The 57,671-nt window shown below is 47.5% G+C and carries 45 protein-coding genes and 1 pseudogene (2 of these 46 cut by a window edge); 18 read left to right on the forward strand and 28 right to left on the reverse strand.

The genetic code is table 11. The features are described 5' to 3' along the window. From leuC to EHO60_RS01295, 3 genes are all read left to right on the forward strand, one after another. On the forward strand, nucleotides 1-802 hold the 3' portion of the coding sequence (gene leuC / locus EHO60_RS01285; RefSeq protein WP_135766346.1) for a 3-isopropylmalate dehydratase large subunit. Its footprint begins 608 nt before the window's first position; the window shows 802 of its 1,410 coding nt (coding positions 609-1,410); the start codon falls outside the window, past its left edge; it ends in the stop codon at nucleotides 800-802. Then, nucleotides 799-1,425 (forward strand): 3-isopropylmalate dehydratase small subunit, encoded by a 627-nt coding sequence (gene leuD / locus EHO60_RS01290; protein WP_135766347.1) that lies wholly within the window; start codon nucleotides 799-801, stop codon nucleotides 1,423-1,425. Before leuC ends, leuD begins: the two co-directional genes overlap by 4 nt. Nucleotides 1,426-1,538: 113 nt before the next feature. Then, on the forward strand, nucleotides 1,539-2,471 hold the full coding sequence (locus tag EHO60_RS01295; RefSeq protein WP_135766348.1) for a lysophospholipid acyltransferase family protein: 933 nt from the start codon (nucleotides 1,539-1,541) through the stop codon (nucleotides 2,469-2,471). Nucleotides 2,472-2,473: 2 nt separating this feature from the next. On the opposite strand, the gene EHO60_RS01300 is transcribed toward EHO60_RS01295, so the two are convergent. After that, the gene (locus EHO60_RS01300; protein ID WP_135766349.1) at nucleotides 2,474-2,749 is read right to left on the reverse strand and encodes a hypothetical protein; all 276 of its coding nucleotides are present in this window, start codon (nucleotides 2,747-2,749) and stop codon (nucleotides 2,474-2,476) included. Nucleotides 2,750-3,029: 280 nt separating this feature from the next. Here EHO60_RS01300 and EHO60_RS01305 point away from each other — a divergent pair, with 280 nt between their 5' ends. Both EHO60_RS01305 and EHO60_RS01310 read left to right on the forward strand, forming a co-directional pair. Further along, entirely contained in the window at nucleotides 3,030-3,296 is a 267-nt protein-coding gene (locus tag EHO60_RS01305; protein WP_135766350.1) for a helix-turn-helix domain-containing protein, read from the forward strand. A gap of 177 nt (nucleotides 3,297-3,473) precedes the next feature. After that, nucleotides 3,474-5,729, forward strand: coding sequence for a hybrid sensor histidine kinase/response regulator (locus EHO60_RS01310; protein WP_135766351.1), 2,256 nt, complete (start codon nucleotides 3,474-3,476; stop codon nucleotides 5,727-5,729). A gap of 23 nt (nucleotides 5,730-5,752) precedes the next feature. Here the strand turns inward: EHO60_RS01310 and EHO60_RS01315 are convergent, their stop codons facing one another. From EHO60_RS01315 to EHO60_RS01325, 3 genes are read right to left on the reverse strand one after another with little or no spacing between them, the layout of a single operon-like run. Continuing rightward, on the reverse strand, nucleotides 5,753-6,451 hold the full coding sequence (locus tag EHO60_RS01315) for an ABC transporter ATP-binding protein (RefSeq protein ID WP_135766352.1): 699 nt from the start codon (nucleotides 6,449-6,451) through the stop codon (nucleotides 5,753-5,755). A gap of 1 nt (nucleotide 6,452) precedes the next feature. After that, nucleotides 6,453-7,712: an ABC transporter permease gene (locus tag EHO60_RS01320; RefSeq protein WP_135766353.1), complete on the reverse strand. Its 1,260-nt coding sequence runs from the start codon at nucleotides 7,710-7,712 to the stop codon at nucleotides 6,453-6,455. Between the two features lie 6 nt (nucleotides 7,713-7,718). Then, nucleotides 7,719-8,534, reverse strand: a complete 816-nt coding sequence (locus tag EHO60_RS01325) for an efflux RND transporter periplasmic adaptor subunit (RefSeq protein WP_135766354.1) — start codon at nucleotides 8,532-8,534, stop codon at nucleotides 7,719-7,721. Between the two features lie 301 nt (nucleotides 8,535-8,835). Between EHO60_RS01325 and EHO60_RS01330 the strand changes: the two genes are divergently transcribed. The 5 genes from EHO60_RS01330 to EHO60_RS01350 all read left to right on the forward strand — a co-directional run bounded on the left by EHO60_RS01330 (nucleotide 8,836) and on the right by EHO60_RS01350 (nucleotide 13,519). Further along, nucleotides 8,836-10,239: a PAS domain S-box protein gene (locus tag EHO60_RS01330; RefSeq protein ID WP_135766355.1), complete on the forward strand. Its 1,404-nt coding sequence runs from the start codon at nucleotides 8,836-8,838 to the stop codon at nucleotides 10,237-10,239. A gap of 1 nt (nucleotide 10,240) precedes the next feature. Next, entirely contained in the window at nucleotides 10,241-10,972 is a 732-nt protein-coding gene (locus EHO60_RS01335) for a LytR/AlgR family response regulator transcription factor (RefSeq protein ID WP_135766356.1), read from the forward strand. Between the two features lie 129 nt (nucleotides 10,973-11,101). Further along, nucleotides 11,102-11,809, forward strand: a complete 708-nt coding sequence (locus tag EHO60_RS01340) for a Crp/Fnr family transcriptional regulator (RefSeq protein WP_135766357.1) — start codon at nucleotides 11,102-11,104, stop codon at nucleotides 11,807-11,809. Nucleotides 11,810-11,839: 30 nt separating this feature from the next. Continuing rightward, complete coding sequence (locus tag EHO60_RS01345; protein WP_246028086.1) at nucleotides 11,840-12,502, forward strand: dienelactone hydrolase; 663 nt, start codon at nucleotides 11,840-11,842, stop codon at nucleotides 12,500-12,502. 45 nt (nucleotides 12,503-12,547) lie between these two features. Next, nucleotides 12,548-13,519, forward strand: coding sequence for an NAD-dependent epimerase/dehydratase family protein (locus EHO60_RS01350; protein WP_135766359.1), 972 nt, complete (start codon nucleotides 12,548-12,550; stop codon nucleotides 13,517-13,519). A 56-nt stretch (nucleotides 13,520-13,575) separates the two neighbouring features. On the opposite strand, the gene EHO60_RS01355 is transcribed toward EHO60_RS01350, so the two are convergent. Beyond that, the gene (locus tag EHO60_RS01355) at nucleotides 13,576-14,508 is read right to left on the reverse strand and encodes an MBL fold metallo-hydrolase (protein WP_135766360.1); all 933 of its coding nucleotides are present in this window, start codon (nucleotides 14,506-14,508) and stop codon (nucleotides 13,576-13,578) included. Nucleotides 14,509-14,844: 336 nt separating this feature from the next. On the opposite strand from EHO60_RS01355, the gene EHO60_RS01360 reads away from it, so the two are divergent. Beyond that, nucleotides 14,845-16,662 carry a PP2C family protein-serine/threonine phosphatase gene (locus tag EHO60_RS01360; protein ID WP_135766361.1) on the forward strand — a complete coding sequence of 606 codons (1,818 nt, stop codon included), beginning with the start codon at nucleotides 14,845-14,847 and terminating at the stop codon, nucleotides 16,660-16,662. Beyond that, complete coding sequence (locus tag EHO60_RS01365) at nucleotides 16,643-18,106, forward strand: PilZ domain-containing protein (RefSeq protein WP_135766362.1); 1,464 nt, start codon at nucleotides 16,643-16,645, stop codon at nucleotides 18,104-18,106. The genes EHO60_RS01360 and EHO60_RS01365 overlap by 20 nt, the downstream gene beginning before the upstream one ends. 59 nt (nucleotides 18,107-18,165) lie before the next feature. On the opposite strand, the pseudogene EHO60_RS01370 reads toward EHO60_RS01365, so the two are convergent. Continuing rightward, nucleotides 18,166-18,725 (reverse strand): annotated as a pseudogene (locus EHO60_RS01370) (YbhB/YbcL family Raf kinase inhibitor-like protein). Nucleotides 18,726-18,937: 212 nt separating this feature from the next. Between EHO60_RS01370 and EHO60_RS01375 the strand changes: the two are divergent. Then, a complete protein-coding gene (locus EHO60_RS01375; protein WP_135766363.1) occupies nucleotides 18,938-19,744 on the forward strand; it encodes an enoyl-CoA hydratase-related protein in 807 nt (268 codons plus the stop codon). Nucleotides 19,745-19,824: 80 nt separating this feature from the next. Here the strand turns inward: EHO60_RS01375 and EHO60_RS01380 are convergent, their stop codons facing one another. The 5 genes from EHO60_RS01380 to EHO60_RS01395 form a co-directional block, all read right to left on the reverse strand. Further along, nucleotides 19,825-20,028 (reverse strand): YgaP family membrane protein, encoded by a 204-nt coding sequence (locus EHO60_RS01380; RefSeq protein WP_135766364.1) that lies wholly within the window; start codon nucleotides 20,026-20,028, stop codon nucleotides 19,825-19,827. A gap of 170 nt (nucleotides 20,029-20,198) precedes the next feature. Continuing rightward, nucleotides 20,199-22,133, reverse strand: a complete 1,935-nt coding sequence (locus tag EHO60_RS01385) for an adenylate/guanylate cyclase domain-containing protein (RefSeq protein WP_246028087.1) — start codon at nucleotides 22,131-22,133, stop codon at nucleotides 20,199-20,201. 141 nt (nucleotides 22,134-22,274) lie between these two features. Beyond that, on the reverse strand, nucleotides 22,275-24,254 hold the full coding sequence (locus tag EHO60_RS01390) for an LTA synthase family protein (RefSeq protein WP_135766366.1): 1,980 nt from the start codon (nucleotides 24,252-24,254) through the stop codon (nucleotides 22,275-22,277). Nucleotides 24,255-24,479: 225 nt separating this feature from the next. Beyond that, nucleotides 24,480-24,650, reverse strand: a complete 171-nt coding sequence (locus EHO60_RS17060; RefSeq protein ID WP_167880121.1) for a hypothetical protein — start codon at nucleotides 24,648-24,650, stop codon at nucleotides 24,480-24,482. An 804-nt stretch (nucleotides 24,651-25,454) separates the two neighbouring features. Then, nucleotides 25,455-25,700, reverse strand: a complete 246-nt coding sequence (locus tag EHO60_RS01395; protein ID WP_135766367.1) for a hypothetical protein — start codon at nucleotides 25,698-25,700, stop codon at nucleotides 25,455-25,457. Between the two features lie 111 nt (nucleotides 25,701-25,811). Here EHO60_RS01395 and EHO60_RS01400 point away from each other — a divergent pair, with 111 nt between their 5' ends. Next, the gene (locus EHO60_RS01400; protein ID WP_135766368.1) at nucleotides 25,812-28,979 is read left to right on the forward strand and encodes a SpoIIE family protein phosphatase; all 3,168 of its coding nucleotides are present in this window, start codon (nucleotides 25,812-25,814) and stop codon (nucleotides 28,977-28,979) included. A gap of 45 nt (nucleotides 28,980-29,024) precedes the next feature. Here EHO60_RS01400 and EHO60_RS01405 read toward each other — a convergent pair whose 3' ends face one another. From EHO60_RS01405 to EHO60_RS01425, 5 genes are all read right to left on the reverse strand, one after another. Then, nucleotides 29,025-29,888 carry a sterol desaturase family protein gene (locus EHO60_RS01405; protein ID WP_135766369.1) on the reverse strand — a complete coding sequence of 288 codons (864 nt, stop codon included), beginning with the start codon at nucleotides 29,886-29,888 and terminating at the stop codon, nucleotides 29,025-29,027. A 105-nt stretch (nucleotides 29,889-29,993) separates the two neighbouring features. Then, nucleotides 29,994-31,097: a helix-turn-helix domain-containing protein gene (locus EHO60_RS01410; protein WP_210409302.1), complete on the reverse strand. Its 1,104-nt coding sequence runs from the start codon at nucleotides 31,095-31,097 to the stop codon at nucleotides 29,994-29,996. Between the two features lie 25 nt (nucleotides 31,098-31,122). Further along, nucleotides 31,123-31,527: a response regulator gene (locus EHO60_RS01415; RefSeq protein ID WP_135766370.1), complete on the reverse strand. Its 405-nt coding sequence runs from the start codon at nucleotides 31,525-31,527 to the stop codon at nucleotides 31,123-31,125. Between the two features lie 12 nt (nucleotides 31,528-31,539). Next, nucleotides 31,540-34,665: an ATP-binding protein gene (locus EHO60_RS01420; protein WP_135766371.1), complete on the reverse strand. Its 3,126-nt coding sequence runs from the start codon at nucleotides 34,663-34,665 to the stop codon at nucleotides 31,540-31,542. 126 nt (nucleotides 34,666-34,791) lie between these two features. After that, on the reverse strand, nucleotides 34,792-35,178 hold the full coding sequence (locus tag EHO60_RS01425; RefSeq protein WP_135766372.1) for a hypothetical protein: 387 nt from the start codon (nucleotides 35,176-35,178) through the stop codon (nucleotides 34,792-34,794). Nucleotides 35,179-35,417: 239 nt separating this feature from the next. Between EHO60_RS01425 and EHO60_RS01430 the strand changes: the two genes are divergently transcribed. Next, the gene (locus tag EHO60_RS01430) at nucleotides 35,418-35,813 is read left to right on the forward strand and encodes a hypothetical protein (RefSeq protein ID WP_135766373.1); all 396 of its coding nucleotides are present in this window, start codon (nucleotides 35,418-35,420) and stop codon (nucleotides 35,811-35,813) included. A 3-nt stretch (nucleotides 35,814-35,816) separates the two neighbouring features. Here EHO60_RS01430 and EHO60_RS01435 read toward each other — a convergent pair whose 3' ends face one another. Both EHO60_RS01435 and EHO60_RS01440 read right to left on the reverse strand, forming a co-directional pair. Then, entirely contained in the window at nucleotides 35,817-36,743 is a 927-nt protein-coding gene (locus EHO60_RS01435) for an LIC10906 family membrane protein (RefSeq protein WP_135766374.1), read from the reverse strand. Next, nucleotides 36,707-37,408: an LBL_2463 family protein gene (locus tag EHO60_RS01440; protein WP_135766375.1), complete on the reverse strand. Its 702-nt coding sequence runs from the start codon at nucleotides 37,406-37,408 to the stop codon at nucleotides 36,707-36,709. Before EHO60_RS01440 ends, EHO60_RS01435 begins: the two co-directional genes overlap by 37 nt. Nucleotides 37,409-37,792: 384 nt before the next feature. Between EHO60_RS01440 and EHO60_RS01445 the strand changes: the two genes are divergently transcribed. Further along, a complete protein-coding gene (locus EHO60_RS01445; protein ID WP_135766376.1) occupies nucleotides 37,793-38,842 on the forward strand; it encodes a hypothetical protein in 1,050 nt (349 codons plus the stop codon). A gap of 63 nt (nucleotides 38,843-38,905) precedes the next feature. Here the strand turns inward: EHO60_RS01445 and EHO60_RS01450 are convergent, their stop codons facing one another. From EHO60_RS01450 to EHO60_RS01490, 9 genes are all read right to left on the reverse strand, one after another. Next, entirely contained in the window at nucleotides 38,906-39,667 is a 762-nt protein-coding gene (locus EHO60_RS01450) for an ATP-binding response regulator (protein ID WP_135766377.1), read from the reverse strand. Continuing rightward, complete coding sequence (locus EHO60_RS01455) at nucleotides 39,664-40,839, reverse strand: histidine kinase dimerization/phosphoacceptor domain -containing protein (protein ID WP_135766378.1); 1,176 nt, start codon at nucleotides 40,837-40,839, stop codon at nucleotides 39,664-39,666. The genes EHO60_RS01450 and EHO60_RS01455 overlap by 4 nt, the downstream gene beginning before the upstream one ends. A 9-nt stretch (nucleotides 40,840-40,848) precedes the next feature. Further along, on the reverse strand, nucleotides 40,849-46,125 hold the full coding sequence (locus tag EHO60_RS01460; protein ID WP_135766379.1) for a HAMP domain-containing protein: 5,277 nt from the start codon (nucleotides 46,123-46,125) through the stop codon (nucleotides 40,849-40,851). A 195-nt stretch (nucleotides 46,126-46,320) separates the two neighbouring features. After that, nucleotides 46,321-46,953: a response regulator gene (locus EHO60_RS01465; RefSeq protein WP_135766380.1), complete on the reverse strand. Its 633-nt coding sequence runs from the start codon at nucleotides 46,951-46,953 to the stop codon at nucleotides 46,321-46,323. A gap of 2 nt (nucleotides 46,954-46,955) precedes the next feature. Continuing rightward, nucleotides 46,956-48,620: an ATP-binding protein gene (locus tag EHO60_RS01470; RefSeq protein WP_167880122.1), complete on the reverse strand. Its 1,665-nt coding sequence runs from the start codon at nucleotides 48,618-48,620 to the stop codon at nucleotides 46,956-46,958. Between the two features lie 93 nt (nucleotides 48,621-48,713). Beyond that, nucleotides 48,714-50,525, reverse strand: coding sequence for an FG-GAP-like repeat-containing protein (locus tag EHO60_RS01475; protein WP_167880123.1), 1,812 nt, complete (start codon nucleotides 50,523-50,525; stop codon nucleotides 48,714-48,716). Between the two features lie 120 nt (nucleotides 50,526-50,645). Beyond that, nucleotides 50,646-51,266: a hypothetical protein gene (locus EHO60_RS01480; protein ID WP_135766383.1), complete on the reverse strand. Its 621-nt coding sequence runs from the start codon at nucleotides 51,264-51,266 to the stop codon at nucleotides 50,646-50,648. Nucleotides 51,267-51,530: 264 nt separating this feature from the next. Next, a complete protein-coding gene (locus EHO60_RS01485) occupies nucleotides 51,531-51,947 on the reverse strand; it encodes a hypothetical protein (RefSeq protein WP_167880124.1) in 417 nt (138 codons plus the stop codon). 32 nt (nucleotides 51,948-51,979) lie between these two features. Beyond that, the gene (locus tag EHO60_RS01490) at nucleotides 51,980-52,732 is read right to left on the reverse strand and encodes a patatin-like phospholipase domain-containing protein (protein WP_210409303.1); all 753 of its coding nucleotides are present in this window, start codon (nucleotides 52,730-52,732) and stop codon (nucleotides 51,980-51,982) included. Nucleotides 52,733-53,005: 273 nt separating this feature from the next. Between EHO60_RS01490 and EHO60_RS01495 the strand changes: the two genes are divergently transcribed. Next, nucleotides 53,006-54,118, forward strand: a complete 1,113-nt coding sequence (locus EHO60_RS01495) for a sensor histidine kinase (RefSeq protein ID WP_135766385.1) — start codon at nucleotides 53,006-53,008, stop codon at nucleotides 54,116-54,118. Between the two features lie 145 nt (nucleotides 54,119-54,263). Next, on the forward strand, nucleotides 54,264-56,999 hold the full coding sequence (locus tag EHO60_RS01500; RefSeq protein ID WP_135766386.1) for a TonB-dependent receptor plug domain-containing protein: 2,736 nt from the start codon (nucleotides 54,264-54,266) through the stop codon (nucleotides 56,997-56,999). A gap of 33 nt (nucleotides 57,000-57,032) precedes the next feature. On the opposite strand, the gene EHO60_RS01505 is transcribed toward EHO60_RS01500, so the two are convergent. Next, nucleotides 57,033-57,671 carry the final stretch of an ABC transporter substrate binding protein gene (locus EHO60_RS01505; RefSeq protein ID WP_135766387.1) on the reverse strand. Its footprint extends 972 nt past the window's final position, so the window shows 639 of its 1,611 coding nt (coding positions 973-1,611); its start codon lies beyond the right edge, outside the window; it ends in the stop codon at nucleotides 57,033-57,035.

The raw sequence follows: 57,671 nt of genomic DNA on the forward strand, positions 1-57,671 counted from the left end.
ATATTCCGGCGAAGCGGTGCTGGAATTTTCCATGGAGGAACGGATGACTCTTTGCAATATGAGCATCGAAGCGGGAGCGAGAGCCGGACTGGTCGCTCCGGACGAAAAGACGTTCGCATATTTGCAAAAAACGGAACTTTCCCCGAAAGGAATGTCGTTTGAAGAAGCGGTCTCTTTCTGGTTAAGCCTACGTTCCGATCCGGACGCTATGTATGACAAGACCGTATTCTTGGATGTATCCGAAGTGGAACCGCAGGTAACCTGGGGAACGAATCCTTCCCAGACAGGTTCCGTCCTTGGCAGAGTTCCGTTTCCGAATGACATAGAGGATCCTGTACGAAAAGAAACCGCGCAAAAAGCTCTACATTACATGGGGCTGACTCCGGGTACCAGGATGGAGGACATTGGAGTGGACAAGGTTTTCATCGGTTCCTGCACGAACTCCAGGATCGAAGATTTGCGTTCTGCGGCAAAACTCGCAAAAGGGAGAAAAGTCCATCCGAAGGTCCAGGCAATCGTGGTGCCAGGATCCGGCCGAGTCAAACGTCAGGCGGAATCGGAAGGAATAGACAAGATCTTTTTGGATGCGGGTTTCGAATGGAGAGAGCCGGGCTGCTCTCTCTGCTTGGCGATGAACGACGACATTCTTCTCCCCGGCGAGCGTTGCGCTTCCACATCCAATCGAAATTTCGAAGGGAGACAGGGACGCGGCGGTCTGACCCACTTAGTGAGTCCCGCAATGGCCGTGGGCGCCGCGATCCAAGGAAAATTTACGGACGTAAGAGGATGGAAAGAATTATGAACGGTTGGACGAAACACAAGGGAGTCGTGGCGCCTTTGCTGAGAGCGGATATAGATACGGACCAAATTCTGCCGAAGCAATTCATGAAAAAGATAGAACGTAGCGGTTTTGGAAAGCATCTCTTTCACGACTGGAGATACTCGGACGAGGAAGGCAAAATCCCGAATCCGAATTTCATCCTGAATCGACCCGGCTACGCTTCCGCAAGCATACTATTGGTCGGGCCGAATTTCGGATGCGGTTCCAGCAGGGAACACGCGCCCTGGGCGCTTGCCGATTTCGGAATCCGCGCCATCATCGCGCCTTCCTTTGCGGACATCTTTTCGATCAATTCTCCTAAAAACGGAATCGCCTTATTAATGATAGGCGAACCGGAAATGGAAGCACTTCGGAAAGAAATCGATTCGGATCCCTTTGTGGAAGTCGGCATAGATCTCTCCGATAAAACTCTCGGAACGAACCGGTCTAAATTCGGATTCGACTTGGACGAGGATTCGATCCAAAGAATCCGGAACGGTTGGGACGACGTGGACTTGACCTTGGACAAATCCGAAACGATCCGAGAATTCGAGAATCGATATTTCAAGAACCGATCCTTTCAGATGCCGAATGCGGTTCGGTAAATTGTCAGGACGAAAGCCCGGGATTTAATGGTGACAAGGAAACGAGGGAAAATTATCCTATCCGTCTAATTTCTTCCCTATCTCAAGAAGCCGAGGCCTGGAGCGAATCTGGAATGAACGAATCGAATGAGCCGGAACTTAGAATCAAAAAACCGTTCGTGGAAATCCCTCCGGAATCGGTTCGAAGCGGAATTTTTCGGTTAGATAGACAATCTCTGGGTTCGCCCATCCATCTAAAGGAGGGGGTCACGTTGCGATACGAAACTCCTCCGGACCGGAAACGCAGCCTTCTAGACCGATTCTTACTAGGGAGCGACCTAGCATTTTTGATCGGGTATTTCGGAGAGATTTTTGCCAGTAGGAAACAATGCCTGGAGAATCAATACACGGACGAAGTCTGGTTGGAATCCTCCGGTAGAATCCTGGACGTACTGGAAGGTTGCCAGGGAAAATTCTTGATCGAAGGATTGGAACACGCGATCTCTCCGAAAGGTCCTGTGGTCTTCGCGGGAAATCATATGAGCGTTTTGGAAACGTTCGTATTTCCGTTCTTTCTAGTTCCGCATCGTCCGGTCACCTACGTCGTAAAGGAAAGCCTCGTCAAAGGCAACTTGTTCGGTCCGATCATGAGATCCAGGAATCCCATCGCCGTAGGTAGAACCAACCCGAGAGAAGATCTGGTAAAAGTCCTGGAACAGGGAACCAAAATCCTAAAAGGCGGAACTTCGATCGTCGTTTTTCCCCAGAGCACGAGAACCAGAACCTTTCATCCGAACGAATTCAATTCCATAGCCGTAAAGCTCGCCTCTCGTGCAGGAGTCCCCGTGGTTCCGTTCGCCGTAAAAACCGATTTTTGGGAAAACGGAAAATGGATGAAGGACATAGGAAGTCTGTACCGGGACAGAGTCATTCATTTCAAGTTCGATCCCCCTCTTTCTCCCGAACAGGATTCCCGAAAAAACCAGGAAGTCCTCTTGGAGTTCGTATTAAAAACTCTGAAAGGATGGGGAGTCGAGATCAAGGAGTCCGAGGGAGAATCCGAGTAGGATCAGTAACCTCCCCCTCCGCCCCCGGAGCCCGAACCGGAGCTGCACGCACCTAAAACCAATAGGTATTGGGAATTGCAATTCGAACTCGCGTATGCTCCGGCGTTCGCATTCAGACAGGCCAGGTAGATTCCGGTCGCAGCATTACAATTGTCTTTATTGTGTTTCTTATTTTTCCCCGTTCCGTACAAATCATCCAAATTGCTGCAAGTCCCTAAAAACCCGAGAAGCAACAGAATGCACGCACGTACGCTTTTACTCTTCCATATCGTATTCATAAACCAAATTCCAAACTTAAAACGGTTCGAAAGATAGAGAGATCCGAATCATTCTACTATTCTTTCTCTTTCAAATCAACGATTCCAAGGGACCGGCGCAAATCCCTTTCTCTCTTAGGAATCGAAAGAGGGAACGAACGCTAAACGAAACGCAATAAAGCGGGCGACCGCTCGCGGATCTTTCGGATTCGGAATTCAAACGCGAATGTAGCGGAACTGTAACCTGTTCCGGCTTATGTCGTGGTCATATTTGTATCCGAGATGGGAGGGAGGAAATCTCATGGAAAACGAAGAATTGCTGGAATGGGAGACGGAAGAGAGAAGCTACCTTGGCTCCAGACCGAACCTGAAATACGTATATCCGGGCCTTTTCGTCCGTGCTTTGAGACGGATCCACGGATATTCCCGGAAAGAACTTTCTGAGAAGCTAGGAAACGTAGGTGTGGAATACGTTACCTCCCTTGAAAAAGGAACACTGATGATCGGGAAAGACTTGGCGAGGAAGCTTGCGGAAATTTTTGAAACCTCGGCGGAAATATTTATTTAAAGCCGGAATCACAATTCCAAGCGCTTGTACAATCTTTTTTTCACCTACGAGAAACCGCGAAAAACCGGCCCATCCGGAATGGAAACATCCCGAACCGGCCCGAGAATCGGGATTTTATCCTGCAAATTTCCAACCGAAAGATTGCTTAGCCGATTTGAATATGTTACTGTATCAACGATGGCTAAATTTGGAGTCAGATTGGTGCTCGGAATCATCTCTTTTACGATATGCTTCCTCTTCTACTTGCACTTTCTTGATCCTCCTTTTTCTCCTAAAATTACCGACATCCTTTCTTTTGGCGCCTACACCGTCCTTTTTTTGCATCTAGGACTTTGGGTCGGATTAGAGATCGGTTTTAAGGAAAATTCCTTTTTTTTCCGGACCAAAACTTTTTCCCATCCCGGCGAACTACGCAGGTCTCTGGAAGAAAAGAATCGTGCAGAAGCCTTGTTGCAATGCCTATTCAACGGACTCGATGCTTCCCTTCCTCTCCACCAATTGTTGATCAAATTGATGGAAACGGTGGAACAATTTTCCCCCGATACCTTTACATCAGTCGTACTTCTGGATCCGCTCGGAGCCCGGACCGAAAAGGTCCTCTCCCCCAGTCTTCCTCAGGAATACCTCCGCTCTTTGGAAAAATTTCCGATCGGACCGAAGGCCGGATCCTGCGGCACCTCCGCTTATACAGGAAAAACGGTGATCGTGGAGGATATCCGGACGAGCCCGCTTTGGGCGGACTACAAACATCTCGCTATCAAGCATTGTCTACTCGCCTGCTGGTCCACCCCGATCCGATCGCCGGAGGGAAAGATCATCGGAACTTTCGCTATCTATTATAAAACCGTACGGGCTCCTCTGGAACGTGACCTGAGACTGATCTTTTTTGCGGCCTACCTAGTCCAACTTTCTCTCCAATACCAACGATCGGAGGAAGGCAGAAGAAAGAGCGAAAACAAATACCGCGATCTTGTAGAGAACGCCTCCGACGGAATTTTCATCGCCGACTCCGAAGGAAAACTTTTAGAAGTCAATCCCAGCGGATGCAGAATGCTGGGTTACAAACGGGAAGAATTACTGAAATTGAATTTAACGGATTTGGTCCAGGCGGAAGACCTTTCCGGCATGCCGTTCCGTTTCTTCGACTTACAGGACAGAAAGATGATGATCTTGGAGCGCCGTCTGGTCCGAAAAGACAAGACCTTGGTCACCGTAGAGATCAGCGCAAAATATCTCGACTCCGGACTTTTGCAAGGGATCGTAAGGGACGTATCGGAGAGAACGGCTGCGGAACGAACTCTCAGACAGGCGCAAAAAATGGAAAGTATCGGCCTCTTGGCCGGAGGAATCGCGCACGACTTTAACAATCTATTAACAATGATCTTAGGGACTGCGGAAGTCCTACGAACGTTATCGTCTTCGAACCCCGAGCTAAAAAGGCATTCGGAAAGAATCATAGAGGCCTGTGGTCGCGGGAAGGGAATTACGAAACAATTACTCCTTTTTTCGAGCCCCGTCTCCTCGGAAATGAAACCGACCTCTCTCCCCCCGTTATTAAAAGAAGTGACTGATATGATGCGCTTCTCCTTACCTAAGAACATATCCCTCCAAACGAACTTTTCCTCCCTCGATAAGGTTATTTTAGCGGACTCGGGTCACCTGCACCAGGCGGTGATGAATCTGATCCTGAATGCAAGGGACGCTCTTCCGAACGGAGGTCGGATCTCCGTCCAGGGAGGCATCGTGGACGGAAAGACCCTAAGCCTCAAATTTCCCGGCGCGAACGAAACGAATTATGTGGAACTGGACATAGCGGATACCGGCGTCGGTATAGAAGACGATTACAAGGACAGGATTTTCGAACCTTTTTATACCACGAAAGGAAAGAACGGAACGGGTTTAGGGCTTTCCATCGTTCGCGGAATCGTTACGGAACATTCCGGCTTCATCTCGGTGGAATCCGAAAAAGGGAAGGGCACAAAGTTTTCGTTGTATTTTCCGGTCGTCCATTCGAAATCGAAAGAGGAAAATAATATATTAGAAAAATCGAATCATCTGGATTTAAGCGCCCTATTGGTGGACGACGAGGAGTTGGTTTTGGAGGCGCTCGGAGAACTGTTGAGACTCATGGGCGCGGAAGTCCAAACCTGCAAAACCGCCGAGGAAGCGATCCTCTTATACAAAAAAGGCCCGGAAAAATTCGACGTAGTGATCACGGATCTGGAAATGCCAGGAATGGGCGGAGAAGCTCTGATTTGCCAATTATTCGATTTGAATCCGCAAGCGTCCATTATAGTCACTTCCGGCAATATCGAAAGAGAAAAGAAGAAATCCCTGCAACTGAAAGGAGTACGGGGCTTTTTAGATAAACCTTACAAAGCGTCGGAAATCAATGAGATCCTGGGAAAATCTCGGTTCAAAAAGACGGTATAAACCGACTCCGCGTCCGTTCCCAATCAGTGCTTTTGTACCGTATCGGATTCCACTTTTCCGTCAACCAAACGAATTTGCCGGTTTGCAAGCGCGGCATAGTCCGGATCGTGGGTTACGAATAGGATCGTGGTATTGTTTTCCCGATTCACTCTTCGGAAAATTTCCATCGCCTTATCTCCGTTAGCTGTGTCCAAATTTCCGGTAGGCTCGTCGGCAAAAAGAAAACTCGGATTCATGATGAGCGCCCTCGCAATCGCCGTCCTCTGTTGCTCTCCTCCGGACATCTGTGAAGGAAATTTATCCTTACAATTTTCCAAATCGAATTCGCTGAAAAGCTGTCTGGCATACTCCTTTTTAAGTCCTTGTTGGTTCACCTTACGAGCAGGCATAAGAACGTTTTCCATTGCGGTCAACTCGGGCAAAAGATAATGGAACTGAAAGACAAACCCGATATGCTCGTTTCGGAACTGGTGGGTTTCCAGGCTTTTCATCTCGAAAAGATCCTTTCCGTCCAGGATCACCTGACCGTCGCTAGGCTCGTCCAAACCGCTAAGCATGTACAAAAGCGTGGACTTCCCCGATCCCGATCTACCGGTTAGGGAAACGAACTCCCCTTTTTTCAGCCCAAACTCCACTCCCCGGATCACTTCGATCGGAGGCTCTCCGAAACTCTTGCGAAGATTCTTGCAGGAAATGGAATATTCCGTTTTCTCCAGATTCATATCAGGCGCTTCCTCGGATGATCTCCACCGGAGAAAGTTTGGAAGCGGACCTAGCGGGGATATAGGCCGCAATCCCGGAGCATCCTACCGACAATCCGAACGCTTTCAGATAAATCATCCAGTCCCAAGAAATCCGCATCACATTCGACATCATCTGCGTCTTGGACGAGGAAGTATTTCCGATCGGATATCCGTCCAAAAAGAAACACACTATGGCGCCGAGCACTAAGCCTGCCAAGGAACCTACGATTCCCAAAAGCAACCCCTGGATGATGAAAAGACGGATCGTGTCGTTCTCGTCGAACCCTATCGATCTCAGGATGGCGATCTCCCTTTTCTTCTGATTCACCACCATGTTCAATATATTATAGATTCCGAATGCAACTACCAACATGATCGTAAACGTCGTCGTGTTCCGCACAATATTTTGTGTTTTAAATACCGCGAGGACGTTTTCATAGGTTTGATCCCAGCTCTCCACCTTGTCCCTGGTAAAGAAAGCCCATTCCGTCGCCATGTCGGCGGCTATATCCAGCCTCTTCAGACGGATCGCGATTTCCGAAACGACCCCTGTGGAAAGCGTAATTCTCTGTACGGTCCGAAGAGATGCATACGCTGCAGTGTCGTCTATCATACGATTGCCTACGTGAATCACTCCGCCCACTTTTACGTTCGCTGTCCTTCCGTCGTCGGTAACGATATGAACGGTATCTCCCAAAGTCGCGCCCAGTTTTTCCAAGAGCCCCGAACCGGCAAAGATCATGTCTCCGCCTCGATCCAAATCCTTGAAATTTCCGGATTCCACGTAATTTCCGATGGTCGTAACCTTCATCTGCCGGATCGGATCCACTCCCTGTAATTTGCCGGGAAGGCTTTGTTTTCCGAACTTAAAGATCAATTGCCGGTTCAACTGCGGGGCGTAGGCCTCCACCCTTTCGTCCCGGTCCAATTTTCGGAACCATCCGTTCACGTTCGTCAGTTGAGTATTGTCCAGCTTTCCGGAAGGAGGCTTCACCCATTTTAAAAAGGTCGTCTCGGGATAAAAAAGTCCGTAAAACGATTGTTCACGGATCACCTCGTCTCTAGGAGAAATCCGGATCTGCGCGTCGTTATTGACGAGCTGATCCGTGATGTATTCCTGAAATCCGACCATGATCCCCGAAAAAACGCAGTAAGCCGCCGTACCGAGGAGGATGCCTACGAAAGTCAGCACGGTCTGCTGCGGGCGATTGAGCAGTTGACGAATCGCTAAAAACCACACGGCCTCTTATTTCTCCTCTTGGACGTACACGGTATCCGTAGAAAGAACGGAATTTTCCAACACCTCGCACCATTCCCCGTCTACTGCCCCCACTTTTGCAGGTACCCAAATCGTATCTCCGCTCCGTTTGATTTTAATCCTGCCTTTCTGGATGGCCGAAACCGGAATCAATAAAGCCTCTTCTTTTTTTGCGACTTCGACCGCCACATCTGCCGTCATTTCGGGAAGAACTCCTTCCGGCATTTCATTCACATCCACTCTGACAAAGAACTGTCCGTCCGAAGGGTATACCTTCGTGACCTTGCCCGCCAATTTGATTCCACGTAAAGTTTCGAAACTCAACTGAGCCGGTTGCCCTACCTTGATGCGAAGCATGGAATCCTGGTCTAAGGATAGTAAAACATAGATCTTTTTTAGATCCATCATGGTAAGAACGGAAATTCCCGGCATGACGACTTCCGCTTCCTGGTAAGGAAACGTGGTGACCGTACCTGTAAACGGAGCCTGAAAAAGGGTTCCGGAATCCGAAACGAGAAGTTTTGCCCCTTGCGATACGATGTCCCCTTCCTTCACGAATAACTTTTGTATGGAGGAGGCGATTCCGAACTTCAAGTGATACACTCGATCCGACTTGACTGTTCCCAGCGCATATACCAACTCCACGATCGGCCCTTTTTTAGGGTGAACCGTATCACCATGGAACCCCAACCTCCAAACGAGGGTGGACAAAAAAAGTAAAATGAATACGGCGGCGGCGATGAATAAGATCTTCCCCTTTCGAGAGGAAGAAAAAAACCTGAGAAAACTAAATATTCGATCCATTCACCTACCTTCGCAAAATAAAATCAGATTCAAAAATACAGAATATTCCAATAAATAATTTAGAATAAAACGAAATACGAATGATTCATCGAATAAATTCCACCACGTGTGTTCCTTGCCCGAAGGATCTCCGGAGGTTTCCGCATTACGGAACTTTTCTATCAATATATCGAATAGATACGAATTCGACGAAATACGGAAAACGAAAAAACGTCAAATTGAATATTGACAATTGTCTGCCCGAAATGATAGTATGGAATCGTTTCGGAAACGAATTCGCAACAAAAGCGATTTTTTCAAAATGCCGGAAAAAGAAAACGGAAATACCGACCAAAGAACTCTCGAAGGCGACGTCGCGATCCAGAGTGTATTGGAGAATATCCCTGTCCTCATTATGGCCATGGACGAAAACTCCGGGATCGTATTTTGGAACCGGGAACTGGAAAAGATCACTGGATTCACTTTCCAAGAAGCAGTCTCCGATTCGGAAGCCCTCTTTGCCTCCCTTTTGCCCAACACGGAATATCGGAAAACGGTCACCGACATCTTTCTAAAATCCGACAGCCATTTTGAAAATTGGGAAATCGAACTCCAGACCAAGACTCAGGAATCCAAAACGGTTTCCTGGTCCAGGATTCCTTCCCGGGCGCACATTCCGGGCTGGAAGAACTGGATCGTAGGCGTTGACGTCACGCAACGTGTGGAGGTGGAAGGAAACCTCCATAAATCGGTAAAGATCCTTTCCGATTTCCAGACCGCTCTCAACGCAGTATCCATCGTAGCGATCACCGACAAAAAAGGAACGATCATCTACTCGAACGATAACTTCTGCAAGATCAGCGGGTACAGCAAAGAGGAATTGTTGGGGCAAAACCATCGCATCGTCAACTCGGGCTTTCACGATCAGGAGTTTTTCCGGAATTTATGGCAGACCATCTCCCGCGGAAAAATCTGGAAAGGGGAAATCCGAAACAGAGCCAAGGACGGTAGGATTTACTGGGTGGATACTACGATCTCCCCCATCTTCGATGAAAACGGCAAACCCATCCAGTACTTGGTCATACGAAACGAAATTACGGAACGTAAGGAAGCCGAGGAAAAGGCGCGCCAAGCTGAAAACACTCTCAAAACCTTCCAGGATCGGATGAGCCCTCACTTTCTATTCAACACTTTGAGTATCATCCATTCCTACCTCGAAACGAATTCCTCTCTCGCGGATTCCGCCATTCTGATGTTAGCGGAAAATTACAGATTTTTAATCGATAACGCGAATAAACAATTGGTTCCCTTCGATGTGGAATGGCAGTTTATGGAAAATTATATCAATCTGTTGAAATTGAGATTCCAGGATTTTATGGACGTGGAACTCACGAAAGAAGGAGATTTCAGCAGATGCGTACTCCCCCCTTTGATCCTGCAACCTCTTGTGGAAAATTCCTATATCCACGGAATCCGGGACAAGGAAGGACGGGGAAAAATCTGGGTGAACGCGAAAATCCAAGGCAAAAAAACGGTGATCACGATCCGCGATAATGGAGAAGGACTCAAATCCACCGTCAACCATTCCCGAACCTTGGGAAATATCTCGGAACGTTTGAAATATTACCTGATCGGATCCGAATTGAAAATAGACAACCATCCGGACGGAGGCGCCGTGGTCACGGTGCTTTTTGAAGAGCCGAACCGTTCGGAATTCCGGAGGTAGAATGTCCCAGCTGGCCCAAGAGTTGAAAATATTGATCGTAGAGGACGAGGCCCCGACTCGGGAATTGCTCGTGAACTATTGCCTGGGCCGCTCCGAACTCAAACTTGCCGGACTTGCGAAGGACGGGCAGGAAGCCTTGGAATCCCTTCAGAGCAACCGGTACGATCTCGTTTTTCTGGACATCAATCTCCCCAAGCTCTCAGGATTAGAGGTCTTGGAAAAACTGGAAAAAATCCCTTACATCGTGTTTATCACTTCTCTTCGAGACAAGGCGATAGAGGCATTCGAGTTCGGAGCGATCGATTACTTACTCAAACCGTTTTCGCGGGAAAGATTCAACAAGGCGGTGGACAGAGCTCTGGAATTCATCGGAAAGCAGGGAGCCGAGAGTCAGAACTCCTTTAACGAGCACGGTCTATTCATCTTAGAAAAGGAAAATTATTTCCTGATTCCTTACAAAGACATCGTATACATTTCTTCGAGAGATAATTTCAGTATCATCCATACGGAAAACAAAGAATACGTGACCTACAAATCCCTGAAGGCGCTGGAAACGAAACTGCCTCCGAGACAGTTCTTACGCATCTTCAAACAGTTCGTCATTAATCTGGAATACCTGATACGACTCCAGAGCGATAGTACCGGAAATTATACCGTATTTCTCAAAGACGAGGAGGAGACCCAACTTCCTGTGGGCCGAAAATACATCTCCAAAATCAAGGAACTCCTCTAGATTTTGCCCCTGTATTTCCGCCGAAAACCCTCCGGATTGATCGAATGACCCCCTGCCCGTTGACTGGGGAAGCGAATTGCCGTATAAAATACCTGTCCAAGCAACAAAGGACAAACGAGGTATTGATTTATGGCTACCGCCTTAGCATATAAAATCGAAGAAGAGAAAACCCCTTCCGTTTCCGCCTGGTCCACGTTCCCGGTTTGTTCGAAAGATCTTTATAACTATCTTTTAGAGCAGAAACTCGGAAAACGGACCCTGAAATTCCCCAGAAAAAGCATCCTATTTTCCGAAGGAGAAGGAACAAAAGGGTTTTATCTGATTTTAAGCGGTACCGTCCGTACTTACAAAGACTCTCCGAACGGCCAAAGACAACAGACCTTGAAAATCTACTCTCCGGAAAGTTGGGTCGGACTCAGAGACGCGATTTCCGAAGACTCCTACAATAAAACTGCGGAATGCCTCGAAGATACCGTCGTGATCTACATCAATGGGGAAGACGCCAGACAGCTATTCAACCAGGACTACCGCTTCCAAAACGCGATCCTGAAATACATCTCCAAAGAATGCAAATCCGCCGAGAATCGGATCTACTCGATGGGAACGAAACAAGTGCATTCCAAACTTGCGGAGTTTCTACTCTCCCTCAAGGAAAAATATGGATCCGAGATCAACGTAAAATTCAGCCGCGAAGTCATGGCTACTACGATAGGATCCAAAACGGAAACCCTGGTCCGGGCTCTGGCCGATCTGAAGGCGAAAGGTTGGATCGAAATAGATAAGAATTTCATAGCGATTCGAAACGAAGACGCCCTCCTAAAACTGATGGAGATCTAATACCGATTGCTCGGGTGGAAAACAGTGGACGTGAAAACGAAAGTCGAATCTTCCCAATTAACTATTCCCGTCCATTTGGTATCTGTTTCCGCAAGATTGGATCTACCCGCGGGCGCGAAGAAATTGGTACTCCTCGTAGAAGGTATATCCGAAAGGTTGGGCAATCTAGCCAGCGTTCACTTCAGCAAGTTGTGCGAAAAATTACATTCCAGAAATATAGCGACTCTTCAAGTCGAAAGCCTGCTTACGATCCAAGAAAGATCGATCACTTTCAACCGAGTGGATACGATTCTACTCAGGGACCGACTCTTCTCCGTGGTGGCCTGGTTACGTTCCCAGAATAAGACCAAGAACCTTCACCTTTTTTGCTGCGCCTCCTACGACGCGGTCGCCTATGTAGTCAAAGCCGTCCTGGAAAAGAAGATGGAGCTGGATGGAATTATTTCCGTGTCCGGAAATCCCGACGGTTTGGACGGGGACGGTTCGATCCGACTGGCGATGCCTGTACTACTGATCTACGGAGGATTTGACGTACGGAGGATCAAAAAAATGGAGAAATCGCTTCTTCGACCCGTCCGGAACGAGCGCGACTTGGAGATCGTACAATTGTCTTCCGGCTCTTTTACGGAAGAAAAAAAATGGGAACAGGCGATGGATAAAATCCAAGTCTGGTTGGATCATGTAGATCCGTAACAATCTTACGTACTTTTTCGGATTCTTACAGTCTAACGAGAATCTATGAAAATATTTGTTACCGGAGCTTCCGGATTCGTCGGAGGTGCGATCGCAAAAGAACTCATCTCCAAAAAGCACACAGTTTTAGCCCTTTCCCGTTCCGAAACCAGCGACCAAGCATTGCGATCCATGGGCGCGCAAGTCGTTCGAGGAAGCCTAGGTTCCGTCGATCCTTCCCTTTTGAAAGGAGTGGACGCTCTAGTACATTGCGCCGCTTTCGTAGGGCCTTGGGGAACAAGAAAGGATTTTTGGGATGCGAACGTGGAAGGAACCCTCCAATTGCTGGAAGCAGCCAAATCCGCAGGAATCAAAAGATTCATTCACATGGGCACGGAAGCCGCCTTGTTCCACGGCCAAAATATGGTCGAAATCGACGAAACCTACCCCTACCCCAAATCCACTCCGTACCTGTACAGCGAAACGAAAGCGGCGGCCGAACAAGCCGTCCTAGCTGCAAATTCAAAAACGTTTCAAACTTTCTCTTTAAGACCTAGATTCGTATGGGGGCCGGGAGACACGTCGATTTTGCCCGTACTTCTAAAAATGGTTTCCGAAGGGAAATTTCTCTGGATCGACGGAGGCAAGGCCAAGACTTCCACCACGTACATCGGAAACCTGGTCCACGCAACGGAACTTGCGCTCACGAAAGGAAACGGAGGGAATGCCTATTTCGTCACGGACGGTTTGGACCAACCCTTCCGCTCTTTTTTGACGGAGATGATGAGAACGCAAGGAGTGGAATTGCCGAGCGGTTCCGTTCCTTCTGCATTAGCGGGGACTCTGGCATGGATCGTGGAAGGGGTTTGGCGTCTTTTCCGAATCGCGAAGGAGCCTCCTCTAATGCGTTTTGCAACGGATATTATGGGAAGAGAATGTACGATCAAGATCGACAAGGCCCGGAGAGAGTTGGGCTACGAACCGGTCGTAGATGTATCCTCCGGATTAGAGGCGATGAAGGTACAAGTTAAACATTAGAATTCTGTCGGATCGAGGCTCCGAGATTCATTGGCAGCCCGATCCGTTCTTGACTTCTACTTTTTCTGTTCCGCCGGAATGGATTGGTGTCCGGGATGAACCTGGATCTTCGGATATTTCGCGGCGAGAGCCTTCAGGAAATCCAGGCTTTCCCGGTTTCTTTCCGGATCTGCCGTAAAACTTCCCGGGATCACGGAATTTTCCCACCCCCAGCGGGTGTGGCAGGTGTCCCCCGTTACCAATTGCAAACCGCTACTGCTACGCACTAAAAACGCGAGGCTCCCTACGGTATGTCCCGGCACTTGCAGGATATAAAAGGATTGGTCTCCGAAAAAGTCCAACACTCTGGCCGCAGCCGTTTCCGTCTCGGTAAAAGTCAATTCTTCCAAAGCGGGAGCAGGACCTAGCAATCGATCCGTGGTTCCTTGAACGAACAGATTCAGGAAATTTCTCTTCGTGCTTTCTTGTTTTCCGGTGAAAATCGGAGTTCCGGAAGGAAAATCCAAGGTTCCCATAATATGATCCATATGCATATGGGTTAAGAAAATGCCGTTCACGTTTTTGTTCTCTTTCTTCAACCATTCTTCCGAAGTAACGTGAATTTTCAGATCGGCGGTGTTCATTGCGGAGGCTACGATCGAGGAAATCGGCCATTCTTTCGGATCCTTTCTGAATACTTCCGCCACTCCCGTATCGATCACGTAACGGCCGAACTTGGGATGATCGATCACGTAAAAATAGATCTGAATGGGTTCCTTTCCCGGTTCCAATTTGGCCTCCCGGGCCTTCGGATCTTTCAAATTGATCAGTCCGCCGCGGTCCACGGCCCAATCCGCGGAAACGATCTTCTGAAAACCGACCGGTCCTTTTTCCACGAGAGGAGCTTCCGCCAACGTTCCGGGTTTTCCTCGTACCACTTGGAAGGAAGAATGCGATGTAACGGAACAAGAAAGCAGTGCCAAAAAGACGGAGAGTCCGAAAAATTTCATACGAACAGACTCGGAAAATTCGCCTGGAAAGCAAGGGAATTTCGTTCGTTTAGAAGCCCCATTCGCCAAACCTGCAACTGGTGCACCGCAACGAAAGACGGGACCTTCTCAATCTCGTAACATTTCGGAATCGTTATTCAAAATAAATGTTTTAAAAGAAAACATTGTGTTTGTTCGAATTAATTATTTATTGACGTTGCCTTATCCTTGATTAGAATAGCTGAACTTTTCACACCCTCTCGCTTTGTTCGAGTCGATGTTCGAAAACGTTAGTCTTTTTTGCATAAAAAAAGAAGAATCCGATCCTAAACTCACTTTCTTTTAAGGAACATATACATGCTCGCGCAGGAACAGAGTTTTCAAAAATTCGTTTGGACTTTGGAAAAGAAATGGATTCAGATCGTTTGCGTACTCGGATTCACGCTGGTCCCGATTTTCGGTGGATTGGATTATTTCATCATTCCTAAAAATTACCTGGACCAAAACCTGACGTATTTTTTCACATTGAGAGCCGCCGCTAGCCTAATCGTTCTCGCCCAATTCATTATTTTAAAATATTCTCCTCCGAATCCTTGGAATGCGATTCATGCGTACGTGTTCACTTTCATCGTAGGAGGAATCATTTCCCTGATGACGACCCGTCTGGGCGGATTCGAATCCTCCTATTATGCCGGACTGAACCTGGTTCTCATAGCGGTGAACCTTTTCCTACCTTGGAACGCATGGAAAGGGGCTCTGAACAGTTTCATCATCGTCGCCCAGTACGTAGTCCTCAACCTATTGTTGGATCCGGAATACCAGGTCATTTCCATCATCAATAACCTGTATTTTATGTTAGGAACCGTCGTGATTTCGGTGACGATTGCGCACTTTAAATTCTCCCTGACCAAATCCGAATTCGAGAAGATGGACATGATCAGCAATTTAAAGTCCCAACAGGACGGGGATTACTTCCTCACCTCTTTGGTATTACAGCCGTTAAGCTTGAACCTAGCCAAAAGCAACTCGGTAAATATCGAATTCTTTACCAGTCAGAAAAAGAAATTCGTATTCAAGACTTGGCGCCAGGAGATCGGAGGAGATATCAGTGTCTCCAACGTGATCACCTTAAAAGGAAGAAGCTATGCTGTCTTCGTAAATGCGGACGCGATGGGAAAGTCCCTACAGGGAGCGGGGGGAGCGATCGTATTCGGTGCGGTATTCCATGCCATGGTCCAAAGAACCAAGATGATGGAAGTTCTACAGAACCAATACCCCGAGCGCTGGCTAAAAAACGCCGTCATAGAATTGCAAAAGACGTTCGAGAGCTTCGACGGCGCGATGATGATCTCTATGGTGATCGGATTGATCGACGAGGAGTTAGGACTAGTATATTACATAAATGCGGAACATCCCTTTCCCGTCCTCTACCGCGACGGAAAGGCAACGTTCATCGATTCCCAAATTTATTTCCGGAAAGTGGGAATGCTGGAATTAAGGAGCAAATTGTTCGTGAGCCTTTTCCAGATGCATCCGGGAGATGCGATTATCTTAGGTTCGGATGGCCGGGAAGACCTCATGGTCTTCGACCCCTCGATTAACGCCAAAGGAATGGTGGAGGATGAAAACTTCTTTTTGGAGAAGGTGGAGAGCGGAAAAGGCAAACTAGACGGAATCGTATCCGCGCTCCAACAATCCGGAGACATCATAGATGACCTTTCGCTTGTAAAGATCACGTTCAACCCGCCCAAGGCCACTCAAAAATCCCCTTCTCAGAATGGATCCGGAGCGGATTCCTCTTCTCCTAGACTGGACCACTTAAAACAGATCGTAGCGGACGGACTCAAAAACGGGAATATGGACAAGGCGATCGAAGCCGCAAAGGAAATTGTGGAAGCTTCTCCCATCGAATCCCATTATCTGTATTTTTTATCCAAAAATCTGAATAAAAACAAAAACTATAAAGATTCCATAGAATACGGGGAAAGATTCCGGAATCGGAATCCCAATCATGTGAACAATCTGATCGTATTATCGGATTCTTATAGAAGGATAGGCGACTCCAAGAGAGCCGAATTACTTCTTCGGGACGTCTTTTCTCACGAACCGGAAAATCCGATCGCGCTAAATCTTTTAGGACGGCTGAAACACGTAAATGGAAAAAACCTCGTCTAACCAAATCGCGGAAGCGATCGAAAAGCAACTCCCAAAGGAGGAAGTTTTCGTTCCCACGTACCGCTGCCAATACCGAATCCATTCCTTAAACGGACAGGAATGCTCCTTAAACGCGGTTCTTCGGGACGTATCGAAACACGGCACGAGAATCTTTCATACCGATCCGATCACCGTGTCCGACGCGGTCGGATCTGCGTTGGAAATGAGTATCTATACGGATGTAATCCATTATAGTCGAAAGTTAAGCGGAGTGATCCGTTGGGAAAAAGAATCGGAATCCGGCTACGAATATGGCGTACAGTTCGACGAGCCGATTCACTTGGAACTGTTTCGGACTCTTCATGATTCCCTGTTAGGAATCAAGAATAAGATCGAATCGGACGAACCCAAAAATCCTCATAGCGGTTCTCTGTCCATCGTGTTCCAAGCCAAGGAAAAAATCCAGGCGATCGCTCCCTTATTGGCCCAATTGGAGTCCAGTCTGAACGATTATGAATACGCGGTGGGATACAATCTGAAGGAGGAAATTTACGAAGCTACTTACATGCTCCTCCAGCCGATTTATGAATTTCTAAAGAAGAAATCCAACGATCTTTACCACGAACTTCCTCCGAACGAGATCGGATACAACTTCCAGTACATCCGCCAGGAATTGAGGGAGTTCCTGTTCTTAGATCCGTTCGTCAAAAGAGCTACGTTAAAGCCGTTAGGTTATGCCGGCGATTTCGAAATGATGGACGCCATCTATAGGAACACGAACGAAGGCACCAACCTTTTGGGAAAGAGTCTGCACAAGTGCACCTTGAATCTGAAATCCGCGCAGGCGGTTTTTCACAGACAGAATTTCTTTTACAGAACCATACTGGATCGTCTGAAAAAGACCGAAGATAAGATCTATGTACTATCGGTGGCTTGCGGCCCTGCAAGAGAAGTCGTAACTCTTGTTCGAAACGCCGATCAATCCTTATTGGACAAATTGAGCATCTTTCTGTTGGATCAGGATCCGAGAGCGATCACGGAAGCGAAGCACGGAATCCGAATCGCTCTTTTGCGTAGCAAGAAGAAACTGGATTTCCATTGTTTGAACATAGAGATTTCCAGATTTGCGGCCAATCCCAAAAAGTACGTACCGGTTTCCGAAATGGACATGATCTATTCCGCGGGACTTTTCGATTATATTAAAACTCGCACTGCCCAAAAAATCTGCTCCCACTTGTATTCCATTTTGAATCCGACGGGAGAGATTTTCTTAGGAAACTTTTCGGCGGATTCCGATGAAATCGGGATTATGGAAGTGATGGATTGGGGTTTGATTTATCGAACTGATGAAGAGTTGGTCGGCTTTGCCGATACGATTACCGGTCCGAAGACGGTCGGAGTGATAGACGACGCTTTTCCGCAGAAATTCTTTTATCTCACCAAAAGTTCGCCCAGTAAAAATTGATTCCGAAAAGCCGGAGGGATCCCGAAAGCGATCTCCTCCGACAACGCTCCCGCAAACCTTTACTTTCTTCCGAATTTTGCGGACAGCTTCCCTTCCGCCAATTTTAGAGAATTGATATAGAATCCAGCCATCGCTCCGGGCGCGTCCTGGTCCAAAGGAACCTTATCTTTGAGCGCGATCACTCGGAAAATGTACTGATGAGGTTTATGTCCTTGCGGTGGGCAAGGTCCGCCGTATCCCGGTTTACCGAAATCCGTCCGACTTTGGATCGCTCCGGCAGGCAAAGGTCCCTTTTCGTTTCCTGCCTTTGCTGCTAGACTGGTAACGTTAGCCGGAATATTGAATACGACCCAGTGCCACCAGCCGCTTCCCGTCGGTGCATCGGGATCGTACATGGTAACCGCAAAATACTTCGTGTCTTTGGGTGCGCCCGACCATTCTAAATCGGGTGAAACGTTTTCTCCCGAACAACCGAATCCGTTGAACACCTGTTCGTTGGTAATGTGCCCCCTTCCTTCAGAGACTTACTGCTCACTTTCAGATCCGCAGCGAATGCCGATGCGGCCGAAAGGAAAAAGACCAACGCCCCAAGGGCAAGCCCGACTTTTGATCGAATCATAAAAACCTCCCAGTTTCTACCGTAATACAAATCTTAGATGCGATCCTCGGATCCGCATCCTTTTTATATAAAATAACGATGTTCGCTAAACGAAACATCGGTGAAGATTTGGCAGACCGGATTTCTTTTCTTCTTTCCAGAACCGGAAACGGCCCTATTCTTGGGCGCGACTAGAACTTAGGTCGGGACATCTAGGACGGGAGAAAAACGGTATGAGTCAGAAAACAGTTCTTACGGAAATCATTCCCGTGAAAAACGGAAACATCTTCGAAATCGTAATCAACCGTCCGGAGGTACACAATTGCGTTAACGGAGAAACCGCGGACTTGCTACTTTCCGCATGGAAGAAATTTCGGGACGACCCGGACCTGACAGTGGCAATCCTGAGAGGGACCGGGGAAAAATCCTTTTGTGCGGGTGCGGATCTAAACGCACTAAACACCCTGATGAAAATAAACGGAACGAACGACGAAGTCAGGCATTGGATCAAAAATTCCACGGGGCCCATGGGAGGAACGAGAGTGGTCCAGAGAAAACCCGTCATCACGGTTTCTCAAGGTTATACGTACGCAGGCGGATTGGAACTTTTTTGCCACGGCCATATCCGGATCGCGGAAAAGCAGGCCATGTTTTCCGTAGCCTGTAGACGTTGGGGTGTTCCGTTAGCCGACGGGGGAACCGTCTATTTGCCTTGGCTGATCGGCCCCGGCTCCGCCCTCCCTTTGATCATTACGGGCCAGAGAATCCGCGCCGACCGCGCGCATGCGATCGGACTCGTGTGGGAAGTCACTCCCAAAGGCAGAGGAATTGCGCGAGCAAGGAGATACGCCGAGCAGATCTGCGCTGTTCCTAGAGACGCTTTAATGGCGGATCTCACTTCCGCAATCGACGGATACGGACGCCCCTTAGAGGAAGCGCTGGAAACGGAAGCGAAGGGAATCTATCCGGTCGTGACCAGCGAATCTTTCCGGGAAGGCGTAGCCGGCTTTCAAAATGGAGATCGATTTTGGTTCCGATGATCCTGACCTTGATCTAAAATCGCCCCGACAATCCCGAAATTTCTTCGGAATCGCCGGGGGTTTCGTTCGCTTTTTAGCGGTTAAGATCTCTTAATCCGATAACTGTGGAAGCCGAGCAGTGCATAAAACGGGCACCATCCGATTAAACCTGTCAACACCGGAATCCATCCGATGATGATCAGAAAGCCGCCCGTCCACGTTTTAGACCAAAAGCCCACTCCGACCAGAGTCATTCCTATGACAACGCGTAGAATTCTATCCAGCGTTCCTTCATTGACTTTCATAGTACCTCCGGATGCAAGCCATCCGGATTTCAGTATCCATCAAAAATTCGTTATGTCAATATGCCGGAAGAAAGAAAACTAGGAAACGTGGTCGACTTTCATCATAAAATCGTCTAAGTTTATAATTCAGGAAGCGCAAATATAGGAAGCAGCTCTCTATTTTTTCCCGCCTAACAGACGACTTCGTATACTTGGCTGGACTTGGACTTTCCCTTTACGGCGACTTTTCCGAGTCTTTTGAATCTGAACTTTCTTTTGTTACGGATCTTTTTATAAGTGCTTTCGCTCAATAGAAGATTCGTATGGAATTGCTTGGTCAATCCTTCTATTCTGGAGGCCAAGTTGACTGCATCCGAAATAACGGTACCATCCATCCGTTGGTCCTCTCCGATCGTTCCGAGCATCAGAGTTCCGGTATGAAGTCCGATTCCGATACGGATCGGTTCGAACTTTTTCTCCTTTCTGCTTCGATTCAGATCTTCCAGTTCCTGAAGCATCTCCGCCGCTGCCTGCAAGGCGTCGTCGGCGCTATGGGGAAACAGAGCCATAATACCGTCGCCTAGATACTTATCCACGAAACCGTTGTTCTTTCGGATGACGGGTCCCATCTTTCTCATGTACGAATTCAAAAAATCGAAATTGTCTTTCGGGCTCATCTTTTCTGAAAGATGCGTAAAATCGCGGATATCGGAAAAGAGGATGGTCATTTCCCTCTGGACTTGGTTTCCCAAACCGATTTCCGTTATGTTTTCCTTATTTAGAAATTTCAAAAATTCCAAAGGAACGAACCGACTGTAAGCCCTGTTCACTTCTAGAAGGTTATCGGACAATCGCTCTATGTACAGGAATGCCTGGGAAAACCTGAAGGAAAGCAGATACGACTGGGCGAATATGAACGCAAAGAGACCGAAAGGAAGATAATATCCTGTACTGACCAGCGCTTGGGAATACAGTATGTCGTTTATCGAACTCGCGGTCAGAGCCAACAGTCCTCCCAAGGCCATAGACGCACCTTCCGCTCCCCGATAGAACAGCCTGGCGAGTATAAAAATCAACCATCCGATATTCATGAGCATAAGTAGCTCGAACGGAATCATCGAATGGGAATAAATACTCGCTGGAGTGAGAATCACGAAAACTGACAAAAGAGAATAGAACCATTGCGTCGCTCTTCGGATCCTACTGGAGAATGCGCCGGGAAAAAGCGCATCCATATAATTCACGAAAAGAGGAACGGAAACGTATATGGATAAATATTCTATTTTGTTCCAAAACTCCCAAGGAATATCGGGAAATTTTCTGATCAAAAACCTTTCCCCGGTCACCAACAAACGCATGCCTATGGAAAAGCAGAACGCTCCGAAATATAGCCCGCTTAGATCCCTTCTCCTGAGCGAAAAAAGACCGAAATGATAAAACGCCATAATCATGATGCTTCCGAAAAGAAACATTTCGCTGTTGGCATGATCTTCTCGGAAAACTTGCATTTCGGATTCCGTTCCGAGTCGTATCGATTCCCAAAGTCCTCCCTTAAAGTGATGAAAGTTGGAAACCTCCACCGTAATGGTAAATTCGTTTTTTGGAAAGGAAAGGGAGTTGTATTGCGGAAGATACTGAGGCCTTGAGGAATTGGAATCGATTCCGACGACTCCGTTACGTGCGATTTTTTTTCCGTCCACAAAAACCGAAGCCGCAGTCCCCGCGTCCTGAAAACGTAGCATTAGTCTTTCCGCATCCTTTCCGAGCAAGACCTTCAAAGAATACGTACCGTAACCGTAGGCTTGGAAGGAATTCAATCCCTCTATATCCGAAATTTGGTTCCAGTTTCCCGGTACCACGGTCAAAATGGATCGTTCGGAATTCGTTTCGGAAGGACGGGAAAGAGTCAGTTCTTTCCACTGGAACTTCCACTCTCCATCCAACTTAACGATTCCGTCCTCGGAAAAATTCCACTCCCTTAAATCTAGAACTCCCTTCTCCGCTAGCGGAGAAATTTTGGAGGAAGCGGAGCCTGTACAAGCCGAAACGGAAAAAAGGAAGAACAGAGAAATTCCGGAAAATTTTCCGATTTTTAAAAATTGAACCGCTCTTAAAATCCAAAACAAAAGAATCGGATCGTAAGAAGAGCGCGTTGATTTTGACCGGCTTCTACCTTCGCCAAACATGAGATAAGAGGACGATAAAAAACGAAAAGAATCGACCGTTTTAACGGATCCTTTTTGCCGGAACCGCGATAAGATCCTTCCTCAATCTGCGAAGGATCCGGACCTCATCTCCTTCTCGGACGGAAAGATCGAATTACTATTCAATAATTGATAACTCAGATTTAAGAAAGCGCGCGCCTTATCGGAGGCTTGGCGACAAAAAGCCGGGTCTTTTTTGCAGAATTCCGTCGGACCCTGCGGCGCCGAAACCGAATATTCGGCTCCCCCTTTTCCGTCCGCATATTCCAGATGAAATAAATCCTTTTCGATCCATCCGAAAAGAGTCCCGTACGCGAAGTATGCGCTTTCCGTACGGTTTGAAGAGAATAAGTCCCGGCCCATCGAGGAAAAATACGCCGGTTTTCCTACGATCCCGAGAACGGTCGGAATGATATCCAATTGAGAAGCGAATGCATCGTTCCTTCCAGGCGAAATTCTGCCCGGAGCGTAAATCAGGAAGGGGATATTCCTGTCCTCGTAATAATTCAGATAACGGTGATGGGTATGATCCGCCACAAAGACAAAAACGGTGTTTTTGAAATACGGAAATTTTTTGGCCCTTTCTATGAATTGACCGATAGCCCAATCGGAGTAATGATACACGTTTAAATATTCGTAATCCCTAATAGACGAATCGAAAATGTCGAACCGCTTCTCGGGGGTCTTATAAGGATAGTGTGTGGTCAAAGTCAAGGCCACCCCAAAAAAAGGCTTGGAAGAAGAGCTGATTTTCTCGTGTAATAATTGCAGTACGTCCGCGTCGTCATAACCCCAAGCCCCTTTCTGAAAACGTCCGAGACTCCGGATCTCCGCCTCTCCGACGACAGTCTGGAACCCCCAATGAGGCATCAACACGGACTCGTTATCGAAGGTTAAGTCCCCTCCGGTTACGAAATAGGTTTCGTAACCCAAGTTCTTAAATATGGATCCGATGCCGGAAAAATTGCCGAGGACTTGGTGTGTACGAACCACGGTCAGCCCGGGGCGATCCGGTATGCCCGTCAAAACGGACATCATTCCGTTCGTAGTTCTTCCTCCCGAGGCGAAGAAATGCGTGAAGAATTTCCCTTCTCTGACCAATCGATTAAAATGAGGAGTCAGCTCCTTCCCTTCCACCATCCCGTCGGATATGGGTCGGATAAATTTACCGGTCCAACTTTCCAACAACACTAGTACGATGTTCGGAGGAGCGCCCTCGTTCGTTCCTTTTTGAAAACGCAGCAAAGGATATTTGTCGCTTACAAACTCAGCGTTCGGATATTCGATCTCCTCGCGTACGATCCGCACCGCGTCAGTTTTCTTCATCACCAGATTCGGATTCAAATTTTGACTTTTCAAATCTATAATGGATGTGTAGATCCCGTTTAAAGGAAGATCGTTCAAAAAAGGATTCGTAGAAGTCGCCGCATAAGCGGGACGAAGCGGAGTTTCCTGCACGCCTCCTCGGATAGCGATCACCAAAAATGCCACGATTAAGAACAAACGGAGAGACTCGTAGATCCAGTTGCCCTGTTCGGAATTTTTAGGCACCCTTCTCCAGAAAACGACGCCCGCAACGAGGAGAAAAACGACAGCAGAGCAAATCATGAAGGTCAGGAACCTAGGGCTTTCCGTAAGGGCGGACTTAAAAATCACCCAAAAGCTGTTTCCGAAGAATACGAAACCTTCGTAACCTAGGTGCTTATTTCCGTTTTCATAATAAATCAGATCCGCGCTCAAATGCCCGACCATCCAAAGCGTGATTAATATGGCGGAATATCCCCAAAACAATCGATAGAATCGGATCCGTCCCAGTACAGGTACCAACAATGGCACGGCAAAAAGAGCCAAAAGCATGGAAATCGTCGCCAGATCGAATCTAAGGCCGACCGCAGAAGCCAACAAAAACGCCCGCACTCCGACCCCGTCCAGACGGTAGGAGTAGATCCAAACGAACGCGATTTTATAAAGGAGTAGGATAATGTAGAAAAGGAGAAAATAGAATAATATTAATCTAATATTAAAGGACGTTTTTTTTTCCACAAAAGCAAAATCAACGAATCAGGTCACAAGGCAAGCGAATTTCAGGGGAAAGGAAAGGCTCCGTTCGGAATTTCCGTCTTCGAAAAGCCAAGTTTAAAACGAAGGTCTAAAAAGTCAGCCTGGAAAGTCGAATGATCCGCCCTCCAACGGGTCCACAAAACGAAAAAGAGCCCGGATCGTCCCCGACTCCGAGCTCTTTTTTGCGAATTCAGTCCTTCTTAAGACTTACTGTTTGGATTCTACACAATAGGTCTTCCAGAACATAATGCCCGTATGGTCGGCTTCCTTTGCCGACTTGCATTCCTCGATGGAATTATAACTGCCCAGCTGCACATTTCCTCTAGCCGAATATAGCCATAAAATCCAGAGGCTGGCAATTAAAATCTTCCTGCTCATCAGCTTCTCCCCCAATCTCCCCAAATATCTTCCAACTTTTCCACATTCCCCGTCAAGTACTTAGCGTATATCGTATATGACGAATTTATCTTTTATTTAAATACATGGGACTACAAAGTTTCGTCTGCCGACTTCACCTTTCCCCGATGTTCGATACGATAAAATCCGAACAGGGATTCTCCTCGCAAGCCTCGCGGAATTCTTCCGACTTTCATTTTCCGATCTAAAACTGGGAATCTTCGGCAGAAACGGTGTAGCTTTCTTCTCGATCGCCTTCCCCGAACTTCAAATTGCAGACCCTGTCCTGGAAATTCTGCCGATTTCCCTAAATACTAAAATTGATTCTAGAATATGATATTTCACCGATTTTCCGTCGAAATGGATCGAATACACACTACTAAAATTTCTCACTCACCTTCTCAATTTCTCGAAGCGGCACCGATTCCATCCCGTCACCAAGCCCCAACCTTGGAGAATGATCATAAACCCCTTTTAGACACAGAAACAAAATACCGAAAAACCGGAACAGTATCCTACAAGTTATTATAGAATTTCAGATTATTATAATTTTCTATTTCTAATCACTTATAACATAAATTTACACGGTACCCTTTTCTTGTTTCAAGTATAGAAAAAAGGAATGCAGCGAATTTTACCTTAAAGTCGCACGGGAATCAGGATGGCAAAGGAAAGCGGGAAGCACAGATAAAAATTTCGAAAAAACAAAAAAGCCCGCATGGTTGCGGGTTTATCTCGAATCTGTCCGGAGTCCCAACGATCTCGATAGACTGAGTTCGAATTCGATCAGCTCCGATCTAAAAGAAGTATTGCCGCTTCGTGGGAGCAATCATAAGCTTCTATTTCCACCACGAAATCGTCACCGGAATTCAGGTTCGTCAGAATTTCAAAACCGTTACTCCTAAGATCTCCGGAAACTAGCTGATTGATTTTCATATAAGAAACATCGGCTATACCGTATGTATATCCGAAGTCCGTACGGATGATGATCTTATTGTCCTTTTCGTTTAGTCCGGCGATCGTGCCCCTCATGATTTTTCCCTTCCCCTGCGAAATTCCGCACCTTTAGGATTAATATGACGAAAAAAATACGCTATTTTCCTTGACGTTCCGATTTTTTTGGAGATTTTTCTGAATCCCGATATGGAATCTTTTTTTCTAAATTTTTATTCCTTTGGATCATTATTAGCAGCGTTGTTTTCCGCTTACGCCGCTTTCTTTTTCCTCAGGATTAAGGATAGAAGTAAGGCCGCCCTAAACATCGGGTTGGCCACATGCATAACGATTCTGTATCACTCCGCTTATGCGGTCGGATTTTCCTCGTACGACGAATGGACGATTTATCATAGATGGTTCATGATTCCCGTTCCGTTGATCAGCCTGATCCACCTATTTCTATTCTTCTTCTATTTCCCCGAACCGAAAAGGGTGAAATTAGGGCTCGGGATTTTCTTTGCCCTCTACGCCGGAATCATCGTCATCACGGCCTTTTACGTCATCGTCTCCTTACAAGCCCCCAGGACCTTTGTTTTCGGAAGCCACCATTGGGATTTCCAAACACAACTTTTTTATAAAATCTTTTCCATCCTGGTCTTATTTTATATTCTTTGTCTGATCGCCGCCGGGATCTGGCGGGCCTATGCGGAAAAAGGAAAGCAAAGAAGGGCCGTGATCTATCTCCTTCTGACGTACTGCTTTTTAAGTATTTTTTCCGGGATTATGAACGCTCTGAGCAGGGACGGAACGGTATCACGAGCGGCTTACCAACAATGTGCCGACCTAACCTTGGTGGCGGGATATTTTCTGATGATCGTCCTATACGTGAATATCACGAAGGAAAGAACCACCATCCTGAGTCGCATCATAGGAATCGCGATGGCGACCTTCCTCTTGACGTTTCAATTGGTCGGATATGCGATCCTGAACGGCTACGATTCTTCTTTCGATACGATTCAAACTCACGTCACAAGATCTGCCGTTTTAAACGAAGAAAGACCGAAAGATCTACTATATCTCTTGTCTTTCGATCCGGAAAATTCCGAAATAAAAACGGAATACGGATCCAAAGATCCCAGGACCGGAAAAAGCGACGGGGAAGAATTAAGATTTTTATATTATACCAAAAAGCTGTTAAGCCTAGGAAATATGGATGCGAGACAAAGGCGGAAAAGATCCGAAAAGATCCTGGAAGAATCGCCGGATGCGTTCGGAATTTATAGGAGCGGCCTTTTGGAATTTCTGGAATCCAAAGGGGACGGAAAGGTTTCGGATCCGGATGTGGAACGTTTTTTCGGAGAGATAGAAAAGAGATTTTCAGTCATTCGAAATAAATTCTATAACGCACCGAATAAAAGCGACAATAGCCTAACCGACAAACTGTTCCGCTCGGAGGAGGTCGGCATTTCGGCCACGATGAAATCCCTTACGGAGAGATTCAGGAGCGGCGTTCGCGAGGGCATGAGCGGCGAGGAATTGAATCAGCTTTTCCTTTCCATCGCGATCCCGCTGAGAAAAGAGGAAGAACGCATATATAGGGGAGTCAGAACTTTTCGCCCGGGGGACCCTAAACCCAATTATTACGTTTCCTATATATACCAACATCCTAAAACGGGTAAGATCTACGAAGCCGGATTCGACTACAGAACCCTAAGGCAATTTCTCCACCCTCCTTCTTGGATACTGGCCGTTTCCCTTTTATCCATCTTTTTCGTCACCGCGATCGGATTCCGACTCTTCTTTGACGGCGCTCTCCTTACGCCTTTAAACGAAGTTGTGACCGGACTCAGGGAGGTAAATTCGGGGAATCTGGATTACAGGCTAACGCCGAGAGTCGAGGACGAAATCGGTTTCATAGCGAGGTCGTTTAACAGGATGACCAGATCTATCCAGGCTGCAAGGAAACGATTGGAACAGTACGCGGCCGAATTGGAAGATAAGGTCAAAGAGCGGACGAAAGAACTCGAGCTATCCTTGGAAGAGATCAAGGAACTCAAACAGCAGCAGGACGGGGATTACTTCCTTACTTCGCTTTTGATCCGACCGTTAGGGGAGAACAAGGCTGTTCAGGATAGGGTGAAAGTGGATTTTCTACTGGAACAGAAGAAAAAGTTCACTTTTAGAAACTACGAGGACGAGATCGGCGGCGATATGAATATCGCCAATCACATAGAGCTGAAACGAAGAACGTTTACGGTATTCTTAAACGCTGACGCCATGGGAAAATCCATGCAAGGAGCCGGAGGAGCTTTGGTTTTAGGTTCCGTCTTCGAGTCCATCATAGAGAGGACGAGACTGGTGGAATCGATGCGCAACCTTTCCCCCGAACATTGGCTGAAGGGCGCGTTTACGGAACTTCATAAAGTTTTCGAAAGTTTTGACGGTTCCATGCTTGTATCTCTGGTCATGGGCCTGATCGACGATCAGGCCGGAATTCTTTATTATATCAACGCGGAACACCCTTGGACAGTTCTATATAGGGACGGAATATCTTCGTTTATAGAAAACGAGTTATTATTTCGTAAATTAGGAACCACGGGACTGGAAGGCAGAATCTCGATCAAGACCTTTCAATTGGAACCCGGAGACGTGATGATAGCCGGATCAGACGGTAGGGACGATATACTGATCGGCATGGACGCGACAGGAGGACGGTTATTAAACGACGACGAGCACCTCTTTCTGAAAATCGTCGAAGAAGCCGACGGAGAATTGCCGGGTATTTACGACGGCATTCTTAAGAGAGGAAAACTTACCGACGATCTTTCTCTGATCCGACTCTCCTATCTGGAGCCGAACCGGATCTCTCCGGAAGAGGAAAGCGAGAAGCGGAAAATCCTGGAATTGCTTCGACGCGCAAAAGCGACTACGAACGAATCGGACATTTCCGAGGCGATCTCCTTCCTCCAGGAGGCGGAAACTCTGAACAGTCGGATTCCCGAGGTAAAAAGAAACTTCGTCCGTCTCCACCTCAAGCTGAAAAACTATCGTGAAGCCGCCAAATACGCGGAAGATTATCTCGATTTACGACCGATCGACAACGAAATCCTTTATATCGCCTCCTTTGCAGCGAGAAAAGCCGGGATGCTACGCAAAGCATTAGAATTCGGAGAACGCTTACGGTTAAGAGATCCGAACCATCTCAAAAATCTGATGAACCTTGCGCAGGTTTTCATCATCCTGAAAAAATTCGATCAAGCGGCGTCCGTTACGCAAGAAGCTTCCGTAATCTCCCCGGACAGCAACGCGATCCTGAAACTCAAGGACTTTCTGGGAAAATTGGCGGATAAACAGAGCGGCGAAGAACGGATGTAAACCGAATTCGAAAACGGGGACTCCGCCGCGGATCTCCTGATCCGCTTATCTTTCCTCCGAAGCGAACGCCAAAGAGTCTACCAAATCTCCGCGCGAGTTCCTGTCGGCATTTCTTCCGTCTGCCCTTCCCTTCGCGACGGTTTCGAAAGTCGTTTCATAATCCTCGAAATTCGTCTTCATCACTCTGTCCCAAAAATTAAAATAAAGACTGTAATTCCCGTGAAAACGTTGGTGGTGCATGTTGTGGTGGGTGGAAGTATTGATCCATTTCAAAATAGGATGCTTTGCCCAACCTCTGGGAAAAAGTTCGTAACCGGTGTGCCACCAGATATTCATCACCATAGCGTAAAAGGTATGCGCCAAAAAGAAGCCGAAATGGAAAGGAACGACGCAGATAAAAGGAACCACGTAGAAAGCTTCCAAAAAAGCCTCGATCCAATGAAAATTATATGCTGCGAAAGGGGAAGGATTTACGGATTTATGATGGAGAGAATGGACAAGCGGATAGACTTTCCTATGGTGCATCAATCTGTGGAACCAATAGAACCAAGTCTCGTGCCAAACCGTAATCAAGAAAAGGCTGAAAAATCCGTAAGCCCATCCGCCGTGCTCGGACAGATTGAAATAAATCTTACGATTCAAAATTCCGAGGCCCGACAGGACGTAAACGGAAATCGCGATCCCGCTGAACATGAATAAGGTCACTGCGGATTGCTTGATTTCGGACCAAATCTTGTCCGACTTAGGAAAAGACTGTTGGATTCTGAATTTTTGGAAAGATCCCTTTTTCCAGATCCAAAAAACGAGAAAAACCAGAGCCGCTAGAGGATAATAGCGCAGAAAATTCATGCTGAGTTGGAAAAGCGCGAACGACTCCACGCATTCAAGGCTAAATTGGCAAGACGGCATCGATATATCTCCTAAATCGTCTCCATATTAGATTAAGAGATCGTTTTTTGCGACCGGTCCGATCGGAACGGGTGGAAAAAAGGGTCCGATCCGATCCCTCCGGACCTATTTTTTAGATTTTCGAAGGCTCCTCTTTCTATAAGCGGACGGAGTCAGGCCTGTTTCCTTCCGAAAGACTTCGTTAAAAGTGGACTTGGATCTGAACCCCGAGGAATAAGCGATCGCCAAAAGAGTTTCCTCGGGTTGGGTCCGGATCCTTTGTTTCGCATCTTCGACCCGATATTCGTTTAATATTTGGAAGAAGCTTTTCCCTTCTCCTGTATTCAGGTATTCGGATAACTGGTGCGGAGTCAGATTCAACCGTCCTGCCAAAAGAGTCAGAGTCAGTTCGTCCTCACGATAGATTTTTTCCGTCTCGAACAGGTTCCGTAAGTTCTCCCGTATCTCGTTCAGGTTCAGCTTCGCGAGTTGGGATGCTTTGGCCCGCTTTTCCTCTTCAACTACCTTTCGAACTTCCAGAAAGAATTCCGGATATCTCTGCCGGTAAACATAAATGAAGAGCAGAAACAAGCCGATCCAAGTTCCTATTTTTCCCAAAGGATCGGGCCTACCCGTCAGCACCGAAAATGCGCCGAGAAAGGTACTCAAAATCGCAAAACCCGAAAAAAGGAGAATGGTCATCAGATTGATTTCTGTTCGAATCACGGAAACTCGAACCGTTCGGAAAAGGCGTATCAAAAAAGAAAGCAGAAAGAAGAGCAGGATGCACATCGTAAAGAGCACCGGCCCTTTGACGCTCCAGTCGGAGCCCTGATCGAAAACCCTAAGAAGTAATTCCCTCTTCCTGTCCCCATCCTGAAAATAAAACGGGACCAGCCAAAGCCCGATCCCGACGGCGGGAAGGATTTTCAGAACGAACCGCCCCGGCTTCTCCGCAGGATTTCCCCATGCCAGAAGAAGATACCTTTCCAGCAACGCGCCCAGCAAAGCGGAACAAGGTAAATGAGTTAAAAATAAATAAGGAAAATGTAAAATATTGTGCGAAGAAACCAGATACGCGTGAAATAGAAAATAGGAGAGGAGCAGAAAAATTCCGAACAATACGATCCTTCTATTCCCTCTCGAAAATGCGAATACCTCCCCCATCGCATACAACAAGGCGAGAAGCGAGGAGAAAAGAAGGAAAAACGATAGAAACGAATCCGCCACCCTTTAACGATCCTCGATAATAGACCTATCCTCGGTTACAGCAGATTTGGACGGCGTCCATCAATTGTTTCGCGTCCCACGGCTTCGAAAAAACGGCATAGGTCCCGGCCTCGCTTTTGACTCGACGAGCCGCAGTTTCATCCACATGTCCGGTGATCAAGATCGAGCGAATCTCGGGATATTTTGCATGGATCAATATCAGGAACTCGTCCCCTTTCAGACCTGGCATCAGCCAGTCCGATAGGATCAGGATGACGTTGATTCCGGTATTTACAAGTTCGTCCACTACTTCCAACGCTTCTTTAGCGTTCAACGCCGTTTCGTATTGGTATTCGTCCCCAAATCGTTTTCGTAATTCCTGCTTGAGAGTGATCAAAATGATCGGTTCGTCATCTACACATAAAATCGCGCTTCTTTGGGCCGTCACCATTCAATATCTCCTCTAAATAGCCGTCGCGGATTTGAGCCAGACGCTGAATCTGGTTCTCCCCGGCACGCTCTCGAATTCTATCTTTCCACCCATTTTCTCTATAATTTTTTTACAAATATCCAATCCAAGGCCGATGCCTTCCCCGTGCCTTTTCGTGGTAAAGAAGGGATCGAAAATTTTTCCTTGGATCTCCTTCGGGATCCCTTCGCCCGAATCGATAAACGACGTGATAATCCAAGGATTTTCCTCTCGAATTTCGATTTCCAGTCTGCCCTTATAGTTCATGGACTGCAAACCATTATTCAAAAGATTGATCCATACCTGGTTCAATTTATCCGCGTCTCCGATGCATTCTTCTTCGGTCGCGAAATTTTTTACGATCTCGACTCCGGATTTAATCTTACTATGGTATAGAGTGAGTACGGTTTCTATTTCACTTCTGACGTCTACCGGTAAAAGTCCCCCCATGGTTTCCAGAGGCAACGCACCGGGGTTCAGATAATTCTTCAGCGCCAGCACCACATGTGAAGCTTTACCCGTAGCGATCTTTATGACTTGGCTTAAGCGGACGATCGTAGAGAGAGTGGAAACCGCCGATAAGATCGGAACGACCTTATCCGTCTTGACGAGATCAAGAAGCGTTTTTTCTCCGATTCTGTACAATCCCGCATCCAGAATCAGATTCGTTATGGTTTCCGCATCCTTTATCCTCGCTTCGTTTAACGATTGCAGAAGATCTTTTCGGATGGCTCGATCCGGAATTTCCTGGGATTGAGACGCGTCTTTTAGACTTTCTTCGAACAGAACCCTGAATATCTCCAGATCCTCCCCGCCCAAATCGGAAAAGACGCCGGGAAGTTTTTTAAGATCGTTCTGTAAAATCTCTAAAATGGCGCGGTTCGAAGACACGATCGCTCCAAGCGGAGTATTCAATTCGTGCGTCATACCTGCGGCGAGTTGTCCAAGTGCAGCTAGTTTTTCCGATAAGAGAAGTTGCTCCTGCGCATCCTTCAATTCACGCATTAACTTTTCTAGATTCTCGACGGCATCGACCAAATTCGCGTTCGATTTCTGCAGTTCCTGCGTTCGCTGATCGATCTTTTTTTCGAGGTTCGCGTTCAAGTCCAGGATGGTTTCTTCCGCCTGTTTATTTTTAGTCACGTCGACCATGACCCCGCGGAGATACTTCGGCTCCTCTTTTTCGTAAATCACTTTGACCAAGTTTTTCAACCAGGTCACTTTTTCGTTTTTCCCGACGAACCTGTATTCGAATTCGAAAGATTCCGATTTTCCGATCGATTCCTTGCAGAGACCGATCACCCTTTCTCGGTCTTCGGGATGGATTCTGGAAATCCAGAAACCCGGTTTCGTCCACTCTTCCACCGCAAAACCTAAGGAATCCGCCTGGCTACTTACGAAAATAAAATCCAAGTCCGTAGCGGAGGCCTCCCACACGATCCCGGGAGTCGTTTCGACCAAATCTCTGAAACGCTCTTCGCTCGATTTGGTACGGAAGATCAATTCTTGGAGTTGCTCAGCCATACGATTGAAGGAAGAGGAAAGGGAACCGACTTCTTCCAGACGACTCGTAGGTACCCTGCGGGAAAATTCTCCTCGCGCCAACGCTTCCGTCGCGCTCGAAATGCGAGCGATCGGAGTGCTTACGATCCCGGAAAGAAAGGCGGCAACTAACAAGGAAAGAAGAAGTCCGATCGCAAAAACCATAGCAGATTGGCTGTTACCCGTTCTGACTCCGGCCAAATAATAGGATTCAGGCAATGCGGTAACGACGATCCAATCCTGCCGATTCTCTCCGTCCGTGTAAGGAGTGGCTTGGGCCAGCCAGGTCTCCCTGGACAAAGGCCTTGCGGTAATCACATCGAAATAAAACTGCGTGGAAGTTCTTAATCGATGAAGGTCCCCCAATCTCTTTTCCAAAGACTGTACCGAATTGGCGATCACCAGATCTTCCGATGCGGTCGCGGCGAAATTTTTTTCTGACTCGGAAGGAGTCGTCTGCGGCTTAAGAGAAGAAGAAACCAAGTTGGAATTTCTATCTAGAATATACGCGCGTCCTTGTCGAGCGATCCCCGAATTTTGAAGGAGTGCGGAGATCTCCTTCGCGGGAGGATCGTCCGTCACGAACCTTTTTTCCAAAAAATCATCCAGCTGAAGATTGATATTTTCCGAAATCTCCTGGTGAAGTCGTAGCGCTAATTTGTTCGCCGACTCTTCCGAACTTTTAAGAGTCAGATAGGCGGTCATTCCCACCATAACCAAAACCAGGACGATAAAAGGAGAAGCGATCAGCATTCTGATAGGCAAACCGCCGTTACTTCTAATCTCTCCTTCTTTCCGCTCCGTCCGACCGCTTTCCCAAATCCGGATTTTTCCATCCAGGGAGATCTCCCTGACATGCCCGGGGATTTCCGCCCAATACAGGGAATACTTTCTTGCCAAAGGTAGAAAGACCAACATGCCGAAGGGAGCGAAAACCCAGGTCACTGAGGTCGTAAAGAAAAGCGCCGGTGAAATATTCCGATAGGAGATCTCGGGCGTGAACTTATCGGAGCATATGTATCCCCAAAGCTGAGGCTCGATCGTCATGAAAATAAGCACGAAACTGAGATACCACCCCCAAGTTCGCAGGCTTTTAAAATCGGGATTCTTTCCGATGAATTGGTACGCTACCCAAAAACAGGAAGGATTGATAAAATAACCCAGGATCCAATCCGCTAGAAACTCCGGTGGAACTCCCTCGATCAGATCGGAAAGGCCGTAAGCGAAGGGAACAACGACCAACGCAGGGTATCCGAAAAGGACGATGCACAAAAAAACGGAAAGATCCTTTACGGATTCGAAGGTCTGGGCGCCGGGAACGAGTACGATCAAAGAGCCTAGATACCCCGTAACGAATACGCTCACGAACGTCAGGCCCATGCTATACAATGCCTGAGAATCCCAGATCTGTCTTTCTCTGGCGATCCCCCATTTACCGTTCGGACGAAATGTCAGTCCTCCGTAAGCGCAGAGCATCAATAAAACTCCGACGAGATAGCCGAAACGCCCCCAAACCTCGAGTAACGGAAGAGGCAGAAAACCGAAAACTCCTTCCAACCATTTTAGGAAAAGGTTCATAACGGAAGAATATTTCCTTTAACGGCAGTCGCTAAAATCGGGTAAAATCCGCAGAGGTTCATCTCGAAGTACCGAACCGATCCGTGATACAAAAGACCGAAAACAAAAGCCAGAATAAATCTTTGTTCAGATTTGGTCCGGAGAACTTTCTACTGCCATGGATCTTATCTCTTTATAGAAGGAGAGGGAATTCCGAGCCAATGCTAATTCCGATTTTGCGTTTGCGAGTTCCCACTTTAGTGCGCGTACTTCCGATTTCAAAAGTCCGGTTTCGGAGACGAGTTCTTTCGTTCTATTCCGAAGGCGGAGCGTTTCCGTTTTTTGAACTTTGACTTTGACGAGGAGTTTCCAGATAAAAATCACGTTCTTTATCGATCTGGAAATCTTAAGCGATTCGGAGAATTGGGAATTTTTTTCCTTCATGACCAAAGACTTCCGCAATCCTCTCAAACGATAGGACTCCCCTGTCGTCTGCTCGAAATAGCGAAGGTTAAACCAATTAGGAGCGCTCATGTTCGTTTAATAAAAATCAGAAACGTAAGGCGGGTTCAAAACCGAGATCGAAAAGTCCTACGAGGACGGAACGAACCGCTTGACCTATTTAGCAAATCTTAAAATATAAGCCGTGGCTATACTGCCTCTGTGCGGGATTCTGCATTCGTAAAAGAAGACCACACCGGATACGTCCTGAAAACTTTCGGCTACATTGTAGCGTTTTTCAATAATAAAAAGGTTCAGTAGATAAAAAAGTTTTGAAGACTCCCGCGGAACGATTTCAGTATATTTTAAACAATTTCGACGGTACTCAGGAAGAATTCGGAAGAACGATTCGTAAATCCAGACAACTGATCGGTGCGTATGCTGCCGGTAAGCGGACGATTCCGGAGGCAACTGCCCTCGTAATCGAACTGGTTCACGGATACAGTAAGGAATGGTTGTTAAGCGGAGTCGGTATAGAAAAAGCCGACGTTTTGAACAATCCGATAAAAGCGCTGCATCAAAAAGATTCTGACAGAAGGTTGATTCAAAAAATCAACGCAAAGGAAGGGATCATCGAGGTGGTCGAAGACCTCATGCAACTTTCATCGAACGACTTGGAGACCATCCACCGGGCAATCAAAAGCCTGATCAAACCGACCAACCAATAAGATCTATTTGAAATGTTTGCCGAAGATCTTCACAAGGATATCGGCGCGCTCCCGGTAAGGCAAATCCATCGCCTCTCCCAAACGATAATCGTGAGCGATCATACTCATCGTTAAGCGTCTCTTTCTCGCATGATCCTGCACTTCGTAATCCGCAGGATCGGTCAATTTGTAAAAGAAACCGTAAATCGGCTTGGTCAAGCGGACGAAATGAGGTAATTCCGGCTCGTATACGGAAAAAGTTCTCAGCTTGAAAGCGTTGCAATTTACGATCGCTACGGTCCAAATGAAGATCCCTAAGATGGAGCCGATCGCAGCCTGTTCCCCCGAAAAAATCCCGTAACGAGTCGGATTGATCCAGATGTACCAACCTACGGCAAGAATGGGAGGGAGAAGGCCGAGTAGGAGAAGAACGGAACTCGCTCTCGTCTTTCCCCGAGAATGAATCGCGTTCCTTCCGAATTTGTAAATAGCAATCACGAATAATAACAGAGAATGCAACAGAATGCCTGGATACACAAAAGTACCGGTAAACCTTACTGATTCCCCCGGGTTGGATATTAAAGTCAGCACGTTCAATCTCAGACTTTCTTCCAGAAAAAAAGAAATCAGAACGAGATGAGGTGCCAGCCACTTCCAATTCGGCTTATAGGACTTCGAGTTATAGGATAGGGAAATGAGATAGATCAAAAAAGGCGCGGGTATACTTGCGGCTAATCCCAAATTGATAAGCGCATTCAACCAGGAATAAGGAACCACTTCTCTCAGGATAAAGGAGGAGAACCAAAACCCCATAAACGTAGTCATCATTCCGAACTGGATCTGCACGGCCCTCCTCGGAGTCGGAATCAGAATCAAAGCTCCGAAAGCTACGAAGAAAAGGGCCGCACACAAATTCAATGCGACGACATTATCCGATGCAATAATTGACATGCTTGAGCCTTATTTAAATTAATAAAAGAGGCAATTTCAAGCAAACTTTTTTTAGGAATTTCTATCGTTTTAAATAGTACTAATTCCCCGTTGCAAAGAAAATTCGGAAAGTAAATCGGTCCCGGGTATTCGACACAATGTATCGCACCGGATGCAAGATACACTCTCTCGATCCCTTTGCGAAAAGGACTGTACATTCCGAAAACCCTGGAATAATTGCGCTTAACGCAATAATCGGCGACGCATCCGCAATTCAGAAAAGCCGCATACGATCCTCTAGGTGTTCTTAAAAAAGCGACGGAATTCCAGTCGGCAACGTTTCTATCCAGCACTGCGTATCTACGAGGTTCGGATCCGTGGATGACTCCGATCTCTAGAGGAATCAGATTATTGGGGCGCTTTTCGACGACTCGCATAACGGAAAAAATTTCTTCCCCCTTCATCATCGCGAACCAGACGGACCAAGGATCTAGATCGAACGTGCGCCATTCCGAATCCTGGTTGCCCACTTCTTCGTTTGCCTTCTTTAAAAATTCCTTAATTCTCGAAATCAAAGGTGCGCCTGACCAGGCATTCACTTTCCAACATTCCAGGGATTCGTTTTTCCAATACATCGAAACCCCGGCTGGAGATTCTTCTCTTTCTATTTCTTGCGATATAAACATATTTTCCTCCAAAAGGGATATTAAACCCCAGTGCAATTATGGCAGGAGCATGTCGGTTTGAAAAGAGTAAGATTTGGTTTCCGGATCGGTGCGGGACGAAATTCCTCTGCTCGAAAAGCGGGAAATTCCGCGCCTAGGAAACCGCCCTAACGGGGAATTATGACGTTTTCACTTCCCGATCCGAACGGGTTCTCGGTTGTTCGGAATCCCCATTCGTTTCAATACGAAGGATCGGTTAACAATCTATGTTTCACGACTTTTCTTGATTCGAACTTTTTATTGGAAAAAAATTGCAAAGAAAATCCGTCCCAGATAAATTTGGATCCCATTTTTATCCGTCTTAATCTATGATACATCACACTAATTTCTGGAAGGAAAACTAGAATGAGCAGAACCTTATTCAATTCCATTCTCGCAGTGGCCCTCTCGGTCGTTGCAGGAATCGGATGCCATAAATCCACCGGTAGCAGCAACAACGCCGGAACGCTTTTGGCCATGATCGCGGAACAAAGCCAGATCGGAAATGCGGTCGGCACCGGTATGAATTCGGTCACCAATGCCACATCCGGATCTACGGACGGAAGCGGGACCGGAGTAGCTTTATTTTCCCCGATCGGCCCAGTACAGGCCGTGGCGCAAAACAAGAAGGATTATTCGTCCTACTTGGCGAGATTGTTCTCCAGTCCCTTGGAAGCGACGGTATACACGCTGAATTGTCCGAAAGGCGGAACTGCGACACGTACTCCGCAAAGCTCCGATTTGACCACTGCGGCAACGGTCAACGTGGTATGGACATACTCCAATTGCGCTTTCGGCCCCGGCATCAGCATGAACGGAACCTTGGAAAACGATTGGACCGGACTCGCCGCGACCGCAACTCCTGTCCAAAGCGGTACGGTATTGAACGTCGCCTCTTCCGTCACTCTCTCGGACTCCGCATTGGGAGCATCCTTAACCGAATCCGCAAGTACGAATTCTCTCGGAACGGGAATTGTAAACCCCCAAATCAACGTGGCACATGTGCTTACGTTTTCGAGCGCGACTGCCTATACGATCAATACCAATATTACCAGATCCGGAACGATTTTCGGAAAGGTGATTTTCTCCCATACGGTGACCACACCTACTCCTCTGAATTTGACGTTCAACAAAGCCGGAGGAACGAGAACGGTCAATTCCGGCGTCCAAACGATCAAACACAATTTGGCGAACTTTACCGTCTCGCTCACGTATTCCAGCGTGGTTTATTCGTACACCACCTGCCAACCGACCAGCGGTTCGATCAGCTTTACGGTCAGCGGGAACAGAAACGGTTCGGGCACCGTTTCGTTTAACAACGGAGTGGCGACATATACGTATACCCCGACCACTGCTTCAAGCGGTGACAAGAGCGAATCCGGAACGGTCAGCGTACGCGGATGTAGCATGAATTAAGATCTTCTTAGGTCTGCGAGAATTCCTTTTTTCTCGCGGACCTCCCTTTCCAAAAAAGAAAAATCAATCCGTCATGCTTTGAAAAAGAAATAAGATCCCGGAAATTTTATTTTCCTGCAGAATCGTCTTCGTGACGCAATCCACCCATTTTCTCTTTCCCTGTCTATTTACAAGAATCACGTTTTTGAAATAGATACGCGAGCCGTTACCGGATAAAAGTGAGGAAATCGGATCCAGACTGATATCCTTTTCCACGGTCGATACCAGTTGAAAAAGTTCCCGGACGTTTCTCCCTTTCCCTTCCAAACTCGTCCAACCGGTCAGTTTTTCCGAATACGGATTCATAAACGTTACGTTTCCCTCTAGATCCGTGGCGATGAGTCCTTCCGGAATACTGTCCAGAATGGAAGATAACATACTTTGCTGCCGCTTTAACTCCTGGTCCATGGAATGTTTGTAAAGAGCCATCTCTATGGCGATATGCAATTCCCTAGTCTGAAACGGTTTCAGAATATATCCGTAAGGTTCCGTCGCCTTGGACCGAATCACGGAATAATCGTCAGCGTAGGCGGTAAGATAGATTAACGGAACGTCGATCTCGGAACGGATTTCCGCAGCGGCTTCGATCCCGTCGATGACGCTGTTGGACAGCATGATATCGAAAATCATGATGTCCGGTCGAACCTCCTTCGCGATCCGTACGGCTTCCGCTCCTTTCGTGGCGATAATCGGAGGTTTGTATCCGATATTCATGAGCCTATGCTTTAGATCTCTTGCGACGATATTCTCGTCTTCGACGATCAGAATCTGCGGCCACTTTTTCATTCTACGGCTTTCCCTTTGTCCCTGAATTCCAATCTGAATTTGGTTCCGCCTTCCCGATCCAAAGTCAAAGTGCCTTCTATCTGCTCAGCAAGAGCGTTCACGAGCTGCAGTCCGAGCGAATCCGTTTTTTTGAAATCTACATCCTGGGGAAAACCGACTCCGTCGTCGGCTACGGTCATTATATAAGATTCGTTTTCCAACGCTTTCATTTGAATGGACACTTTACCGGAATCTTGTTCCTTAAATCCGTATTTTAAGGAATTCGTAACGAGTTCCGTGACGATCAACCCGCAATGGATGGCGGAATCCAGACTTAAAAACACTTGATCCGCGTCGATCTCGAACGAGATTCTGGAATCGATCCGATACGTGCGGAGCAGATTGGAGACCAGGTTATTCAAATACTGGCGGAAATTCATCCTTGCCAGATCCTCGTTTTGATAAAGCAGTTCGTGGATGAGCGCGATGGATCTGATTCTGAACTGGGAGTCCTCGAAAATCTCGTAGGATTTCCGATCCGTAATATAATTCCCTTGCAGACTCAAAATGCTGGAAACTACTTGCAGATTATTTTTTACCCTATGATGGATTTCCCGCAATAGTATCTCCTTTTCTCGTAGGGATACTTTCAGAGCGCTCTCGGCTCTCGTACGCTCCGCAATTTCCTTGACCAATTCCTCGTTTACCCGATGAAGTTCCCTCGTCCTTTCCTTGACTCTGAGTTCCAGTTGGTCCCGGCTCTGCCTCAGCATCTCCTCCTGATAGGCTAGCATTTTATTTTTCTTATATAATTCCACGAATACGGAAACTTTGGATCTTAGGATTTCCGGCGCGATCGGTTTGACCAAAAAATCCACCGCTCCTAAGGAATATCCTTTGAACATTCCCGTCTCACTGCCTCCGTAGGCGGTCAAAAAGATGATCGGAATATGCGCGCATTTCTCCCTCTGTCGGATCAAAGAAGCCACTTCGAAACCGTCCAGTCCGGGCATACGCACATCCATAAAGATCAGAGCAAAATCGTCCGGTTCCAATAGCGCCTTCAACGCCTCGACTCCGGACTGAGCCTTCACGATCCTTACTTCAAGATTTGCGAAAATGTGTTCTAAGATCCTGAGATTTTCGGGATTATCGTCCACCACCAGGATATCTACCTTGTGATTCGAATCCATAAAAAACGCCTACGTAAAACAAACCCTGAGAAGGGATAATAGTCCGTTTACATCCACCGGTTTCGTGACGTAGTACGTCGCCCCCGCTTCCATACACTTTTCTCGATCTCCTTTCATCGCCTTTGCAGTGAGTGCAAAAATGGGCAAATTCCGGAAAGTAGATAGAGAACGGATCGTTCGGATCGCCTCATATCCGTCCATATCCGGCATCATGACGTCCATAAGAACGATCTCTACGTCGTTCATCCTCTGTAAAATGTCGATTCCGTTCTTAGCGCTTTCCGCATATACGATTCTCATCTTACTTTGCTCCAACATGCTTGTCAAAGCGAAAATATTACGTACGTCGTCGTCAACTATCAAAACTTTATGATTTTCTAAAATATCTTTTAAATTCTCCCTTTTATGCGAGTCTTCCATTCCTTCTAATTCCGAAGGTTCGGAGGAAGAGAGATGCAAAAATACGTGTAGAGCGTTATTCAACTGTCCTCTGCTCTCCACCTCGACCAAAGCCGTTTGACTCTTCAGATTCCGAATCAAATCCCTCTTTTCTAGATCCGCATTCCCGTTTTTGTACAAAACTACTGGCACAGGCTTGATTTCGGACTCCCAGATCGTGCGGATCGAATTCGATTCTTCGTCGAGCAAATCGGACAGAACGACCAGGCAATCTAGATCCTCCCTTCTGCCCGTTCGAATCGCATCCTCGAGATTGTCGGCGAATTTTACGGTAACACCTCTCGATTCCAAGGTAGTCCTGCATTCTTCTAAAATTTCGTTCCTTCCGGTAAAAACGACCGTCTTCGATTTTTTTGCGGAATAATTTCTGATCTTGTCCAGTACCTCGACGATGGAAGTCGGATCCGGCGGTTCTCCGATTTGCACGAAAGCGCCCATTCTATATCCTTTCCAACGATCGGATTGATTGGATACTACGCACACGGGAATTCTTCTGGATTCGCTCCTTTGTTTCAACGCGTCCAAAACGATCCAGTTGTCCAGCTCTCCGCTTTGTAGATCCAAAAAAATCCCGCAGATCGAGGGAGAACGCAACAGATCGCGACCGCTTTCCCAGTCCGGGCAAACGATCGCTTTCCAACCTCTCTCGGAAACGGATTCGAAGAGTAGACTCGCACTGGATTCCTTATCGCAGAAAATCAGAATTTCTGAATCCGTTTCCACAAGGGATTTCTCCTCCGAAAGGACGGATATTCCCGCAGAACTCGCCTTGGCCGAAGGAATCGTGTTGGAAAAGCCGTCGGAAATTCCCTTTTTATCCTTTTCTCCGACTCTTCCATGCCGAGCCCAGACGTCTTCCGGCTTCAGATATTCGGATTCGTTAAACCCTTCGTCGGATGGGAAGTATTCTACCGGAAGATAAAGGGTAAATGTACTTCCGACTCCGGCTTGACTGGTCAATTTCAGCTCTCCTCCAAGGAGCTTCGTGATTTCCTTGCTGATGGAAAGTCCCAACCCGGTACCTCCGTATTTCCGGCTAGTGCTTCCATCCGCTTGGCGGAATGCTTCGAATATGACGCTCTGTTTTTCCGCCGGGATTCCTATCCCGGTATCGATCACGGAAAAAGCGATCCTGGTCTCCGCCGTATGGACGTAGGAGAATTTTCTTCCCACTTTGGAAGGAAAGATTCGAAGAGTTACGCTTCCTTTAGGAGTGAACTTGAAGGCGTTCGAGAGCAAATTCCTTAAGATTTGTTGCAGCTTATGCAAGTCCGTAATCATTCCGTTGGGTAATTCGGAATTCAGATCCACCTGAAATTCCAAACCGCGATTCTTCGCGGTTTCCCGGAAAGAACGCTCGAGATAGTCCGCCAATCCCATAAAGGAAACGGTATCCAAATCCACGCTCATCTTACCGGACTCTATCTTAGAAAGGTCCAGAATATCGTTGATGAGCTGTAACAAATCGTTTCCCGAAGCATTGATCGTACGGGCAAATTCGATCTGTTTTGTGGACAGACTCTCCGACTCGTTGTCGGAAAGCAATTTGGACAGGATGAGTATGTTATTCAAAGGAGTCCTAAGCTCGTGGGACATGTTCGCCAAAAATTCGGATTTGTACCGGGAAGTCAGCGCCAACTGCCTGGCTTTTTCTTCCAAGGAGAAACGGGCTTGCTCCACCTCGCTGTTCTTTTGCTCCACTTCGTCGTTTTGATTCGCGAGAAGTCTGGCTTTCTCCTCCAATTCCTCGTTTTTCTCCTGGAGTTTTTCCCTTTGTTCTTTTAAAAGATCTTCCGAAGCCTTCAGGGATTTTGCCTGGTCCTCCAATCGGGCATTCGTGTTGGTCAATTCCTGTTGACGTCCCTGCAATTCCTCGGTCAAAGTTTGAGACTGAATGAGCAGTTCCTCGGTTCTCATACTCGCCGCGATCGTGTTTAATACGATCCCGATACTCTCCGTAAGCTGGTCCAAAAAACTCAAGTGAATCGGAGTAAAACTTTGGAAAGAAGCCAACTCGATGATCGCCTTTACTTCTCCTTCGAACAATACCGGCAGAACTACGATGTTCAGCGGGGAAGATTCCCCCAAAGCGGAGCTGACTTTGATATAATCGGCGGGGACCTGGGTCAATAGGATCCTTTCCTTTTCCAGAAAACATTGGCCGACCAATCCCTCTCCCGGTTTGAATCGATTGGACACGTATTTCCTTTCCTGGTACGCGTAACTAGCCAGCAATTTCAAGGAATACTCGCTTTCCATCGTTTCCGTAATGAAGAAGGCTCCGTGTTGCACGGAAACCAGCGGAGCCAATTCGGATAGAATCAACTTACTTACGTTCACTAAATTTCTTTGGCCTTGCAATAACTGCGTAAATTTCGCTAAGTTCGTCTTCAACCAGTCCTGCTCCGTATTGATCCTGGTCGTCTCCCTTAGGTTTCGGATCATCTCGTTGATGTTATCCGATAGAGCCGCAACTTCTCCGGCGGCCTTGACCGTTACCGATCTGGACAAATCCCCTTTCGTTACCCCTGTGGCCACTTCCGCGATCGCACGCACCTGAGTGGTCAAGTTACTTGCAAGCTGGTTCACGTTGTCGGTCAAATCCCTCCAAAGTCCGGCAGCCCCCGGAACACTTGCCTGACCGCCTAACTTTCCTTCGATTCCCACCTCCCGGGCAACCGTGGTCACCTGGTCTCCGAACAATCCCAAAGTGTCGATCATGTCGTTGATCGTATCCGACAATTCCGCGATTTCCCCTTTGGCCTCCATATATAATTTTTTCTTTAAGTCCCCGTTTGCGACGGACGTTACCACTTCGGCGATTCCCCGCACCTGAGTGGTCAAATTGTTTGCCATGAAGTTCACGCTGTCCGTAAGGTCCTTCCAAGTCCCCGCGACTCCACGAACGTCCGCTTGTCCTCCCAGCTTTCCTTCCGTTCCCACCTCCCGGGCAACACGGGTCACCTCCGATGCAAACGAATTCAACTGGTCCACCATCGTGTTGATCGTGTCCTTCAACTCTAGGATCTCTCCCTTCACGTCCACTGTGATCTTCTTGGACAAGTCACCGGTTGCGACCGCAGTCGTAACCTCGGCGATGTTTCGTACTTGGCCCGTCAGGTTGGAAGCCATGAAGTTCACGCTGTCCGTAAGGTCCTTCCAAGTTCCCGCGACTCCACGAACGTCCGCTTGCCCACCTAGCTTTCCTTCCGTTCCCACTTCCCGAGCAACGCGGGTCACCTCCGATGCAAACGAATTCAACTGGTCGACCATCGTGTTGATCGTATCCTTCAACTCTAGGATCTCTCCCTTCACGTCCACTGTGATCTTCTTGGATAAGTCCCCAGTTGCCACCGCAGTCGTTACTTCGGCGATGTTCCTCACTTGGCCCGTCAGGTTGGAAGCCATGGAATTCACACTGTCCGTAAGGTCCTTCCAAGTCCCCGCGACTCCGCGAACGTCCGCTTGCCCGCCGAGTTCCCCTTCCGTTCCCACCTCCCGAGCAACACGGGTCACCTCCGATGCGAAGGAATTCAACTGGTCCACCATCGTATTGATTGTGTCCTTCAAAGCGAGGATCTCTCCTTTGACGTCCACTGTGATCTTCTTCGATAAGTCCCCTCGCGCCACAGCGGTCGTAACCTCGGCGATGTTCCTCACCTGGCCCGTCAGGTTGGAAGCCATGGAATTCACACTGTCCGTGAGATCCTTCCAAGTTCCCGCCACTCCACGAACATCCGCTTGTCCGCCCAGCTTTCCTTCCGTTCCCACCTCTCGAGCAACACGAGTCACCTCCGATGCAAACGAATTCAACTGGTCCACCATCGTGTTGATCGTATTTTTGAGTTCTAGGATTTCTCCCTTCACGTCCACCGTGATCTTCTTGGACAAGTCCCCTCGTGCTACCGCCTTGGTCACTTCCGCGATATCCCTCACCTGACCTGTTAGGTTTCCGGCCATGGAGTTCACACTGTCCGTAAGATCCTTCCAAGTCCCCGCGACTCCACGAACATCCGCTTGTCCGCCTAGCTTTCCTTCCGTTCCCACTTCTCGAGCAACACGGGTCACCTCCGAAGCAAGAGAATTCAACTGGTCCACCATCGTGTTGATCGTATTTTTGAGTTCTAGGATCTCTCCCTTCACGTCCACTGTGATCTTCTTGGAAAGGTCTCCCGTAGCGACCGCTTTAGTCACTTCCGCGATATCCCTCACTTGACCCGTCAGGTTGGAAGCCATGGAGTTCACACTGTCCGTAAGGTCCTTCCAAGTCCCCGCGACTCCACGAACATCCGCTTGTCCTCCCAGCTTTCCTTCCGTTCCCACCTCCCGGGCAACACGGGTCACCTCCGATGCAAACGAATTCAACTGGTCCACCATCGTGTTCACGATTTTTGCCGTTCTCAAAAATTCCCCTTTTAGAGGTTTCCCGTCTATCGCAAGCGACATGTTTTGGGAAAGGTCCCCGCCGGCTACGGCGCCGATCACTCGAGTCACTTCCGTATTCGGTTGAACTAGATTGCCGATCAGAACGTTGACGGAATTCATGCAAGCCGCCCATGATCCCCGAGCGGAAACGGAATTGATCCTTTGAGAAATCTTTCCTTCCTGTCCTACCTCGTTTCCGATTCGCTCGAATTCCTTTACCATCCTGTCGTTTTGATCTATGATATCGTTTAACAAATCCGCGATCTTACCCGCGATTCCTACGTTATCGACAGGCATGCGACGGGAAAGATCCCCTCGCTTTAAAGCGGAAAGGACTTCCAATAACTGTTTCAGATTTAAAGTTTCGTTACCGGTTGTTTCGATGGTTTTCGTACTAGCCATATAATCTCCGTTGATTCGAAGAAACCGAGAGAATCTATTAAACACCTTTAATGGAGAAATGAAAAGAAAAAAAGGGGCCGACGCCCAAAAAGAACGTTTCTTCGCCTAATTCATATTATATGATCCGTTTTGTGTAGCAACGAATACGACACAACGTCGAATGTCGGTTTGGCCGGAACTAAGGAATTCGAACTACTATTGGATCAACCCCTGATCAAAGGCATAAAATACCAGTTCCTGAGTGGATTTTAAATTCATTTTGGCAAGGATGCGACCTCTATACGTATGAACCGTGCTGATGCTCAACTCTAACTCGGACGAAATATCCCGTACGCTCTTTCCTTTAATCAGCATGAACATGATCTGAAATTCCCGATTAGAAAGGGATTCGTGCGACATTTTGTCTTGAGGCCGGGACATTTCCCGGATGATGGTTTCCGCGGTCGCCTGACTGATGTATCTTTCCCCGGAAAAAACCTTTCGGATCGCCGAGATCAATTCCTCCGCCGCGCTCGCTTTGGAAAGGTATCCGGCGGCTCCTGATTTCAAGGCCCTGACTGCGAACCTTTCCTCTGAATACACGCTTAACACCAGAACGAACGTGTTAGGGGAAAGTTCCTGTACGGATTGGATCGCATCCAGACCGCTCATGTCGGGCAGGTTGATATCCAAAATCACGACATTCGGTTTTTGACGATCCAGAAAATCCAAAACCTGCTGCCCTCGTTCCGCTTCGAAAACGACGGATATATCGCTTTCGGTTTCCAAGACTTTTTTCAGTCCTTCCCGGATCAACGCGTGATCGTCCGCCAAAACCACAGAAATCATATTTAAAGCCTCCCTTCCTTTTTTTCCAAAGGAACCTTCGCGGAAATCGTAGTGCCGCCGCCGTGCTCGGAGCGAATCTTCAATTCCCCACCCAAAAAGATCGCGCGCTCTCGCATCCCGATCAGCCCCAACGATTTCGAGCTGACTATATCCGTTTCCGAGATACCTACTCCATTATCACTGATCGTTAATACCACGTCGCATTCGGATCCTTCGACCGATACCTTTACTCGAGAGGCTCCCGAATGGCGTGCAACGTTCGTCAATGTTTCCTGAAAAATACGGAACAGTGCCACGGAAATGTCCTTGTCGAACTTCTCCTCGCTTCCCTTCCTCTCGACGCTTAAAAAAATTCCCGTCCTATCCTGAAAATCCCTGCCGAACCAACGGATCCCTTCCAAAAACCCGAGGTCCTCTAAAACTAAGGGCCGTAGTTCCGTCGCGATCCTTCTAACGGAACCTATAGCCGCCTCGACGATGCCGTCCATGGATTTCAATTCTCGGGAAATGCGGGCGCTTTCTTTTGCGTCGTTCGATAGATTGGCACGGAGAAGAGAGAGATCTATCTTTAAGGCGGTAAGCAATTGTCCGAGCTCGTCGTGGACTTCCCTGGAAATTTTGATCCTCTCGTCTTCCCTAGCATCCTGTAATCGCGCGGATAATGCCCTCAACTGCTCCCTGGAACTGCGGAGCTCCTCTTCACCTAACTTTTGCTTGGTGATATCGATCATCACTCCGATCAACTTGGGAAAAATCCCCTTTTCCTTCACTGCTCGGACGATATTTCGGAACCAAAGTACCCTCCCGTCCTGCGCGAGAATGCGAAAGATGATTTCGACGGAATCCCCTTCCGAAAGGGATTCCAAGCAGTGAACGACTTTCTTCCGATCGGCCGGGTACAGCCGGGAAAGCCAGGAAAGATCATCCCCCGTCCAACGTACGGACCGGAAACCCAGGAGCCCTTCCGCTTCACGACTCAAGTAACCGATACGCAAAGGTTTACCTTCCCCCTCCCAGAAAATCGCATGTACCTGCTCCACAAATTTTCTATAATGCGATTCCGCTTCCCTTAACAACTCTTCCGATTCGCATCTTTCGAAAACGCGCCCGATTTGGGAGCAGACGTTAAAAAGAGCTTCGATCAGAGAGGCTTCCGGAGCCGACGCCGAAAACAGAAATTCTAGGACACCCACCACCCGCTTCCTGACTCGGATCGGGATCACATAGGCCGACTTCACGCTCGTCTTTCCTACGGAGAGGATCCGAGCGAAATGAGGGTCTTCCCGTAGATCTTCGACCCAAAGAGGTTTTCCCTCCCTTGCCGCTCTCTTTGCAATCGATTCGAATTCCGAATTTCTGTCGTGTTCGAGAACTGCCCTTAAGTCGTTCGGAAAATCCTTCTCCCTCGAATACCAGACTGAAACAGGTTCGAATTCTCCGTTCCGATTCAATACATATCCCCGACCCAATTCCCAATTCGCGATCCTACAAATCCGATCTATTGCGAATTGAAGCAAGGATTCAGGGTCGGACGTCTCGTTTGCAGCGGTAGCGACCTGCTGTAGTAGATTCAACAGGGAAATCTTATGCAGAAGTTCTTCGGCAAAGAACTCGTCGTTCGGTCTGTATTCATTGCCGACTTCGGAGAGAAGAGAAAAACGTTTCATGAGGAAACCATGAATCCTCATGAATAATACGAATTTGTAATTCGGATTTCAATCCGTTTTTATGCGAAAATGGAATGAACCGGGAGTTATTTTCTAATTTGAGGGGAAAAAGAGAGCAATTTCGCCGAACGCAAAATAACCGGAAGAGTCGGAGATTTCGTTCTGGTTTTTAAAGAGTCCGGCAAGAGAACTCATTCCTCCAGCCGACGTTCCGATAAAGGAATAGTTCGCGGAAGCTGCACCGGAAAAAGGTAACCCGAGGAAACCGGCGCTTAGAAAAACGTATGTTTTTCCGACAGAACTAGAGAAACCGTTCGCGGCGACCGATAAATCCGCAAATCCGTCCGCATTTCTGTCTTCCAACAATACGGGATTTCCGAACGTGTTGGAAGCGGATTCTCCGAGAATGACGGTAGCGGCGGTGGTGGAGACTCCTCCGGAACCTTGCCCCATAAATACGTAGGCTGCTCCGGTCGAAGAAGAGACCCCGTTCGCTCCCACGGCGAGATCCAATAAACCGTCACCGTTTACATCGCCTGTACTAAGGGACACGCCGAACGTATCTCCGCTATTGACTCCGTTCAGAAAAACATTGGCACTCGTCGCCACCGACGCCGTAACTCCTCCGGAACCGGAAGAGTGAAAGATGTAAACTTTGCCGGTATAAGTGTTAGTATAGCGTGTCGCGCCGACCTGCAAGTCTCCATATCCATCCCCGTTGAGATCTGCGATATTAACCGAGATTCCGAAATCGTTATACGAAGTCTCTCCCGGAATGGAAGTATTGGCGCCTCCGGCTGCAGTAGCGGTGATACCGCCCGCGCCGGAACTATGAAACACGAATACTTGTCCGGCAGAGGTCGAAACCATATTTCCCCCCACCGCTAGATCCGCATAACCGTCTCCGTTAATATCCCCCAAAGCGACCGAAGCGCCGAAATTGCTGGATGCGACTCCAGTAATAGTAGCATTCGCGCTGGCCGAACTTGCGGCAACGATCCCGGAAGAACCTGAGCTTTGAAAGACGAATGCCTGGCCTGTCGACGCTGAATAAGCGTAGGCGCCTACGCCTAGATCCTCGTACCCGTCTCCGTTCACGTCCGCGATTGTCAAAGAATAACCGAATAAAGCGCCTCCAGGACCGGCGATCGCGGTGTTGGCGCTGGAAACGCTCGTAGCGGTGATGCCTGCCGAACCGGTACTATGAAATATATAGACATATCCGGTACCGCCGCCGGTAATTCCGTTCGCGGCTACGATGATATCCGCATAACCGTCTCCGTTAATATCTCCCAAAGCGAGAGCGTTTCCGAAATACGAATTTGCCCCGGATCCCGTAATCGTTACATTTGCCTGCGCCGCGGTAGAACCGGTGAAAGGGGCCGTACCGGTTCCATAAAACACGTACACCTGTCCCAAATTTCCGGAATACAAAGATGCCCCTGCCAGAATATCCACAAAGCCGTCTCCGTTGATATCCTTATTCGTTCCTTTTTGTACGCTCTGGCTCAAATTCGCGACGATGTTCCCTGAAAGGTCCACGCTCCGTATTTGGATGGAATGGATACTCCCTTTTTTCCAAAGCGATCCTCCCGTAGGAAGTTGGAATCGCCAAGAATTCGTTCCGATGGCAGGCGAGAACGAACCGCCGTCCAGGCTGACCTCTACCCTGTTCAAAGAACCCACCGCCGTTCCGACCAAAAAACCGGATTGCAATAGAGCGTTATTCGCTTTCGGAAGATTTAAGATGTGTATCCCGTTTCCGGTCAAGGTTGCGATGCAGACCGGGTTGATTAGGCAGGTATCCCACCATGCTTTCGAATATAGAATGCCGGGATTATAGGTGGTCTTGATCGCACAGGAATTCAATAAGAGTAGAAAAAGAACAACTCGTAAACGACGCATCCGCACTTCCATTCGATAAACTTATGGAAAATAATTTTTTGCGAACGAAATAGATCAATTCAAATAAAGGGGAAACGAAGTTTCTCTCCAGAGAGCCCCATTTTGCCGGACGAGTCTACATCAAGGACAGGACATTCCGGTGGCTTGGGAGTTGACGTTACTAGCGGTTTTGGTATAGGCGGTCATACTGCTTTGGGTCATCGTCAAGGTCAGAGTATAAGTCCCGCTGCCGCCGGCGCTAGATCCCCAATCCCTGCCTACCGCAATCCGGTACGTTCCAAGAGTAGAAAGCGCCTGAGAAATCGTCACCGATTGATTTTGGTTCGCATTCGTGGGAGGAGATGGGCAAGTATGATCGGTCGTGGCTCCGTTCAATAGGTTCGTGCCGCTTAGGGCCACCCCAGGAGCATACACGGCCAATCGAACGACGGAAGTTCCCGTCACTGCTGTTACGGCGATCGAGAGAGTGTCCGCCGCGGTAACCGGCACATCATACACGTTTTCACAGTTCGGATAAGAGGCAAGAATACAGGTCCAAGAATCGCTGAGCGATTGAGTACTCACCGGAATCGCAGCAGCAGTTCCTGCGCTAGCCGCAGCTGCCTGGATCAAAGAAAGCGCTTGGCTAAGCATCATTCCGCTTGCCTGAGAGGTATCTACGGAAATTTTTTGAGCGTTATTGCAATTCCAGACCAAAATTGGCAGAGCAAAAAAAACCAGTTTTTTCCATGCATTGCCCATAAGCACCCCTCTAAGGACAGATTTGCAAACAGTTCGTTCACAAATCAATAATAAATTTATTTCCAAAAATCCCTTTTACACGCCCGCCAAAATTACAGTCCGACGAGGATCTTTCCAGAGAGATCCTCCGTAATTCTTCGGTACCGGAAGTAGTAAAACCTCCGTACTCTTCAGGATAGTATAACAAACGACTTCCGGAATCTTGACGAAGAAATCCGCATTGGTTTCTTTTTTTTTCGATGCGATTCCGCCTACCCCAGGTCGTCAGGATTGGATCAAAGAAATCGCCGTATCCTGGTCGAGAACGCAGTAGCAGATATAAGGTTTATGCTGAGTCGCCAAATACGCTTCCACCGTCGAAAAGAAATCCTTCCAAGGAGGATCCGTCCAAGTGGAATTGATGACGGTGCATCCTGCACTTGCCTTGTCCACGAATTTGGAAGTACTACTCTTTGCATGGATGTCCACTGCAAGGAAATCGGTTTGTTTACTGGCAATCGGTTCGTCTTTCCATTGGAACCAAGGTTTATCGGAAGAATGAGGCTCGTACCTGTTGACGGTAACCTTGGAATACTGAGTCAGAGCCTGGTGTCCTCGATGGATTCCGACCTTATACTTGTAGATCCCCTGAGCGATCCTTGCGGTCCCGTTAATGTTCATCGGATGCTGGAGCCAATACAAGCCGGGATCGAATCTTCGTTTCCTCGAAAGCGCTAGAAGTAATCCGCTACGAATCTAGAATCTAGAGATTCTGCCATTACTTTTCCATAATTTACGAACCGGTCTATATACTGCACGTTATCCAATTCGTTTTCTTTTTCCTGCAAGAGAATATCGAATCGTTTGAATTTGAACGAGTCGTTTACCCCGGCGATATACTTCGCAGCAAGAACCTGACCGATCGTGGATTCGGTCCTCGCCTCGAACGGATAGTCAACGATCTGTTCCATAAAATTCTCTTTGGAAGCCGTTTCGTAAGGAACGGATATGTCTAGATTTCCGGTTCCTAAAGACAGAAGAAAGGTTCCTTCCTTCCACCAATTTTTGGCGGCGATTTCGGACAAAATAAAATGAATCGTATTATTGTTCACCCCCTGCCCTCCGTCCTGGAACACTCCCCCTTTACCCGCTTTTTTCGTACCATCGGGCAAGTAGGCCGTCCATTGGTAATCCGGGACGTTGATTTTTCCGAAATAATACGCCGCGGAAAGAGCCGACCAAGAGATGACTTCCCATAGCTTCATCCCACCGTCGTAATCCTCCCAGGATTTTAAAAAATGCGTCCGTTTGGAACAAAGGTTAAACGACGTAGCCATGAAATGTGTTTTTACATCCTTCATCGACAGCGATTCCAACGGCAATCCCGCCGAGGTGGTCGTATTCTTGATCTGCTCGATGAAAGGATTCCGATCGTACTTCGCCCTCAGCCAGTTTCCTGGGTTCCATCGAGTCCTGGGCGTAAACAAGTCGGCTCCCTTTTTAATGTAAAAATCCGCGATCGTCGTAGCAGGAACCCCGGTCGCTTTCCATTATAAATTCGTAGAACATTCAATTTTTATCGCGTTTTTTGACAATTAAGAATCGATGTCATTCCGTCAAAAATAAGGGACGATTCCTTTCGATCGGACACAAAATAGGAAATTTTACACAGAATCGGAATTAGGAAATATATTTACACGGAATTCGATACGGGCTAGATTGCTTTTCGTTTTATTCCGCTTTGAATCCGCGGCAGACTCATGTTTCTATCCAAAATAGCGAATATATACAGAAATCAGGACTATTTAACGTCCAAAAAAGCCCAACACATATTCGTATTGAACGTTTGCACGATTCTACTGAGCATTTTCGCGACCGCACTTTACTGGAGCAAAGGTCTCAGACCGGGCTACGTAATTATATTCTCCTCTTCCTTGATTTCCGCCCTGTTGATCTTGAGAAAAAGGTTCGGCTGGGCGGTAAAAGTGAATCTATTCTTCGGTCTGGTGTCCGTAACCGCGGGATGGTTCTTCGGAGCGAAGGAAGGGAACGTGATCTTCTCCATCTCCACGTTGATCATCGTATTTCTGTATCTCTCGAATATCAGAATGACGATTTTGGTTTCCGTTTATTGTTTCTGCCTCTTACTTTTACGTCCTCTATTAACCGACCATCCGAATTTTGCCAACCTGATCTCTTTTTCGGATACTCTGGTGATGTATTCCACCTTCGCGATTATTTCCATTCTTACGGTTCACGTGATCCAGGTTTATATCCGGGAAAAGGATCTTTTGATCCAGGAAGTCCATCATCGAGTCCGGAACAACCTACAGATACTTTCCGGATTAGTGGAACTGCAAAAAAACGAAGTGTCCGAAGAGACTTTCTCTCATCTCGTGGAATTCCAGGACCGGATCTCCGCCCTCGCCAAAGTCCATGATCTCGTCTACCAATCGGAGAATTATTTGAGGGTGGATTGCGAATTAGTGCTCGAGGAGATCTCGTCTCGTTTGACTGCGGAAACCCCGAAGAAGATCTTGTTCTACCCGAAATGGAAGGAAGTGAATCTATCGATCGACTTGGCGCTTCCATTGTCCTTGGTATTCAACGAAATCGTTCTGACTGCGATCCATAGGGATCCAAGCCCCCACCTACCTTCCCAAATGACCGTAGGTTGGGAAAGAACGGATTCGAAAGTGCGAATCTCTTTCATCGACTCGGTCGGAGGATTGGGAAAAGCGGACAGGGAAGCTGCGAGTCATGCTGGTTCTATCTTGATCGACATCCTGACAAGACAATTGAAAGGAAAGGTGGAAACTCTGGACAACTCCGGAAAAATGATGGTCCTGGAATTTCCCGTCGGTGTCATTTAAGTTCGTTTATTAAAGACACATCCGAAGAAAAAGAGAACGATCCTCCGATTGTCATGTAGTAAATAAATTTTATATTGACAATCCGTCGGTATTGTTTAATTAAACCGGGCTCCGCAAAACCGATCTTGCAGCTTGGAATTTCCGAATGGGTCAGAATCAGATATGCCGGTACTTATTTGTAATATATCTATTCTTCCTCTCTACGACTACAAACGCGCAAAGCATATTAGAACACGTTTATGTAGGACAGTTTCTCTCTTACGATTCGAAATTAGAACCGGAAATCTCCAAAAAGGCGGTCGACCGTTTAAAATCCAGGTTAGAGTCACTCCAGTACTCCGTCGAAATTCTCCCCGCTTCCAGTCCGGAAGAAAATCTAAAAAGAGTTTCGAAAGGGAATCTTTATATTTCCGGGTTTTATAGAAGAGACAAGGCCACCGGAAAACTCGTATTGTACGGTCACATTTACAATTCCGAAAAGGGAATTTTGATCGACGCTTACAACAGTTACAACGAGGTCCAAGGACTGGAGGAAATCAAGGACAGTCTGCCGAAAGACGAAGGGCACCAATCCGACGAAAGCGTATTGGAACAGTTCGTCCAAAAAATCGTTCTATCGATCCGGATCAATAAGAACAAGTTGGAGCGGAGAGAGAACATCAACGAGTACGTACTTTCCAATCCGATCAGTAAGAGATTCAGCTTTCCCGTACAAAAAGAGGATATAAAGAAATCCACGGAGCAGGTCTTTGACCTTTTACAATCGCAAGTGTCGACTGCTTCCACGAAGACGGAAGTACGGACTCACGATGCTCCCGACTTGGTTTCCGTGATTTCCGACAAGGAATTGCTCCAGTTCGGAAGGATCTCCCTCAACGACGTACTCGGGAATCTTCCCGGTTATGCCCCTTCTCAGGATTACGATCGGTCAACGGTCAGTTACAGAGGAATGTTCGAAGGCTGGAATAACAACCACCTTTTGATGCTGGTGGACGGAGTACAATTCAACGATAACCTGTACGGTTCCGCGTATACCTCGGAGATTACTCCGTTGAATATGCTGAAATCCGTCGAGGTAGTTCGCGGACCCGGTTCCGCATTGTACGGAAGTAATGCCATGAACGGGATCATTTCTCTGAACACGATCTCTGGCAAGGACCTAAACGGGGAGATGCAGACACGAGCTAGGGTCGGAACCGGAGGAACTCAGATCTACGATTTCAGAACGGGGAATACGGGAAAATTATTCGATTACGTCCTAAGCTATAATTCCTACCAAACGAACGGAAATAATTACAAGGATTACGACGGCTCCGGTAGAACGGATATCACGGGAGCGAACGCGAAATTTGCGGTTCAAGACGCGAGATCCAACTATTATCTCTTCACAAAATTGGAAGGAAAGGATGCGCTGGAAGGACTCTCCTTCCAATACCATAGACAGTATTGGAACTTTCAAACGGGACACGGATGGCTCTGGGCGATTCCGGATTATAACGGGCCGATGAGCGAATACAGGGACATCGGTTCCATGAAATATAAAAACAAAATCGGTTCCAAGCTGACTCACGAATACGTCCTACAGTACCAAAATCACAGCATCGATTGGAATACGCGTTACGAACCCAACGGAGGATCCGCGGGATTCTATCCCGCCGGAGTCACGGAATATCTGAAAACGAACGGACAAAGTATGTTCGGGCGAGCTCAGCTTACCTACGATCTCGGAAACGCCGGGAGTATCTTGGCAGGGGTGGAAACGACCCGATTTCTATATACCGGAGACAAGAGCCACTATGCGAATGCGAACCTCACGGATGCGGCGGACAGCTACCCCCCTTTTCCGAATAACGCGAACGGAAACCTGGGTCCTTGGCTAGCTTGGATCAAAGATAAGCCCGTCTGGACGGTCGGGGTCTTCGGCCAAATGGTATCGCCCAAATTCTTCTACGATAAACTCCAATTAACGATCGGAGTAAGGAACGACCAAACCGTACAGCACTATCTCGGAATCGACAATCCTTACAGTGGTTTTTTAGGTTTTCCTTATGCTCCACACGCTAAAAGAGTCTTTAGAAAAACCAGCCCGAAAGCCGCCCTCGTATATACGATCACTAGAAATCTGAATTTAAAGCTGATGGGCGGACAAGCCTTCCGGACACCTTCGATCACGGAAATGTTCGGAGCGAATACGTTCTCTCTGGCTTCCAACCCCAGGCAATTGCGGCCGGAAATCGTACGGGATTATGAAGCCGCCATCGACTGGTATCTCAATCAATACGTAAACTTCAGAGTGAACTACTTCATCCGAAATTTCCAGAATCAGATTTTTTATAGCCTACAGAACAATAACCTAAGTACGAACATATACTCTGCGGTGACAAACGGTGCGGAGGCGGAGATAAACTTCACCTATAATCGAATTTCCGGATTTATAAACTACTCTTATGCGCATCGGTTAAGCGAAAAAATGCTGGATAAGACGGTCTCTGCGAGCCAGAACCAGATGACCTGGGCACCCTCCCATATCGCGAATGGAGGGATACGGTACCAGACGGCTAAGTTTGAAGGAAGCATCCAAGCCCACTTTCAAGGGACCGTCTATCGTAGGGCATCGGACTTCGGAACCATCGATACGACCACCGGGATATTGCAATCCGATTCCAGGTTACAATATCCCCAATACCGCCCCAATTACGTGAGGAACTGGACGAATGTGGACGTTCGTATAGCGTATCATCTTACCGAAAAGATCAGCATCGGACTATTCGCGTCCAACCTACTCAATAACCAGCAGAAGCTGATCAAAATAAACAATTTTCCGTTCGATTACTCCAACCAACAAAGGCAGATCCTGGTGGATCTTAACGCTTCGTTTTAAGCGAAGATCCGATTTCCCGGAACAAGCAGAAGTTCAACCTGCGGTTTTATCCAGAAGGACCCGAATGGCGTCCTTTTTCTTCGTGGAAAGACGCAGATATTCCTGGGCGCGCTTATCCGAAGGGTCGATCAAAAGAATGTTCTCGAAGATCCTGATGGATCCTTCGTAATCCCGCTGGGAATACAGCTCGATTCCTTCCTTTAAATATTCGGGTATTTTCGAATATTCGGAAGAGCGAACATGATTCAATTCCACGTTGGATTTGGTGTTTTGCGGAAATGTCCTTAAGGAGGACTGGTACATCTTGATTCCGTCGAAGACTTTCCCGCTCCTGACCAATTGTTCCGCATTGATACGTTCCGATTCGCTTTGAGCGAGAGTCGCGTTGGATAACCCTTCCTTTGCGGCCCGAAGGTTGGGGTTCAATAATAATACCTTCTGGAATTCCGCCCTCGCTCTGGAATAATTCCCTTTCTTATAAAAATCCTCGGCGGCCTCCAACAATTCCTTGGTCTTTCCTCCGGTCATCTTCTCGATAACCAACTGAAGATAGGAGGCGACGGATTGATTGTTCGGATCCTTTTTCAGTATATTCTCGAAAACGATCCTCGCACTCTTGAGTTTTCCTTCGTTTAAAAGATTCAGACCCACTGTAAAAAGGCGGGTCAGTTT

The sequence above is a fragment of the Leptospira fletcheri genome, assembly GCF_004769195.1.
In the GTDB taxonomy this organism is placed as follows: domain Bacteria; phylum Spirochaetota; class Leptospiria; order Leptospirales; family Leptospiraceae; genus Leptospira_B; species Leptospira_B fletcheri.

What these genes read in the sequence shown, in the direction of transcription:
- EHO60_RS01415 (WP_135766370.1), bottom strand. Translation starts at nt 31,527, where the DNA reads ATGGTGACGGCCCAAAGAAGCGCGATTTTATGTGTAGATGACGAACCG.
- EHO60_RS01475 (WP_167880123.1), bottom strand. Translation starts at nt 50,525, where the DNA reads ATGCGTCGTTTACGAGTTGTTCTTTTTCTACTCTTATTGAATTCCTGT.
- EHO60_RS01460 (WP_135766379.1), bottom strand. Translation starts at nt 46,125, where the DNA reads ATGGCTAGTACGAAAACCATCGAAACAACCGGTAACGAAACTTTAAAT.
- EHO60_RS01425 (WP_135766372.1), bottom strand. Translation starts at nt 35,178, where the DNA reads ATGAGCGCTCCTAATTGGTTTAACCTTCGCTATTTCGAGCAGACGACA.
- EHO60_RS01465 (WP_135766380.1), bottom strand. Translation starts at nt 46,953, where the DNA reads ATGATTTCTGTGGTTTTGGCGGACGATCACGCGTTGATCCGGGAAGGA.
- leuD (WP_135766347.1), top strand. Translation starts at nt 799, where the DNA reads ATGAACGGTTGGACGAAACACAAGGGAGTCGTGGCGCCTTTGCTGAGA.
- EHO60_RS01450 (WP_135766377.1), bottom strand. Translation starts at nt 39,667, where the DNA reads ATGAAAAAGTGGCCGCAGATTCTGATCGTCGAAGACGAGAATATCGTC.
- EHO60_RS01335 (WP_135766356.1), top strand. Translation starts at nt 10,241, where the DNA reads ATGTCCCAGCTGGCCCAAGAGTTGAAAATATTGATCGTAGAGGACGAG.
- EHO60_RS01315 (WP_135766352.1), bottom strand. Translation starts at nt 6,451, where the DNA reads ATGAATCTGGAGAAAACGGAATATTCCATTTCCTGCAAGAATCTTCGC.
- EHO60_RS01350 (WP_135766359.1), top strand. Translation starts at nt 12,548, where the DNA reads ATGAAAATATTTGTTACCGGAGCTTCCGGATTCGTCGGAGGTGCGATC.
- EHO60_RS01300 (WP_135766349.1), bottom strand. Translation starts at nt 2,749, where the DNA reads ATGAATACGATATGGAAGAGTAAAAGCGTACGTGCGTGCATTCTGTTG.
- EHO60_RS01330 (WP_135766355.1), top strand. Translation starts at nt 8,836, where the DNA reads ATGCCGGAAAAAGAAAACGGAAATACCGACCAAAGAACTCTCGAAGGC.
- EHO60_RS01405 (WP_135766369.1), bottom strand. Translation starts at nt 29,888, where the DNA reads ATGCCGTCTTGCCAATTTAGCCTTGAATGCGTGGAGTCGTTCGCGCTT.
- EHO60_RS01340 (WP_135766357.1), top strand. Translation starts at nt 11,102, where the DNA reads ATGGCTACCGCCTTAGCATATAAAATCGAAGAAGAGAAAACCCCTTCC.
- EHO60_RS01395 (WP_135766367.1), bottom strand. Translation starts at nt 25,700, where the DNA reads ATGAGGGGCACGATCGCCGGACTAAACGAAAAGGACAATAAGATCATC.
- EHO60_RS01325 (WP_135766354.1), bottom strand. Translation starts at nt 8,534, where the DNA reads ATGGATCGAATATTTAGTTTTCTCAGGTTTTTTTCTTCCTCTCGAAAG.
- EHO60_RS01455 (WP_135766378.1), bottom strand. Translation starts at nt 40,839, where the DNA reads ATGGATTCGAATCACAAGGTAGATATCCTGGTGGTGGACGATAATCCC.
- EHO60_RS17060 (WP_167880121.1), bottom strand. Translation starts at nt 24,650, where the DNA reads ATGAGCAGGAAGATTTTAATTGCCAGCCTCTGGATTTTATGGCTATAT.
- EHO60_RS01380 (WP_135766364.1), bottom strand. Translation starts at nt 20,028, where the DNA reads ATGAAAGTCAATGAAGGAACGCTGGATAGAATTCTACGCGTTGTCATA.
- EHO60_RS01295 (WP_135766348.1), top strand. Translation starts at nt 1,539, where the DNA reads ATGAACGAATCGAATGAGCCGGAACTTAGAATCAAAAAACCGTTCGTG.
- EHO60_RS01420 (WP_135766371.1), bottom strand. Translation starts at nt 34,665, where the DNA reads ATGAACCTTTTCCTAAAATGGTTGGAAGGAGTTTTCGGTTTTCTGCCT.
- EHO60_RS01365 (WP_135766362.1), top strand. Translation starts at nt 16,643, where the DNA reads ATGGAAAAAACCTCGTCTAACCAAATCGCGGAAGCGATCGAAAAGCAA.
- EHO60_RS01355 (WP_135766360.1), bottom strand. Translation starts at nt 14,508, where the DNA reads ATGAAATTTTTCGGACTCTCCGTCTTTTTGGCACTGCTTTCTTGTTCC.
- EHO60_RS01440 (WP_135766375.1), bottom strand. Translation starts at nt 37,408, where the DNA reads ATGTTTATATCGCAAGAAATAGAAAGAGAAGAATCTCCAGCCGGGGTT.
- EHO60_RS01400 (WP_135766368.1), top strand. Translation starts at nt 25,812, where the DNA reads ATGGAATCTTTTTTTCTAAATTTTTATTCCTTTGGATCATTATTAGCA.
- EHO60_RS01445 (WP_135766376.1), top strand. Translation starts at nt 37,793, where the DNA reads ATGAGCAGAACCTTATTCAATTCCATTCTCGCAGTGGCCCTCTCGGTC.
- EHO60_RS01500 (WP_135766386.1), top strand. Translation starts at nt 54,264, where the DNA reads ATGGGTCAGAATCAGATATGCCGGTACTTATTTGTAATATATCTATTC.
- EHO60_RS01305 (WP_135766350.1), top strand. Translation starts at nt 3,030, where the DNA reads ATGGAAAACGAAGAATTGCTGGAATGGGAGACGGAAGAGAGAAGCTAC.
- EHO60_RS01310 (WP_135766351.1), top strand. Translation starts at nt 3,474, where the DNA reads ATGGCTAAATTTGGAGTCAGATTGGTGCTCGGAATCATCTCTTTTACG.
- EHO60_RS01375 (WP_135766363.1), top strand. Translation starts at nt 18,938, where the DNA reads ATGAGTCAGAAAACAGTTCTTACGGAAATCATTCCCGTGAAAAACGGA.
- EHO60_RS01360 (WP_135766361.1), top strand. Translation starts at nt 14,845, where the DNA reads ATGCTCGCGCAGGAACAGAGTTTTCAAAAATTCGTTTGGACTTTGGAA.
- EHO60_RS01480 (WP_135766383.1), bottom strand. Translation starts at nt 51,266, where the DNA reads ATGGGCAATGCATGGAAAAAACTGGTTTTTTTTGCTCTGCCAATTTTG.
- EHO60_RS01470 (WP_167880122.1), bottom strand. Translation starts at nt 48,620, where the DNA reads ATGAAACGTTTTTCTCTTCTCTCCGAAGTCGGCAATGAATACAGACCG.
- EHO60_RS01435 (WP_135766374.1), bottom strand. Translation starts at nt 36,743, where the DNA reads ATGTCAATTATTGCATCGGATAATGTCGTCGCATTGAATTTGTGTGCG.
- EHO60_RS01495 (WP_135766385.1), top strand. Translation starts at nt 53,006, where the DNA reads ATGTTTCTATCCAAAATAGCGAATATATACAGAAATCAGGACTATTTA.